The sequence below is a fragment of the Aquimarina litoralis genome (assembly GCF_019295435.1).
Classification (GTDB): Bacteria; Bacteroidota; Bacteroidia; order Flavobacteriales; family Flavobacteriaceae; genus Aquimarina; species Aquimarina litoralis_A.
The window spans coordinates 57,672-115,342 of the sequence record NZ_WEKL01000003.1; the positions used below are offsets into that span (position 1 = coordinate 57,672).

The following is a 57,671-nucleotide window of genomic DNA, read 5'->3' on the forward strand; positions in this document are numbered from 1 at the left end:
TGTTCAATAACTTCCATATAATGTATTTTTTAAATCAATTTCTTTAATCCTATCCTCATCTCAACTTAACTTGTATGCAATCCACATTCTCTATTCCCTAACACTTTTGTAGGATCAAAATATTTAAATTCGTTTGGTAAATTATGTTGTTCTAAATACACATCTAATTCTGCATCACTATAATAATAAAATGGACTCACTTTAAGCACTCCATCACCGCTCAAACTCAAAATATCCAAAGAGTCTCTTAATGCTGTCTGCCCTTTTCTTAAGTTCGTAAACCAAATATCGGGTTTAAAATCAGCCATCGCTCTTTTGAAAGGTTCTAATTTTACTTGCTCGGTAAATAACTTATGTTTAGGATCTTCGATATCTGGGATTCCCATAACTACGTCTCTATGAGCAGAAGTTTGCTTAGGAACATATAATTGGATGTTTAATTTCAATAAACTAATAACTTCTTCTGCATGTCTATATGTATTAGGTGTATTATAACCAGAATCACACCAAATTACAGGAATATCCGATAAAGCTTGAGCACATACGTTTAGAATTGCCGCCTCATAAGGCCTAAAATTAGTGGTAACCACTGGTGTTTTAGCATTCAACACTGCCCATTGAACAATTTCTAAAGGAGTTTTATCCTTTAACGTATTATTTAACCTCTCTATATCTTTTTCAGTAAATTTCATATCGAATTCTTCTTTTCCTCTAATAGCAGTTATTTTCCCCATTTTATACGATTCCAAATTCTTTCGTGAAAGAAATAAAGAATCATTTTTGTTATAAAATCAATCGATGCTATTGATGTAGCTAATGCAATCTCCCCTGTCAAAAAGTACGAAACAATCAATGTATCTAATGTTCCAACAATCCTCCAGCTGATAGCCTTCGCAATACTACGCAAAGGTTTTTCTGAGGATTTGTCAGTTTCGTACGAGGTTTTTTTCGTAGCTACTTTATCTAATATCATTTGATCTACAATCATTTTTTTTGATTACAAAACCCATTACCCTATCGGAATAGTAGATTATTAAACAAATGTATATATAAATTTCTATTATTATGTCTCAAAAACTTTAAAAAATTACTAGAAATGAAAGAATTATGATATTATTAATAAAAACCCTAGTGATTTAGTAGATTATTAATTAAATCCTGTTGAATCATTAGAATCTACCACAAAAAAATCGGTTTTAAAGGTTGTAACATTATTGAAGGTATCCCAAACTTTAAATTTTAAATTATGATATCCTGTATTTATATCCTTTAATGAATATTCTATCACGCCTTCTTTATAGCTCTTTTGATTCTTATAAAAAGCATTTAGTAAAATTGGATTTTTCTCATTTCGATCTATTATTAATTTTATTTGATGACCAATTCCTTTAGCTAGATTAACACCATTATCATCTCGTATTACTATCTTCATTTTAGAATCAGGCTTTACAATATTTATGTTTTTAGATCGCTTTCCATCGAAATATATAGCAACCTCAGGAGCTTTGATATCTTTAGAAGTTTTACTGTTTATTCCTCCTATTAAAATTTTATTTTGAACACCAAACATATCTTTAGAATTTGTGTCATTTTTGGCGTACAAACTTATTTTTCTATATCCAGAAGAAATATCCATATCCTTTGGTAATACAAAACTCACGTCAAACTTACCTTTTTCAACTCTAGCATTACTTCGAGAGATAATCACGTCTTGACTTTTGTAATTCATTTTTATTAGATTCCCTTTTCCATCTTTAATATGATCATTTCCTAATGTAGTTCTATAGATTTCTTTATCAAAAAGTGTGAGCTGCACCTCTCCTTTGTATTCTTTCAAAGTTTTTCCTTTCTCATCAACCAATTTGCCTGATATTTTCACCTCATCTAGTACTTTTAAAGTATCTCTAAACTTCTGAATCGGTATCTCATTAATATGCGTAACATGAACTCCTGATGAAGGCATTAAAAGTGTCATAGCAGGATCTCCAATAAAAAAAACATTTCTTTTATCATGAAACCTAAAACTGTTCTTCAATTTCAAAACTGCTTCTGCTGGTTTTCTAGTTATTCCATTTTCTGAAAATATTGACTCAACAATTTTATTATTTATGCGGATACCGCTACTTAAAAAAATTTCTCGTGTGGTCGCTACCAATGCGATGGCTCCACCATGAGGATTTCTAAAAAGATATTCTCCAACAGAAATAGTATTCGGATTATCAAAACGAGTTGCTAAACAGGTTACAGTAATAAACAGTGGGAGTTTATCTCGATTTTTTAACGCTTTGGCTTCTTTTTTAGTAAAGTAGAATTCTGTTCCAAAACCTTCTTCTTCTGCATGTCCGAAATAGTCCAGCACCGCAATACCATTATTCATTCTTCTTACCAAATCTCTAGTAACTTTCGGATATTTTTGACCACTAAACGAACTATGCTGCAAATATGTATCGCTATAGATCTTAGAAGTATTCAGATAAGGATAACGTACTGCTATGGTATCAGCTAACTTATCGATATTTTCCTGAATTCCTTTTTCCCAACCTTTATCAACATCATCAGAAAGTAGCAAAATATTATTTCGCCAATCTCCTAAGGAAGTTCTTGAATGGTAACGCAAAAATTTATTAACCACCTTATCTGCATCTTTCTGATCCTTTACCAACATTCTACCAATCACAATATCCAAATCATCTTGTAACTTCATAGTTCCTTCTTCAGGATCCATCATCACAAAGAAATCATCAGAAATATATGATCTTGTTTTAGAAAAACTATTATAACTGACAAAACTTGGCACATCATTTCTTTTATAGGCATCTAATGGATTTTTTTCTTCTAATTTGTTTTTATAATCTATGGTAGCATTTCCCATTAAGCAGACATATGAAACTCTCTTACTTATCTCTGAAGCATTAGAATAGACATATCTAATAAAATTTCTAATAGCTCCAATATCTTGTTTACCACTGCTAAATTCATTGTAAATTTTATACAGCGGCACCACTTTTACATTAAAACCATTATGATCTCTATGAAAATCAGCCAATTTTTCAGCCGCTTTCAACATTTCTTTTTTTGTAAGAATAAGGTAATCTATATCTTCGAATTTACCTTCTGTATCTAAAAAGATAGTTCCTTTTAGATCCTGATTTTCTACTTTGGATCGACTTAGTTTTAATGGCTCATAAAAATCAGTAGCTGTTACCGTTATAAATCTTCTATCTTGATTTGTTTGAATATTAAAATCGAACTTATTTTTAGATAAGTCGTTTTTGTAAGTTTTTATTTCAGTAGGATTTGTAATATCCCAAACTTCATGAACCTTCCGTGCATTMTTTACTCTTATCTTAGCAAAATTATTCTTATCACCTGATGTAGCAGTCGAAAATTTTAATTGCTTATCAGATCCTACTAGCAATCTTTGTGCAGATATCTTGATATAATCCAAATATGCTTTTCCCTTTCCTTTTTTATCCACCACATATTTCAGTTTAAAATGCATAGAATCTGAATGTGTTTTGAATGTATTTTGCAATCTGCCTTCTCTCGCTATCATTGCTTTTGAATAAGGCGAAAGACGGATTTTTCCAAAATGCTCTTTATTAATTTCGATTTCCAACTTTGAGGGATTAGAAGATTGCGCAGCGGTAAGCAGTTCATACTTCACCAAAGAAGAATTCACAATATTTGGAAAATGAAAGAAGAAGTTTTTTTCTTCATTTTCTTTCATTTGATCACCAAACCATCTCCTTCCCATCAAACCAAGATTGAACTCATCGATCTCATGAAACTGATGATCTACAAAGGAAGTAATAAGTGTATCTGACTTCTTTATCGGATTTTTAGTTTCAGAAATACGTTTACCTTTTGCACCATCTGCAGTAATAAAGTAGAAAGATTTATCATCATAGAGGTTAATATGGGTCTGACTATCCGAATTATATTCTTTAGTATTTTGTCCGTAAAATAAAATATAGGAGTCTTTAGATAATCTTCCATCCTCAACTTCAATTACTTTAATTGCATTTTCTTTTAAACCGAAAGTAGTATTTTCTTTATTCAATAGCGGTAACATAGTTCCACCATTTCCATAAATTTTGATAGCAGCGGGATCAATATTAGAAACATCCATTCCTAGATCTTTCAAAAATTGATATGAGATTTTGTGCACTCCAGTTTTAGTTACATAAAATTTATACCAATTTCCAGTAGCTAATACAGAGTTAGATAATGAAATTTTTGGGCTTTTCATGCTCAAAAGAGATGGCTCAGTTGATAACTCAAAGTCTATTTCACACTCATTACTAACCACAAAGTATTGAATGAAAAAAACCAGAAAAAAAACAACTTTTATTTTATTCATAACGAAGCAATCGTAAACATAGTTCTAACAAAGTTCCTTAGTGAAAATTTAAAATGTCTAAATATTATCTAAACTAAAAAAAATCTATTACAACACTGATATCAAGAGTTCAAATTAAATTATTCAAAAAAATTACAAATTTTATAGTAACAAATTTGCCGTTTCTGACACTTACTACCAGATATTCAAAAAAAACTTGATTTTTCTAATTTAAAAATGAAATCAAAACGATTAGAAAAGTTTGTTTTTGCAATCTTCAATTTTATTAATTAATTATTTTTTTATGAAAAAACTTATTCTACTTTTATTTTTAGTCTCAACTACAGCTTTTGTTTCATGTGGTAATGATGATGATTCTGTTTCTATTGAAATCGACGAATCCTTAATTCCTGGTGATTGGAATCTTACTGCATTAACTGTAGACAATGGAAAAACCACTACAGTAGCTCAAGGTCAAAGTACAACTGTAGATTACACTACAGTTGGAAAAGATTTTACGATGGAAACCTCTTTTATCGATTCTACAGACCCTAACACTTATACCAGTAGCGGAGGTTATACAGCGGTTATAACTCAAAACTTCGTAGGCCAAGAGACCACTCAAGAACAACCTATTACAGACTTTTTAGGATCTGGAGAATGGAGAGTTGAAGGAAACATGCTAATCACTACTACTAGTGGAGTTGAACAAGCTGCTCAAATAACTGCTCTAAACTCAGAAACAATGAGTTTAAAAATAGAAATCAATGAATCTTTAGAAATTTCTGGTGCATCAGTTACAACAACAGGAACTCTTAATTACACATTGACTAGACAATAAACCAAAATCTTTTTTTTGAAAAAGTAACTAAAAAAGGGTTAGAAAATGATCCCAACCCTTTTTTAGTTTTATATCTCTTCCAATGCCTGTTCTATATCAGCAATAATATCATCAATATGTTCCAAACCTACAGAACATCTCACCATTCCGTCTGTTATTCCAACAGCAAGTTTATCTTCGGTTGCTAATTTACTATGCGTAGTAGAAGCGGGATGCGTAACAATGGTTCTTGTGTCTCCCAAATTTGCAGATAACGAACACATCTGGATACTATCAAAAAAAGTCTTCCCTCCTTCAACACCATTTTTTACTTCGAAAGCAACAATATTACCTCCTAATTTCATTTGCTTTTTAGCAACCTCATATTGTGGATGAGTTTTTAAAAAAGGATATTTTACCCAATTTACTTTTGGGTGAGATTCCAAGAATTCTGCTAGCTTCAATGCATTTTCGCAATGACGATCTGCTCTTACTGAAAGCGTTTCCAGACTTTTAGATAATACCCAAGCATTAAATGGAGATAGTGCAGGACCCGTATTTCTAGAAAAAAGATAAATCTCTCTTATAAGTTCCTTTTTACCAACGGTTACGCCTCCTAATACTCTACCTTGACCATCAATCAATTTTGTTGCAGAATGGATTACTAAATCCGCTCCAAACTTTATTGGATTTTGTAAATAAGGTGTTGCAAAGCAATTATCAATTATCAACAATAGATTGTGTTTTTTAGCAATAGCTCCTAAAGCTTCTAAATCTAAAACGTCCACTCCTGGATTTGTAGGAGATTCTGCATAGATAATCTTTGTATTTGATTGGATCAGACTTTCTACCGTATTAACTTCGGCAACTTTAAAATAACTAGTTTCTATATTCCACTTAGGCAGATATTTAGTAAATAAAGAATGTGTAGATCCAAATACCGATCTTGCAGAAATTATATGATCTCCAGCATCCAACAGTGCTGCAAACGTAGAAAAAACTGCAGCCATCCCAGTTGCAAATGCATAGCCATCTTCTGCACCTTCCAGTTTACACATTTTATCTACAAATTCTGTGGTATTAGGGTTGCTAAAACGGCTGTACAAATTTCGTTCTTTTTCCTCTGCAAAGGCTGCTCTCATTTCTTCAGAATCTTCAAAAACAAATCCTGAAGTCAGATACATTGGTGTCGAATGTTCTAAGAACTGAGTTTTTTCAGTCTGTGTTCTTACGGCTTGCGTTTCAAAATTATAGCTTTCTAAGCTCATACTTCTTCATTATTAACCACTACTTTATAAATAATTGTGGCCGTTGGTTCTAGTGTTTTAGAAACAGAGCAGTATTTTTCGAATGATAACTGCGCTGCTCTTTTTGCTTTTTCTGGCGCTATTTCACCTTCTAAAAATACAGTTACTGAAATTTCTTTAAATGGTTTTGCTCCATCTATCGCTACTCGCGTTCCATCTACTTCTGCTCTGTAATCCGTAATTTCTTGTCGTTGTTTTTTCAATATAGAAATCACATCAATAGCACTACATCCTGCTACTCCCATTAATACATATTCCATTGGGCTTGGCGCTAGATCATGACCTCCAACTTCAGCTTTGCTATCAATGTAGGTTACATGTCCTCTTTCGTTCTTTAGTTCGAAATGATAATCATTATCAATTCTTTTGAGCTGTATCTTCATTCTTTTAAATTTCTTTGTTTGCTAAGGTTATCCTTTTTCTGTTAATCTCAAAATATCACCAAAAACTCCTCTTGCAGTTACAGCTGCTCCAGCTCCTGCTCCTTGAATTACGATAGGCTGATCTCCATAAGATTCTGTATAAATTTCGAATATAGAGTCGGAACCTTTGACTTGTCCTAACGCACTACTTTCTGGCACCGATACTAACTTAACATCCAAGACCCCTTTCTCTTTAAATAAATCTCCATGCAAATCTCCTATATATCTTAACACATGGTTGGGTTGTTGTTGTTCTTTTATCTTTTGATATATTGAGTTTAATTCTTCTAAATTTTCCAAAAACTCATGAACATCTCCATCTCTCAAACTTTCAGGAATCAAATTATCAATATTAATATCTATAAACTCATTACTTAGATCTAGTTCTCTTGCCAGAATCAATAGTTTTCTTCCTACATCATTTCCACATAAATCTTCTCTAGGATCTGGTTCTGTAAAGCCTTTATACATAGCTTCTTTTAGTACCTCACTAAACAATCTATCTTCGGCAGAAAAGGTATTGAATAAGTAACTTAACGATCCTGAAAAAACCCCTTTAATTCTTGTAATATTTTCTCCGGATAAATGCAACAGCTTTATGGTATCAATCAAAKGCAAACCAGCACCAACATTAGTTTCGTATAAATATTGTTTCTGATATTGTTCCAATTTGACACGAAGTTCTTTATAAAAATCAAAGCTTAACGTATTTGCAATTTTATTAGAAGAGACAATATCAAAACCATTTTCTATCAAAGTAACGTAGTTATCAGTAAACTCTTTGCTTGCAGTATTATCAATAGCGATTAAATTTTCTAGATGATGGTCATTAGCAAAAGCAATAATATCTTGAACATCATAAGCAACTCCTTCCTCTATATGAGATTTCCAATTAGTATCAGCTCCATTTTTATCCAAAAATACCTTTCTGGAATTTGCAACTGCAAAAATATTAAGATCGATTTTCTTTCTTTTTCTGATCTTTTCTGTCGATTCTAAAATTTGATTTATTAGTGTTCCTCCCACTAATCCATGACCAAATATGGCAATATTGATTTTTTTGGTTACCCCAAATATTTCTCCATGGATAACATTTAAAGCTTTGTAAAGTTGATTTTTAAACACAACTAGACTCACATTATTTCCAGAAACGGTATTATTAAAAAGCAAGGGGATTACCTGATTTTTAATCAAAGCGTTATAAGGCCTATGAAAAGTACTTAAATCCTGACCTATAATTGATATCACTGAAACTTCATCCTCTACTGTAATTGTATTTACATCTTTGGTATGAAAATCTATTTCAAACTCTTGTTCTAATACTTTTTTGGCCTCTTTTGCTTTTTCTGAAGCTACTACTAATCCTATTCCTCTTTCCGAAGAACCTTGAGAAATAATGCTTACACTTATATTTTTATAAGCAAGCGCCTTAAATATTCTAGCATCTACTCCAACTTTTCCAAGAAGACCTCTTCCTTCTAAATTAATTAAAGACACATCTTCTAAAACAGACAAAGATTTAATCCCATTTTTACTGGATTCCGAAGTAATCAAAGTTCCATGATCATTATGATCAAAAGTATTTAAAATACGTAATGGAATATTTTTTTCTAGTAATGGAATGATCGTTTTTGCATGCAAAATATTAGCTCCAAAATAAGCTAATTCATTTGCTTCGGTAAAAGACAATTTTTCAATTTTTCTAGCATCTGAAACAAAATCTGGGTTTGCTGTGTAAATACCGTTCACATGCGTGAAATTCTGTAGTTCATCTGCATCTAAATAATTAGCTAAAAGTGCTGCTGTATAATTACTTCCATTTCTACCCAAAGTAGTGGTTTCATTCTTAGTATTAGAGGCAATAAACCCAGTAACTATGTTTACAGTATTTCCATTAAACTGCTTAAAATGATTGATAACATTTTCTTTAGATAACTGTTCTAAAGGTTGGGCTTCTCCAAAAGTAGCATCCGTTTTAATAAGTGTTCTACTATCAGTGAAATTAGCATTCACTCCTCTTTCTTGAAGCAAATGCGTTAGTAGTTTAGCAGAAATCACTTCCCCCTGTGATAATACCTGGTCTTTGATTCTTTTGCTATAATCTCCTAATAGTGAAACTCCTTCAAACAGTTTATCCAAAGTTTTAAACTCAGCATCTACATTAAAATCAATATACTCTGATAATTGATATTTTTTAAATGCTGAAAGTTGCTCTTGATAACTTTCGTTATTCGCAGCTTTCTCTAATATGGATTCCAATTCATCCGTGGATTTACCTCTCGCTGAAAGTACAACAGCTAAGGATTCTCCATTTCTTACTTTATCTTCAATAATGTCAACCACTGTATGGATTCCTTTTCCATTTGCCAGAGATTTTCCACCAAATTTTAGAATTTTCATTTTCTAATTAATTTTAAAACACATCTGATAATAAATTACTCAACTGCTCAAATTCTATTAAAAACGCATCATGACCATGAACAGAATCTATTGTATGATGTGAAATATTCTTTTTTATCTTTTTCAACTCTTCAAAAGTTACTTCATCTTCTCTTGCTGTAAAAAATCCATCCGAATTCACACTTATGATATGAATATCAGATTCAATCACTGAAACGACATCTTTAAAACTACCTCTATTCGTAGTAATATCAATATTAGCAAGGATATAATTCAATTGTTTATACGCAGAAAGTGTAAACCTTTCTTTTAATTTTTCTCCATGATGCAACAACCAACTCTCCACGTTATACATGTTTCTATCATCATTAAAACTTCTATCAAATTTTTGTTTAAAAGATTCTGGTGATCTATAAATCAGCATAGCATGCAATCTAGCATCATAAACAGGATTTTTTGAGTTTTCTAAAATTTGCTCTTGCACTAAACAATTTGCTTTTAACCAATCCGTCGATTTCCAATCTGTAGCAACAGGAATTAAATGTCTGATCAATTTTGGTTCCAATGCTGCCAATTCCCAAGCTATTCCTCCTCCAACAGATCCACCAATCACTGCATACAAATTATCGATGTCCAATTGCCGTAATCCTTTAGCAAAAATTCTAGCAATATCCCTTGCATTAAAAATCTTGTATTCCTTAATTAAATTATCTTCTTCTCCATCATAACCATTACCAGGAATATTGAATGCTATTACCGTATACTTATCGATATCAATACACTTTCCAGATCCAATAAGTCCATTCCACCAACCGTTAATACCACAAACATTAGAATTCCCTGTTAAGGCGTGATTTACCAAAACTATAGGTGCACTATGTAATGATTTTCCAAACACTTCATAGAATAAAGGAAATTGATTTACTTTTTCCCCATTAGTAGTCTTAAAATGTGATATCTGAACTTTTTGGAGCATAGAATTATATTACTTCATGAGTATTGTTAATCCTCTTATTCTTATAGAACAGATAAGGATTAGCAACTTACTTGATATATCGTTATTACTTTACTGTTTCAGTTACCTTTGCAAATGAATTCTTCAAATCCGTTTTTAAATCTTCTACATTTTCCAGTCCAACAGATAATCTAATTAGGTCTTGAGTAACTCCTGTAGACTCCTGTTGTTCTGGAGTTAATTGTTGATGTGTGGTGCTTGCCGGATGAATAATTAGCGATTTAGAATCTCCAATATTTGCTAATAGTGAGAATATTTCAGTTTCGTTTGCTACCGTTTTGGCAGAATCAAAACCTCCTTTTACTCCAAAAGTAATAATACCACTTTGTCCTTTAGGAAGATACTCTTTAGCAAGTCCATGATAAGTATCATTTTCTAATCCAGGATACTTTACCCAAGTCACTTCATCTTGTTCTTCTAACCACTTTGCTAAGGCTAAAGCATTTTCACTATGTTTTTTAATTCTAATTTCCAGTGTTTCTAATCCTTGCAAAATTTGAAAAGCATTAAAAGGACTTAAAGCAGCACCATGATCTCGTAAACCTTCAATTCTAATTTTTGCTATAAATGCAGCAGCTCCCAAAGCTTCATGATATACTAATCCATGATATCCTGCAGAAGGTTCTGTAAACTCAGGGAATTTACCACTTGACCAATCAAAAGTTCCAGCATCGATCACTACTCCACCAAGCGAAGTTCCATTTCCACTAATATATTTTGTCAAAGAATGAATTACAATATTTGCCCCATGTTCAATTGGGTTTAATAAAGCTGGTGTAGCTACTGTATTATCTACAATTAAAGGAACTTTATAAGCCTTTGCTTCTTTTGAGATAGCTTTAAGATCTAAAACATCCAGTTTAGGATTACCTAATGACTCTACAAAGAATACTCTTGTATTTTCTTGAACGGCATTTTTAAAATTTTCAGCGTCCGAAGGATCTACAAAGGTAGTTGTAATACCAAATCTTGGTAAGGTTACATTTAACAAATTATAGGTTCCTCCATACAAACTACTTGAGGCTACTATATGATCCCCCGATTTTAGAAGGGTTAGTAAAGTAGTATTGATGGCTGCAGTTCCGGAAGCAGTTACAACGGCTGCAATTCCTCCTTCTAAAGCTGCTAAGCGTTGTTCTAAAATATCATTCGTAGGATTATTTAACCTTGTATAAATAAAACCAGGCTCTGATAGATTAAACAAATTAGCAGCATGATCTGCATCATTAAAAACGTAAGATGTTGTTTGGTAAATAGGAACGGCTCTTGTCCCTCCATTAGCGGTAACATCATGTCCTGCGTGTAAAGCTTCTGTTGCAAATTTTTGTGCACTCATAATTTTCTATTTTTAAATTTTAAATAATTCATAAAATTCAAATACATCAGACACATCGAAAGTGTGCTGCATAGAAAATTAAAAAGAAAGGAAACAACAATTACTTGAATGGTAATTGTATTGAGTTATCTTTTTCGTCATATGACGAATAGAATTTAGCACCTTCTTTATGACTAAAGGGTTGCTAAGGTTTCATAGGGTCTATTCCCTCCACCTTTCTTAATAACTTACTAACATGTATAAGAAACTTCGAAACAAAGCTAGTAATTATTTTTAAACTAAAAACAATTTGCTTTAAAAATTATTTTTAGTTCAAAAAATCAACTTAAAAAAGTTTTTTATTATAAATAAATTAATGATACGTTAAATACTTTCCTATGTTATCATTTTTTTTACCTTTGCCGCATTAATAAAATAAGGGATAAATTTGACTGATTGCAACCCTAAAGAGCTGACATTGTTTTATTATAGAATCAATATCGGTAAATAAATGCTAAAGCAGTTCGATATACTACCATTTACCATCGAAAGCTTCTTTTAACTGCAATCCTTCTTATTTATTATAGTTTATTCTATAAAAACAACGAATAATGGCATATTTATTTACTTCAGAAAGTGTATCTGAAGGACATCCGGATAAAGTAGCAGACCAGATTAGTGATGCTTTATTAGATAATTTTTTGGCTTTTGACAAAGACTCTAAGGTAGCTTGTGAAACGTTAGTAACTACTGGACAAGTTGTTCTTGCAGGTGAAGTTAAATCAAAAACCTATCTTGATGTACAGCAAATAGCGAGAGAAGTAATTAATGAAATTGGATATACAAAAGGAGCCTATCAATTTAGTGGTGATTCTTGTGGAGTTATTTCTTTAATACACGAACAATCACAAGATATTAACCAAGGTGTTGATAGAGAAACTAAAGAAGAACAAGGAGCTGGTGATCAAGGAATGATGTTTGGTTATGCTACTAAAGAAACCGAAAATTACATGCCTCTGGCTTTAGATATTTCTCATAAGATCTTAATAGAACTTGCTAAGTTAAGAAGAGAAGGTACAGAAATCCCATATTTAAGACCAGATTCTAAAAGTCAAGTTACCATAGAATATAGTGATGATAACGTACCACAAAGAATTGTAGCTATCGTAGTATCTACTCAACACGATGATTTTGACATTGATGATGATGTTATGCTAGCTAAGATCAAAAATGATATTGTATCAATCCTAATTCCTAGAGTTATTGCTCAACTCCCTAAATATGTACAAGATTTATTTAATGATCAGATAACATATCACATCAACCCTACTGGAAAATTTGTGATTGGCGGACCACATGGAGATACTGGTTTAACAGGTCGTAAAATTATTGTAGACACTTACGGTGGAAAAGGAGCTCACGGTGGTGGTGCATTTTCTGGAAAAGATCCAAGTAAAGTGGATCGTTCTGCAGCATACGCTTCAAGACACATTGCTAAAAATCTTGTTGCTGCAGGTGTAGCAAGTGAAGTTTTGGTTCAGGTATCCTATGCTATTGGTGTAGTGGAGCCAACATCTATCTTTGTTGACACATACGGAACAAGCACTTTAGGTATTACCGATGGAGAAATTGCTGAAAAAGTGGCTAATATTTTCGATATGAGACCTGCAGCAATTGAAGAACGTCTTAAATTACGTAATCCGATTTATAAAGAAACTGCAGCCTATGGGCATATGGGTAAAGAATCTAAATTAGTTACTAAAGTTTTTGAAAGTCCTTATTCCGGAAAAGTAGAAAAAGAAGTTGAACTATTTACTTGGGAAAAACTCGATTATGTGGATCAGGTGAAAAAAGCTTTCAAAATATAACTAATACCATAAATTTCACGTAACTTTATAGCCTCCAATGCTTTATAGCTTTCGACTCAGGTTTATTGACTTTTAACGGTCTGTTTCGGATACTATAAGAAGACCTACGAATACTAAATCATCAAAAAATAGGTTATCAAATAGCTATATATTTAAATTTGATAATCAATTTTTCAAAAAGTATTAAAATGAAAATAAAAATTGCTATTACTTTTATAATGCTTTGTGTTTTTGGTTTTTCTTTTGGACAGGATTACAAAAACAATACAAAATCTATTAAAGAGGTTGATATTAAAATTGAAGAAGGATCGTATAACGAAGATGATTCTGTTTCTGCAGATAGATTAATTATCAAAACTTCTGAAGAATCTAAATCAGCTTCGTCTTATGTTTCATCTACACCTTATTCGGATGAAGAATGGGCTGATATTAAAAAACAAATTTCATCAACAAAAAAAAGAACAAAAGACCTAAAAGAAATCTTTGTTTCTAAAGTAGTTGATACAGTTTTTGTTCTGATTCCATCAGCAAATACTGAATCACAACTATCAGGTTGGTAAAAAATCAATGAATTACAATAAAAAAAGGGTGTCAATACGTTGACATCCTTTTTTATTTATACACATATATAAAAGGGTTCTTTTTTATGTTAGGGGATAAATCCTGATCAAAAAGGGACATTTTCCCTCTAGTTTTGAATCATAATATAAATTAATTTAGCAACTGTAAATCAAGCAATTAAAAACCCAACTATTATGAAACTGAGAATATTATTAATGATCGTTTTGATCTGGTCTGGTCAAAATCTTATTGGACAAGGAACTACTATAGAGAACACTACTATTATTACTGAATATTCGGACAACTCTGAACACAAAAAAAATAAAAAAGCAAAAAAGAAAGAGTTGAAGAATGCTAATAGAGAATGGAGAAAAATAAAAAAGGAAATCAGAAGAAACAAAAGAAGAATAGCTAATAGCAAAGATGGTATTCATAGTTATAAAACTATAGATACAGTATTTGTAGAAATAAAGACATCAGAAGTTAACTCTCAGATTACCGACTGGTAGAAATAGTCATTAGTTTGACTTCTAACTGAACTTTACTATAAAAATTGGCATTGCACCAAAAAAAGGTATTTACCTACGACCGATATCAAGGTTTTAATGTATTTTTAAAGTAATATTTACAAAGGTAGCTTTATTCAATAGTTATACTAGAAATTAAGTTCTGAACCAAAGAACTATATAGCATTTCAACCTTTGTAAATTTTGATAAATTAAAAAATATCAACAACTTAAAACCTAACCCATCATGTCGAAATCAAATTATTGTTTAATTGATCCAGCTGGTGGTTCTCTAAAAGTTAGAGTCACCGCTAATAATGGAATCAGGTCCGGATCGATATTTGTCCTGTGGGAACTTCAAAACGGGAAATGGGAAAAGAAAGAAAAATTTAATGTCATTACTGGAGATGACGGTGTAGATGAATTTATACTCTTAGAAAAACCGGAGGAAATAGAAAATGATTCTCTCGCATGGTCCATCAATGCTTGTTCATCTATTACTAATGTATTACGAGGAGAATTTAGCATTACGGTTATGCAAGATGGAAAAAACCGATGGACAAAGCAATCTTCTCGCCTTGTTCCTAAATGTTCGGATGGAAAACAACTCAAGTTTGGAAATCATGTTATTTTCAAACATCTTATTACTGATAACTTTTCAACATCTGACTTATGGAAAGATACAGAATAAGTTATTCGATACTCGTAAGTTTTTTTGTACTTATTGGATATTCTCAGGATACTGAATCACCTGGTGACAATCAAGATGCTTACGCCTTTAAATTGGATTATAACGTTCCAGAAAGTCCTGCCTTTGCTGTATTAGATGCTAATCCTACTACAATCATGAGAGCAAGTACTCCTCAAGAAATAATTACACAATTAGCCAGTAATTTTCTTAGTGGGAACGAGGTAAGTCCTGGATTGGCATTTGATTTTAATCCTTATTTCACTTTCGGTGGAAGATTAAAAAGTGTAAAAGAATATAGAAATAGTTATGGAAAAAGATTTCTTGCCAATCTACAATTATCTATTGCTACTATTAACTCTATGGATTTTCCAGATGATTTATTATTTTCTGGAGGAATACGAGCTACTCTCTTTGACAGTAAGGATTTAATATTCGATCAACAATTAGGACAAGATATTGATAATGCTTTGCTTTCAAATACTGATCCAGGCCCTATGAATTCTGATGATCAGGGTACTGTTGTAGATAATCCAGCACTAAAACAGGCGTATCTCAATGCCAAGACACGATACATGGAAAAAGCAGGAGGCTCATTAGCTTTAGGTTATGCTATAGCTGGTAGAGCAAGAGATAATTCTTTTAAAACCGATAGTATCGTAACCTATCGACATCAGGCATGGCTTGTGGGACAATATGATCTTGGAAAAAGTGGTATGAGTATGAACGCAATGATTATGTATCGATATGACCAAACACCACAAACTATGAATAATGATGGTTTTATAAGTGGTATTGCGTTAAGAAAATATGGCCAAAAATTAATTCTTTCTGCAGAAATATATCACGATAGTATGACAGAAAGTATTGACTTTGGTGGGTATGCAGAAGCCTATCTAATCCCAAGCATTACCCTTTTTATGTCTCTAAAAAAAGAAACAAACGCAATAACCGGTGATGAAGATGTCATCTTAAAACCAGGAATTAAATGGAATTTTAGTCAGGCAAAGAAGTAATGTACACTAACACATAATGAATCATATTTATTACTCATGAAACCAACTGTAACAATTATATATAATGCTGTTTTAGCCATCACCTCTGTACTTCTTTTATACAGTTATTTCTATGTTTTAGTGTATGACAAAGACTTTTTTACCGAAGAAGCGAAACAAAATTTAATCAAAGAAAGTTCCAAAAAAGTAAATGAAAGCAATCAAGATTCTTCAGCTATTGATAAATCCCTCATATCGAATGCTGAGATAGCATCAGATTCTACGAAAGTGGATAGCTCAATTGCTTCAACCATTATAGCTATTGCACCTAAAAACCCTTCTATTACTCCAGGAATTCAAGATAGTAACCTAAAGCAAAAAGAATTTGAAGAAATAGAGAAAGATGTAGAACATGTAAATTTTCTAGATATGTTAGTAGTTATGTTTTTAGCTGGCATGCTAGGAGGAGTACTAGCAAATCTTAGAGGAATTTTCGAATTTTACAGAGAAGAAAAAAGCTTTCCTGAGAATTTATTCATCCCTTATTTGATTAGACCATTAACAGCTGCAATATCTGGGCTATTAATATTTTTTATATCTCACTTAATTATTTCTTCTACTGCAAATCCAACTTACGACAATGAATATATATCGTTTAGAGGAATGGTATCTTTTATGAGTTTGGCTATTATTTCTGGTTTTGCATCACAAGAATTTACAGAAAGATTAAAAGCTGCTGCCGGAACATTATTTGGTATCTCGCCTGCAGAGGCTTCCAGAAGACCTGAAGATCCAGTTATTCCAGAAACATCAAATCCAACTACTCCAAATCCCGAAGTACCAAATCCTACTGATGATTCAGATAATAGTACTTCTTCTAGCGAAGAAACTCCTGAAGTAACAATGCCTTCGGCAAATATACCTACTACCCCAACAGCTCCTCAAGCACAGCAAAAAATGGGCAAATCCAGATATATGAATCGAGATTAGCTAAACCTTTTTTGTTACGTATTCCCCTAATAAGACCTTCTTTACCAAATAGGTAATGAAGTGAAAACGTTTGTATAACAATTAACAAATAGAAATCATGGGAAAAACACTTCGTGTCTGTTTGGCAATGGGAGGAGGAGTTTCGTTAGGCTCTTTTTCTGGAGCGGCATTAACAGAAGCTCTAAAATTGCTAGTGCTTTATGGAAAAGATAATGATAACAAAGAATATGAACAGGTAATTGTTGATGGAATGAGTGGAGCTAGTGCAGGTGCCATTGCTTTAACTATCATGCTCAAATGCCTTATTGATTATCATGCGATGATTCCATTAGTTAATAATCAACTTACAGAACAAGATTTGCTGGATGAAATCATTAAGGATTATTTTTCTAATGATCCTTCTAAAGCTGAAAAACATAAAAATAAATTTGAAACTTTAAAAGCACTTCAATTAGCCCAAAAAATACAGTACAAATTATGGGTTGAAGAGGTTGATTCAGTAAAACTGTACAACAATAAAAATCGTTCTAAAAAAGGTATAGAACCTAATGAATCTTTTTCTTTACTGGATAGAAAATTACTAGAAGATCTTACAAAAAGTTACCTAATGGCTTCAGAAGGAGTAAACATTTCTCGAAGACAATTATTAGATCCTAAACGAGTTATTTTTGCCTGTTCACTAACCAATCTACTACCTATAGAAATTGATTTTTCTAAAAATAACACCAATGGTGATTTAGATAAAGATCGATTGCAGCAAAACTTTTTAAAATCAGTAGGGTCAGAAAATCATTCTGAACTTAGAGTTATCGATTTTGTATTTGACGAAACAGCAACGGAAACCGATGGTAAGAAAACCGATTCCCGTTGGCTAAAATTTTGCAGTAACCCAAAACCAAACCAGCCCACTCACTTCGATATGAAAAACCGTAGTGCGTGGGCTACTATTTCTGCCTCTGCTCTTGGATGTGGAGCATTTCCTATTGCCTTCGAACCTGTAATCTTAAAAAGATATAAAGCAGAATTTGGGAATACAATAAAAAATAGTGATTGGCCGTCATCTTTTAGAAAAATTCAACAGGAGATTACAGATCATCAAAAAAAGAGTAACAAAACTTTCAAAAAAAACAGCTATTTCGCGGAAGAAAGTGATAATACTTTAGATTATGAATCCTTTAATTTTCCATATATCGATGGTGGTACTTTTAATAACGAGCCGATAAGAGAAGCTTTTAAAATAGGTACTTTTCAAGATTTTGGTCGTGCAACAGATAATGAGGAACGGTTAATATTATTCGTGGATCCTATTGTACGAAAAGAACAATATCATTCTTTTAAAATATCAGCGTTTTCACCAGTTACAAAATCTGGAAACGAAGTTTCTTTTAAAAAAGAATTAGGGAAACTTTTGGGAAATGTTTCAAGTATACTAGGAGTACTCACCAATCAAGGAAGTATTAAAGAAGAACATAAAATAATTGACATTCAAGAAAATTTTGAGCTTCGAAAGACTATTTTCAATTATTTAGATGCCAATACAGACATGAGCCACAATCTAACTGTAGACATCATTGCAACAGCTTTTAATAAGATTACTAAAAATCTTAAAAGTGGAATTATATCTTTAGGGACTCGTGATCCTATGGTATATTTTCTTGCAGAAATTGAGAAAAACTGTAAACATACAAATGGAAATCACCAAGCTTGCATAAATTTAAAGTTAGATGATTTAAAGGCACTCAAAAATTTAATTGATGATACCATCAAAAAATCCGAATCTCTTGATATTTCTACTGTATATAAAAACTTAAAACTTACTGAAAAAGAAGATCAAAATGCATTTGCGCAAACTGTTTTTAAAGTTATTGCCGACTTCGCACTAAATACAGATGGTAAAAATGAGAATGCTTATCGAGCCGCTATTCTTCCTATAAATAAAACACTAAATACTATTGAATTACCAGGAAGTGAAATAGAAGCTTTTGGAGGTTTTGCTTCTCCAAAAGCAAGAAAGTACGCCTTCGAATTTGCTCGTTTAAGCACTTTACTATCTTTAAAAGAAAGTAAAGGAGGGTTTAGACCAAATAGTCCTTTTATAGCTAATGATGGTTTTACAAATTTTGAAGAACAATTAATCGGCAATATTGAAAAGATTGATTTTTTTAACAAAAAAGGTGAATATGCTAAAGAATTGGAAAACAATCTTTTTAACCCTTCTGTTACCCGCATAAAAGAAGTTTTATTAAGCAATAAATACTTGAAATTTATATTACTAAAAGTACCATTTGTAGCAACTTCATTATTGGGTACCATTGCGATGCCATTTATATCTATTGGGTTATTTGCTTCGTCAATTTTCAAAAAATCACCTTGGCGAGGATCTAATATTTTAAAAAAACTGATTCGAAAAGGAGTAGATCAGATAAACTTCATGCCTCTGGAACCTGTTACTATTTCTATTCTAAGTGACACTCAACTTAATAAGAAGCTTCTTATTCGTTGTGAAGATGATACCATAAAAAAGAGAAAAGCTGTAGAACATATTGTCGAAACATCAGGAAACAAGAAGAGATATCAATACTATTTTCAAGTATCACTTTTAGAATATATAAAACAAAAAGATTCCGTAAGCGGAAGTGCTACCTCGCAAAACGCAGATTTCTTAAAAATAGATTCATTAGAAATAGATAGACTCGGTTTATCGCTTGCCGATAACGTGCAAATGCCTAATGATATTGATGGTAATTTATATCCGAAACGTAAGCGTATAGCTATTGAAAATAAGTATACAGATATCATAACTGAAATGCGAATTGATAGATTCAATCTTCCATTGGTCAATCCTTCTATTAATGATGACACTACGTATTTACATTATTCCTTAAAAAATATTAATTACCATGTAAATCCGTTACTAGAAATTGACTTACAAAAATTATCTACCGGAAAGGAAGGTTGGTACTTTAAAGAGCAAACAGAATCTTTGGATAAAAAATTGCTTAGAGAATAGTATAGTAATGAAAAATGATATTGTAAATTTAAAAAGCTACATCGCGGTGTAGTTTTTGATAATTTCTACTAAAACATATCATTATGAAAACCGATACTTATACAAAAACAATTCTTACAATTATTGCCATTGCGTTATGCATCATTGTTATTAAAGATCTCACTATTATCCCGAAGGCATATGCCAATGAATCGCCCCTAACCTCAAACTATGGATTAGTACCAATCAATGAAGATGGAACTATTACTGTAAAATTAGATACATCAGATGAAATTGATGTAAACATTAAAGGAGTGAGCACCTACGACCAATTGAGAGTTGATATCAATAAAATAAGCACCAGCGAAGAATTAAATATCAACATAGATGAAGTGGGAGGAAGCTATGTTTCCAGTGGAGGTCCTATCAAAGTAAAGCTTCAGAACTAGCTTATAGTCCAGCTGCTGCAGATGTTATTTTATCAAGAGCGCCACTGATTTTGGTAAACACTTCATCTTTACCTTGTATTCCATGGCGTTGTTGAAGATACTTTGGATCGTTATAAGATATCTGAACGATTCCTGCATCGTCTTGAGTAACTAATATTTTTTGCGGAAGATCTAATCCAGTAGATTGTACACTTTGCATCAATGGTGTTCCTAATTTAGGGTTTCCAAACATGATAATTTTAGTAGGATTTAAGGTTAAACCTACAGATGCGGCATTTGCCTGGTGATCTAGTTGCGCTATAATTTTGAGATTTGGATTATTTTCGATGATTTCTACCAATTTTGTATACGTATCATCGAAACTCTGTGTACTTTTCTTTGTAATTAAACCTTGTTTTGTGGTAATTTCCATACGTTCTTCTACTATTTTTTCGGTAGTATTAGACGTATCTTTTGTTGTTTGATTACATGAAAAAAACATTAAAACACATACTATATAAAAAATTGATCTTGTCATTGGGCTTTAGTTTTAATACAACGGTTTATTATCAGAATGATTATAGTCGCAATCAGCGACATTAACATACCAAGTCATTTTCACATCATCAATAAATTCATCGCTCTTGTCTACATCATTATAGTCTTGATATACCTGTGTCATTTCTCCAGTAGTTCCTAATACTGAATGCCAATAATGTGTTTTCACGAGATTAATTTTAGGACGTTCTCTAGAAGGTGCTTGTCCCATTATTCTGTCTAATTGTGCGAATACATGACCTTCACTAATGGTGAGAAACTCTGCTTCTGCGGTATGTTCAACCTTAAAAATTCTTCTCAAGCGGTCTCTTTTATATTCGTTATGTATCCCCCAACCTACTCGAATTACACAACCTTGACGAACTGCTTTTTTAAGATTTTCTATATCCCCAAACAAAGGTTTACCTTGATCATCATTGATATATATGACCTCCCATCCCTTAGGTTTTGTAGCTTCTTCCTTTTGATTCCCTTTATTACAAGAGCTACATATTACTATTAAAAATAGTATTACGATATGTCTAAGCATTCAATTACTTTTTACTCTAAAGATACTAGAAAACCAAAACATTTTCTAATTTCATTTGAGATTAACATATCATTACAGTCAATAAAACAGGGAATAATTTAATTTAAAAAATCTAACAATAGCATTCCATTATGGCGAATATTCCAATGCTATTAGTAGAAATTATCATATACACTCCAACCTTTAGTTTCCTTGTTCTTTGTAGTTGATAAAAGCAAGAAATAGTATGAATAAACTTATTTTTTCATTTTATTCTTACTATAAATCACGTATGTTTAATCCACATTATCAATATAATTTACCATAAAACATCCTTCTTCAATAGTTTTTCCTGCAGCGTTCGAAAGCCTCTCGCTTGAACTCGATTATCACCATATTAAAGGTTGTATCTAGATATCGTTACACAATAATTGATAATGTTATTCGTATAAAAGATCAATCTACTTATCAATTTTAGCATAGCTATACTTATCATCATACATAGCTCCTAAAACGGTATCTCCATCTGTTTTGAACTCAATTTTATTCCCATCTATACCATCGATGAACACATTTTTCGAAATGGGTACTAATGGAAATTCATATACATCCTCATCATCAGATTCCTGATAATACAATTGATTATTCTTTACCACTAGTTTTATCATAGAGTCGTCATCATCTGCTTTATAATCTCCTAAGTAATTTTTATAATCGTCTAGATCGATATCAATTTTAGTAATCACCTTAGGTTTCCAAAGAGGATACTCATATGCATTCGCAACTGAACGTAACATTTCCCAAAACAGATCATCAACTCCATCCGAATTTACCAGCATAACAAATCCGTTTCCTAACTTAGGATCCATTGCCATAAAACTATAAAAACCAGGAACTCTTCCTGAATGTGAGAAAAGAAATAAACTATCCTTTTTTATCAAGTCAAATCCTAAACCATAATCATTTTCTGAAAATATCTGTTTCGCTAATTCTGGGCTTAAAAAATCATCTTCTCCATTAACTATTTTTGCTACTTTTATTGAAAACTTAGCCAAATCCTGAGAGGTAGAAAACAAACCTCCACCACATTTTTGAGCGATATTTCTATATAAACCTTTATGAACTTTCTCGTCTTTATAGGCATAACAAAATGCTGTGTTGTTTTCATCAGGATATACCGTTTCGAAGGTACTATTGTTCATCTCAAAAGGCTCTAAAACTAATTCTTTAGCAACATCTTGAAATAATTTTCCGGTTGCATCCTCTATGACCTTTTGTATCAAATTGTATCCTTGATTAGAATACTTAAATGTTTCTCCTGGTTTTGATGTAAAAGTGATGGGTTGCAAAGCTGATTTGCCATCTAAAACTTCATTAAGCGTATATATTTTATCTCCTTTGATAAACCCATGATCTTCTAGTTTTACTCGCTGTTGCTTTTTTAAACCAGATCTATGTGTTAACAATGTTCTAAGGGTTACAGGAGTTTTTTTGATGTATTTGCTTTTAGGTAATTTCCATGTTTTTAAATAGGTTTTAATATCCGTATCTAAATCAAGTACACCGTTATCCTGAAGTTTAAGAATAACCATAGCAGTAATAGATTTACTGATAGAACCAACTCTAAAAACAGAGTTTTCTATAACTGACTTTGCATTCTCTTTTTGACAAAACCCATATCCTTTTGTAGCTTCTATTTTAAAGTCTTTTATAGTAGTTAATGAAAAACCAACCGCTCCATAATGTTTCATTCTATCTTTTAATTGATGATAAACCGGATCGTTTTCTATTTGGACTGTTGGGATTAATCCGCTTTCGATTTTAGACAAGTAGGTCTCTTCGTTTTGACTATTGCAGGGAAAGTAAACAAGCAACAAGACAACGATGAAATAGATGATTTTACAATTTGATTTGATTGATGATGAAGTATTCATGATTTTGATTTTTTGTAAAACTACACTAGAAAGAATATTTATGATTGGAGAATTGAGACACCTATTTTAATTTCCAGAAATATTTTGCAGATTTAGGGTTGTTGGCAATTTGCTTGAATAACTTTTTTGGAGATTCTCCAGAAAGTGATTTAAAATGATTGATAAAATCTGATTGATCATAGTACGCTATATCACCAATAATACCTGATGTATTTTCGCTTTTGTTAGAAAAATTTTCTATCGCCAATCGAAACCTAACGATGTTTTTGAAATCCTCGAAAGAGCAATACAGATATTTTTTAAATTGCCTTAATATTGTTCTTCTACTTAAGTCAACCTCCTTTTCCAGCTCTTGCATTCTAATGTTTCCCTTTGAATTTTGTATTAATTCAATTGCTGTTGCCAATGTATCTAATTCAGCATTCTGATACACATTTTCAAAAAACAATTCTAGAGCTATCAATCTTTCTTCCATGTTTTGGATAAGACTTACTCTCTTTAGATCCGGTATATTGTTTATTTCAAAAAGTCCTATTTCGATAGCTTGTAAAATTCTAGTATCTATAAAATTATGAATTGCTAAAGGCAAAAATTGTATTCCAATAATATCGTATTCATTTTTTACGATAGCGGTTCTAAACTTTGTTTTAGTAGCTGTTAAAATAACATCAATTTTGTTTTCTTTATAACAAACATTAAATGAATGATCACTAATACGAACAGTAGCATTACAGAAAATATTTATGGTTTCAATAAAATGAGGATAATAGACAAACTCAGTCTTTTTATTCTCACGAGATTTCATAAAGTAAAAAGACTTAATATACTTTTTTAATAACTCTGATGTAGGTTTGAATTCGTTGATTACCATTCGCTCACATTCGGAAATGTAATTTATAAAAAAGGAATCATCTTAGGAATAATTATGAGTAAAAGGTTTTACTTATTATTTATATTCATCGTCAAAAAGTATAAGAAATTCACCTATTATATAGCTTAGTGATTATTCTTTGAAGGAATGATTTTTTAGGTTTTATATTTTCAAAGAAGTTTGGGTACGATTAATATATATATATAAGCTTTAACAATCACCAAAAAACACAAAAATCGTACTATTTATTAATTACTATTACGTTATGTATCACCTACCGGTAAAACCTGATTTATATTATATAGCTCTGTAGTTTTTAATTATTCTTAATTTTTCTGAATATGCTTCAATACAGTAATGGAAAGTTAGGTGCCAATTTTCATTACCAAGAACTATCTGAGGGAAATCATGATTCATATTCAATACAAGATTATTATAAAAAACAGCTCTTGGATGTAAATAACTTTTATTTCCACTAACAATATAGCTTGCGTTATTTCCAAAATAAGTCGAAATTGACAATTTCTCTGCCTGTAGAGTTGGTGAATTTTTTTTATCTATGCCCTGATACTCTGAACTACAATAAGTTATTCTTTTTCCTTTTACCCTCTCGAATAAACTCCCAAAATTTAAATAATCACTTTGAATATAGATTCTTTTTGATTTTGGGTTTTTTAAATTTAACAAATTATGGATAAATTCTTGAATCTCCTGATTAGAGCGAAAATCTCTATAATCAACACTAAGCTGGTGTGATGAATCACTTTCTAAAATAGAAAAATATATCCAATGTGAATTAGGCTTTTCAATTTTACTTAAAATTAAAGAGCAYTTTTCTGCAGGACTATTTAGATAGTTAACTTCATTATTTATCAATAAAAATTGGAGATTCGAACTGTTAGAAAAGCAAAGCTCTAGATCATTAAAATTTTTAATAGAACCGTAGTTTTCATGAAATAGTCTATCTTGATAGTTTAATTGAACTAAAAGGTTATTAAAAATATCAATAAAATCAGCTGTATCGTCTTCTGCTTCTAACAACTCGGATTCATAATAATCATTCCACTCATAGTTATATGCAAATAAATTTTGAGAATTATTTAGAATTCTCAAAATCATTTTATAACCTGTACTAGGAATTAATTTTCCCTTATTCTTAAAAAATTCTATCCAAATATCAGGATGGGCTAAAACAACCATTAAAAGAGTTCTTTAACCAGATTCACAGAAGAGTCATAAAAGCCTGATGGGAATTTCGGTATTAGCTTTCCATAATCATTTATCTGATGTTTTGTTATCTCCGATATACTTTTTGTTTTTTTAAAATAATAAATATTTACTGCCTCTGGATTCAATTTATACTCTTTGTTTTTGACTAAAACCTGTAACTTCCTAATTAAATCCGAACTATGTGTTTCTATCAAATAAGTATTTTTATCTCCTATTTTAACTAGTGTTTCGATAAATTTAGATTGAAGAAGCGGATGGATATGAACTTCTGGTTGTTCAATTATGATTATTTCACCTCCAGAGATATTCGCAACCAAAGCTTGAAAAATAATAGGAATCTGTAACGAACTCCCATAGCCAACATCTTTGATGTTTGACCAAATACCTCCCTTATTGACTTTTACTTTAAGTTCTTTTGGTCCAAAAGAACTGTTTGTTACTTTTACTTCGTGCAAAATTCCATAGAACCTCAATGCTTTATTTAAATCGGAGAGAAGAGTTTCTCGAACAATTGTTTCTAAAGATTCATCCGACAAAATATTAACAACATCACTTATATCTTTTACTTTATATAACACCCCTTGTCTTTCATTCTCATCATATGACCTTTCAGGAGTTGATGAAATTGGATTAACATAAGACATCATTTTTAATAAATCTTCCGCATAGTTTTGAGAAATTAACATAAATGCCATGTGATAAAAGATTGACATATTCATTCCTTCAATTTTCTCTATCTTAGATTTGACATCTATACCATTGGTAAGAGAAAAGAAACCACGTTGTTCATAGTTAACATCTTCCAATATAAATTCTTTATCAGAATGCTTCGAATAAAATTTTATATCACATTGCTCCCCTTCAATTATATTTTCTTTTTTACTATTATTTCTATTTAACTCTACAGAACCAAAATATTTATTTTCGATTCTGATTAAAACATCATTCGAGCTCAAAACATTTTTATCAAAAGTGAATGTCAATTTAATCTTAGCATCTTCTCCTTTTAAAGAAAGTGTTTCTTTACAAATTTGATTAAACTCTTCCTTGTCTGATAAATGCTTATTAAAGAACTCTATATATTCCTTACCAAACAGAAAATCGAACGAAATGCATAAATCATTATTATGACCATAAACAAAATCATCGAACTTGCCAAGTTCATAAGTAAATTTGAAACTTGATGAAGTAAATTTGGCACTTCTTTTCAAAAATAGGAGAAACTTAATTAGACTACTTTTACCAGAACTATTTTCTCCAATTAAGATGTTTACTCTTGAAAAATCAAAATACTGATTAGAGAATGACCTGTAATTATTAATTTTTATTCCAAACATTTTGTAAATATATGAAAGGACAAAGAAGTATATTTATTTTTTTAATACCAATAAATAATTATTGATTTAGAAATTTATAATCATGGAGATAATTTTTATTGTTAATTGCAAATATAAATAAATTATAAAGTAAAGTAAACTTGTTGTTTTTAATATATTGTTAAACTTAATCCCTTTCTCTATCTTGTTTTTTTCCAACACTGTTAAATATCTAAAATGAGATTGATTTTTATTTCTAATTACAGCAAATGATTAACTGCAAACGGTTAATCACTGGCAACTTGACTCAACTATGAGTTCTTCTTAGATTCTTTTTTTTCTAATTATTAGAATAACCGAAACAAGTAGGAGTGCACAAAATGCAATAAAAGCATCTCCAATTACAGCGTATATCGTTTTTACTCCTTTTGTAGGTAATTCTGTGATCATAACTTTATTGGTATCCTTAAAATGATCCATTTCACTAATCACCTTTCCAGTATAATCTGTACCTATAGATAAACCAAAGCTTGTTTGACGAATAAAATTAAAACCTTGTTCAATTGCTCTAAATTTTGCCATATCTGTATGAATAGGATCAATCTCTTTCCAATCATTACTTGGTGCCAATAACATATCAGCTCCTTCAGCTCCCTTTAAATAATTAGGAAAATCTAAATCAAAACATATAACTCCTGCAATAGTTCCATAATCAGTTATGACTTTCTGAATTCCGGTGTTTTTATTATTACTAATTTCCGTTTCCTGACCAGGAACAGAAATCCCTTTCCAATAATCCATTACTTTTTTACCGGTTTGATCAAATAAAACAAACTTATTTTCTAGAAACTTACTATTTGTGGGGTCTATCACTGCAACACCTAAACCTAAGTATATCTTCTGATCAGAAGCTACTTGACTAGCGTATTCATACAATTCGTTTTCATCTTCTTTTAATATAACACTATTCCCTTCAGCCCAGAAAACTACTTTTGCACCGGCTTTTGCTTCGGCAATACTTCTATCAAATAGGTTTTGATTTAATTTTGATGTATTTTTTCTAGTTTCTATTTTAACCTCATTCTCAGTTTCTTTGTTATTCAACCCTTTAATATCTACCCTAACTTTAAGGCTATCTAATGCAGAAATAGAGGCAATATGAATAGTTTCGGAATTTGTTTTCTGGAATTGAGTGCGATACCCTCCATACACAAGTGTTACTCCTAAAACTAAACTGTATATAAGAATCCCTTTTTTCATATTTTGCCTTTGATTTCTTTGCTCATACACCCAATTACAAACTGATGCAAACCAAGAAATCAAAAATGTAATATACCCCAATCCAAAAATAGAAACTGATTGTAACAGAATATGCTGTGATTGCTGCGTATATGCAAAATGCCCCCAAGTACCATATGCATTAAATTGATGATATGCATATTCTATAAGAACAACAGATGTAGGGAAGATAAGTGTACTTAAAAAAGAGTTCCTGTTTTTTGAAAAAAATGAATCTATTAAATAGGGTAAAGATGTAAAAATGCTAAAAATTATAGCGATAACAATTGACACACTAAAAGGTAAAAATGGCACTACATCAAAACCTACGTAATAACTTATTCCTATAGCTAAAATAGCAAATAGAAAACCTTGCCACCTCTTTAATCTTCTAACAGCAAAAAGAAGCATCGCTGTTGAAATCCAAATGGCAAAAAATATAGAAAACTGTCCGTTTGAAATTATAAGAAATACTAATAAAAGAGATACGAATGTTATTTTTCCTAGAAGCTTCATTTGTCTATGTATTAAATTAATATTGGTGCAATATCAATTTAATCGATCTCTCTAGGCAATCGTTTTTGTTGAAGTATCGTATTGACTAGTTGAATTGTAACGGAATGTTACTTGTTCTTCTCTTTTCTGCTACAATAAAGAAAAACACACCATCTCAAAATCACAATTCATTATGGTTGAATTCCTATTCTAAGTACATAAACATTCTATCATAGCATATTAGTTCTTTTTAGGTGGTAATTCTACTTCTCCATCAGGATGGATTCTACAAATCACTTTACTTTTTTGATCCACAATGTTTAATACAAATACGATGGGACCTTCTTTCGGGATATTCAAAAATGCTTCGCTTGTAGCAACAGATTGCAAACTTTCTAATACCGCTTCACCAGCATTTTGAAGACATTCTCCAATAAATTCTTCATCATCATTCTCGAAATATTCCCCATCAGCATCTAATGGAAAAAACGGTTCTAAATTAAATCCTCCGCAAGCATCAAAAGCTTCTCCTTCAGAACCACCACCGTATCCCATAAATTCTAAATCTGGAGGTGATGTAATTTCTCCTTGAGCAGAAAAAATAATTTTTGCTACTGGTCGTAGTGGATCATAACCGGTATATGCTGGATTAGCATAAAACTCAAATGATTTTAAAAGGTCTGCTTTTATTTGGTCTATAATCTGGTCGTTCATTTTTAACCGCTAAATTATGAGTTTAGTGTTATCCGTTCTACCCTGTTTTCCGTGAAGTTAATGAGACGTTATTACATATAATTCCTTGACATTACCAGTATTCAAAGATTCGAGATATTTTTCCATTTTTAAATTCAAAGAGCGTCATTTCGGGCTTTCCCCTTTTAACTGTTCCATTTTTATTTTCAATAAATCTTTTCTGAGTAACGACAGCATTGAGTCCAATGATTTTATTAACCACTTCTATATCGGTAACAGTTCCATCATATCCTCCATTTTTTTGATTCCTAATGTATCCATTATAAAGTTTTTCGCGAGTATATGTTCCTCCATATTTTGGGTGCACATATGTAAAATCCTCAGTAAAAAGTTCAAATACATCATCAATATCTTTTGGAGTTGAATTGGCCTGAAAAATTTTAATGTTCAATACATAATATTTTTTCACCATCCGATCCAAGGAATCCTTATGAACTTCTGTAGCCTCTTGACTATTTGCAAAATTTGTAATAAATAAAAAAAACACAAATGAAAGTAGTGAAGTTGCTTTTGAAATCATTTAAAAATACTTTTAAAAGTTATACACTCAAATGTATATGGATGATCTTCAACAACAAGTTAATAACAAGTTAATTGTAACTTACTTAACTATTTAATCGGTATTTGTAAAAACTTAGTAATCTTGCTTTACCTAATCTCGACATTTTTCACGGTATCTTTATATTCTCTATTTCATCAAAAACTTCAATTCATCGCAAGTCTTGCTGGGTACAAATTCTATCAGTTCATAATTAGCTAGTTCATTTTCATAGAAAGGGTCTTTTTCTATAATATTTTCTAACTCAGATTTTGATTTCGCATTTGACAAAATTATACCTCCAGTTCTTGGAACTTTTCTTCCAGAGGCTAAGAAATGCCCCAACGCATATTGTTCATTTAGAAATTCAATATGATCATTCAGAAATCTGTCGACTTTTTCAAGTTCAGTTGTATAAGTAAGATTGATAATAAACATATTATTGAACGAGAAATTAATACCTCCAACTTTTTAAATCAGCGTCTTTTGGTGCAACTTTATCAACTTTATCAACATACTTTTTGATAAACATACGGTGATATCTAAGTCGACTAATATGATTCCCATTTTCATGATCGCCGTTCCAACAGTGTTCTGCTCTATCACCATAATCTACAACACCATTATAATAAGGAGCTGTTGTTTCTGATAAGATATCTTCAGCTAGATATACAGCATTATTGAGATAATAATTATCCATATCACCGCAATACAAATGAATTTTATGTTCCCAATCTTTACCGTGCTTTGCCCAATCTCGTTTCAAAATATAAGCAAGATCATAGTTTTCTTTCCAGTAAGCAGCTACTTCTGAATCAATTTCACCAGTGAGGCGATCCCAGATTCTCTTAGGATATCCTTCATCATTTATTGGTGAATATGTAGCTTCCCAAATATCCCATTGTTGTCCTGATCGACCTTTGGTACCCAAAACCAATTCTCTATAATTCATATCTCTTAAGCTCGCATCTACATTCCCCAAATAATCACGGTGACCAGGCACTAATGTTTTTTTGAAAGTACCTTCTTGGTAGTATGCATTCTTATCCTCATAAATATTTACCAAACAATACGCTCTAAAATCAATTGGATCTGGGCAAGCGGCAAAACACATTCCATATTCTTTAGGATATTTTACCTGAACGGCTAGCGCTTCCCATCCACCAGTACTTCCTCCGTATACAAATCGTGACCAACCTTCTCCTATTCCTCTAAATTGTTTTTCAATATGTGGAATAAGTTCGTAGGTAATCGCATCTCCGTAAGGTCCTTGTGCTTCGCTATTTACGGCATATGAATCGTCATAATATGGAGTTGGGTGTTGAATTTTAATAGCAATAACTCTTGGAAAATCAGGACCTGTCCATGTTTTATAAAAATCATACGCTTCTTGTTGCACCATGATATTGTATCCATCGACATCAAAACGCTCACTATACTCTGGTTTCAAATTAGGATCTGGTGGAGTTGTTTGAAATCCTCCAAAATCACTCGGAAAATGACCATGCATAATTGCAAGTGGATATTTCACATCTGGATGTGATTCCCAACCTTCAGGCAATAATACATGTGCTCCGAGATACATATCTCTTCCCCAAAAATCACTCAACAACTTACTTTTGATTTTTATATGCTTTACATACTTTGAATCTTCGGGTTCTGTAATTGGAGGTATTTTTTGATCTAATTGTATATTAACAGCAGGAAATTGACCATCTGTAATCGTAATTTTTTGAGGAGTAGAGAATAGATTACCTGGTGCTTTGTTCCATTGTTGTCCTTCTCCTCTATCCATCGGCAATTTAACTACTCGCCCATCTGATCGGTTAAAGGTTTCGTATTTGTGAAATAAAACTTGTATAAAAAATTCTCCTGATGGTAATTCTTTAAAGTTACGAACTGGATATCCAAATGCTTCCGTATCGAATTGTAAAGCCTCTTCAGGTTTCCAGTCATTGACGTCCATCCCAAAAGCTTGGCAGGTTTTGGAATCATCTCTAAGCTGAAATCTAGATTCTTTATCTATTTTTTCGGAAATTAGAACAATTAACCTTCCATCTAATGCTTCCTCATACTGTTCAGAAGTAAAAGACACTTGAATCTCTGCTATTGAAGTTTCAGATTTAGTATTGTTATTGGTACAAGAGGAAAAAAATGAGGTAATAAACAAAATAGCTATCCAAAATACATTTGGATACATACTGCGAGCTTTTTTCATGTTGTTGATGGTTTTTGAGATATGTTTGATTTGTGTTTTTAGGATTTAAAAAAATATGATTGTACAACATTTTTATCAAATCTTATGTACAATCATTTGTAAAGTCTCTTTAATAGTATGTTTTCTAATCAAAATGTCACTAATAATATTATTAGTGACTATTTTTAATTCTTAATTTCATATTTCCTTGGGCCTTTCAATCCATTTTGTTCATAAATGGCTTTATTCATTTGATAATGTATTTCCATCATTTCATTTAAGTAGTCTTCAATAGAAGAAAGCCCTACTTCATTTCTTCGTTTATTCACATTAACACTATCTTGAAGAGGTTCGGGAATTATCCAAAAATCTTCAATATATTTTACCTGTGTTCCATATAGTTGTTTCTTTCCTTTATTTTTCAAAACTCTATCCATGAGATAAGCATAATTTGAAGCATCAGCGTTATTCCTATCTACTTCTTTAATCATACTTTCTAAAACTTTTTCTTGAAAGTTAATATCATGATCAGCATGCTGAACCAATAACCAAAAGTTATATGAACCTTGTTTACCAACCTTATCAATCCCTAAAAAACCATATGATTCATATAGCCTTTTGATAGTATCAGTATTTGATTTGAAGATTCTATCTTTTTCTCTATAGAGACTATCTTTAACTCTTTCAGATTCGTTGGGTTTGTGAGCAAATTGAATTTCCTGATCAATCTTAACCATTCTTTCAAGTTGTTTGCTAACCTTCATTGAATCAATTACAACTATTTTCTCTGTTTTTAATTCCTTGGAATGCTTCTTACAAGAAATTACAAATGATAAGAAAATAATGAATGATAATTTATATTTCATTTCTTATACTATTTGTTACTACCATGTGAACATTTTACACCTTATTTTTTTGGTAATAAATATCCTTATACAAATACAACTTAAAGAAACGTAAATTTCCTTTGATTCAAAAGATCTCAATACATTTTCTTGTGTTAGGGTATAGAAAACACTAGGGTAAATTACTTCAGTTTTATTTTATTATAAGACTACTTCCCTTGAGGGAAGCTTGGAATAGGTATTTCTCAAAAACATCCCTCTAAATCTCCCTTCAAAGGGAGACTTTTCAAGCTTAGGTCATTTTAAGATGTCTTCTCGTATATACAATCCCGTTAAAAGTTCTACAAACTATTAGTTTGATTACTATTACATAGTCAAACATTCTACACAAACTGTATATTCACAATAAAATAATGAGGGATTTTAAAATGCTTTCCTAATTGGTCTGTGGCGATGTTAGACTGTGCTACTTCACAATATGAATTAGAACCATCTTTATGTACTGTCGGAGTAACAATTGCAAATACAGGATGTTTCTTTTGTAAATCGATAGTTATCGTTTCATTGCTTGCTAAAAAATCCTTTAAGGCATAGATATCAGCATTACCCTCCAAATCATAATACATTTTTTTACTCCTAAATCCATTAGCATGCATTTGGACTTTGAGTTTTCCTTCGTCTAACTTCGCAAAGAAATTCAATGTCTCTTTTTCTGATCTTATGTTGAAATAATCAGATTCTTTTCCATCAAAAAGTATTTTTCTAGAGCTTTCTTTTCCATTGATATACTCAATAATTTCAATACTATATGATTTCCCTTTAATAGCTTTTCCTTCGAAAATAAGTTTCTCAAAAAAAAGATTTTCAAAACCAATTAGTCCTTGTAGGTCTCTATTTTCAAATCCTTGATTAACGCTCATAGAAGCAGTGTTTTGGGCAAAACTAAATGATAAAATTCCTAAAAAAAGAACAAATGTGCATATTTGTAAGTTCATAACTTGTGTGTTTTTTGATGATGATATATGTATATGTAATACTAAATACTGACCTTTAGTATTACATATACGGGAATTGAAATAATTTTGATTATAGATTGTATTTCACGCTAAGTAACCAGTATCGAGGTTGTACTACATAGCTAGAAGTACTATTAAATAGTTCGTTGAAACTATCGCGATTGATACTTTCAGTATTTAGAATATTTGTTACCCAGAATTTATATTCCCATTTACTATTGGGTCTTTGGTAAAATAATTCTGCATCCCAAAAGCTATATTCATTTAAGGTAGTTTGTGTATCGCTATAATTATAATAGCTATAGGACGATTTGAGTAAAAATCCTTTAGCAAAAGTCCAATCCAATCTAGCAAATGGTCTACTTGTGTAGAAAGTACTTTCAGCTCCATTATTGTCATAATCATTCACTGTGATGCTATATCCCAAATCAAAATTAGGTCCTTTTCTAAAGTTGGTAGACCATTCTGTCTGATAGGTTTGTGTGAGACTGATACTCTCACTAGGCAATGTATTTACAATGTTATTAAAACTAGACCAACTTAATACAGCACTAAGATTTCCTTTGATCTTACCAAAAGTTCTGGTAAAATTACCGTTAGCAGTTAGAATCTGATCAGCAAGATTAGAGTTGATTGGTGTGTTTACTCTATTAATTCCAGTAATCACACTTGTATTTTTAATCGGATTTCGTCGATTGCTATAGCTTAAACGTGCAAAAATATTGGTGTAGTTGAACATATTAAAACTAAAGTAATTCAAGGAATAGTTATCATACAAGGCATTTTCCAAATTCCTATTTCCTTGTGAAAGAGAGTTGTAATTATTAAACACATAGCCTTCTGCTAGATTATTGATGTCTGTATAATTAGCAGTAATAGAATAATTAAAACGTAAACTTTCACTTTTCTTAAACTGTACCAAGGCGAAAAAATCGGGTAATACTAGCCATTCATTTTGGTCAATGGTCGTACCTAATTGTTCGTCTCTAAGATTATAATTATGAAGACTCACTCCTGGATTAAAGGTAAAAATCCCAGTGATAAACTTATAATGAACACTAGCAAAAATATCCCTAAAATCATACCTCACATCATTGGAAAACTCTTCAGAATCAAATGTATTCTGATCCCCGTTATCTAAGATTTGAAAAATCTCAGCATCAAAATTTTGAGTACTTAAAGTAGAACCTAACGTAAAGTTTAAGTTGCTCTTTTTATTCAAAACATAATAATAATCCAGTTTGGCATCTAGTTTATTGGTTTGTACTGTTTTTTGCTGATTGATATTATATCTATCTGCTTCTTCCAGCGGGTCAAAAGTATCTGAAGTTGGATCTAAAGGATCATTGATCGAGGTAAAAACACCTCTAAAAGGTATTTCAGATCGTATGGCATTATAAAAAGGATCTTCTTCCTGAAACAAGTGTTGCGCTTCAAAAGAAAAAATATTTTTAGCATTGAGTGTGTAATATGCGTTCATATTTTGCTGTACCGAAAAAGGTGTATTTTCCAAACGCTCGTTGATATCTTCAGAAATATTATCTCTTTCGGAAATGAACGTATCATCTTCTTCTTGATCTGATAATTTTCCGAACACATCATAATCCAATCTAAAGTTGTTATTAGGTTTATAACTAGCACTTAGTTTTAAAAGTCCTAAGGTACTTCTCTGTTGTGCTACATCCGAAGTTTCCTCGATCGTATTATCGGTAGGATCTGGTGTATCATCGATATATGTTCTTCTAGTATTGGTAATGAGGTCGGTTTTAGTGTTACTCACAATCCCGTATCCACTAATATCTAAACTTTTGTTTGCGGACATGCTAAAGTTAGCAGCTCCAAATTTGGTGTTAATTTCATTAGCTCTATCATTTTGTAATACTGCAAACGCCAGATCATCACTGGTAATATTAAAGGAAGTACCACCTCTTCCGAGGTTTCTAAATCCTCCAGTAAAATTAAAGTAATCTCTTCTTGTAAAAGGAACTTCTCCAATATCATTAAAATCTGTAAGGATGTTAATACTGTAATTAGGACTGTAATAAAACAACTTAGGTTTAATCAAATAACGTTCGGTTTCCCCTACACCAGCGCCAGCGGTAATATCTCCAAACCAAAAATTCTTCTTTCCTTCTTTGAGCTTGATATTAATTGCAACTTGATCCTGATTATTTCGCAATCCACGCAATTGCCCAACATCTTCATAATTTCGTAATACTTCTACCTTATCCAAGGCGTCCGCAGGTATGTTTTTAGTCGCTAGTTTAGAATCTCCATCAAAGAAATCTTTTCCTTCTACCATTACTTTAGATACTGTTTTACCTTCTACTTCTATTTCACCATCATCATTGACTTCTATTCCGGGAAGTTTATCGAGTACATCTCCTAATTTTTTTTCATTTCCATTGGTAAAGGAATCAGTATTATACACAAGCGTATCACCTTTGACCACCACTGGAATTTCATATACAATTTCTACCTCATCCAAACTATTTTCATCAGAAGTCATTTGAAAATCCACTTTTACATCTTCTTCAGTAGTGGTAATAGTTTTATCTTTTGCAGAAAGTCCAATAAAACTAACTTTTAATAAGTATGTTTGATTTGCGGGTACAGATAAACTATATTTTCCTTTACTATTGGTAATCCCATATGCTGTCATAGCATTGTCTGATTTTTTATAGGCAATTACATTAGCCATTTCTAAAGGATTACCTAAAGAATCTTTTACAAATCCTGTGATTTGTACTTTCTGAGCAGACATAGTCATCCCTACCAAAAAGATGGCAAACAGTATCTTTTGTTTCATGTTTTTTGATTAATTTTTAAAGAATTTAGTTTCTCCTTCCTCCACCAAAGCCTCCTCTTCCACGTCGTTGCGTACTAAATTGTTCGATCATTTCTTCCACTTTCTTTTTAGTGATCTCATCGAACGCTGCTTGTGAAACTTCTTTTCCTTTTGTTGGTGCTTTTATTTCTTCTTTTTCCTTTGCGTTAAGCACTATTTTATTGCATAATAATGTAGTTCTTCCTTCCTGAATTTCTAGAATTAAACCTGGCAATCCCCAATAGGATCCTGGACCTTGACTTACTGGTATTTCTGGAGTATACCATGCTACCACTTCGATTTCATCCGGTATTGCCGGTAATTCTGATTCGTCACTTGCGTTCACTTGATCATCAGCTCCATTTTCTCTTTGATTTCTTAGTTCTCTTGCCTTTCTTCTCATCGCTCTCCAGTCCATTACCTCACTCACTTTCTTTGTAGTGACAGCCTTGAAACAAGTATAGTTTCCGATCTTTTTTGTCTCATTTACCATAGTCCATTGATAGGTTGGTAGGGTATCTTTGATCAGGAAATTTTTACCATAAAACTCTCTTTGGTCATAATACTCACCTTCTTTTACATCTTTATAATAATTATTAGAGGTAAAACCTGATAACATTGCTCCCCATCTTCCACCTCCGCCAGTAGCTTCTAGCTGTGCTTCTTCTTTATAAGTAGCCATACTTTTATTAAAAGTGAGTATAAATGTTTTTTCTAAAGCAGATTTCATTCGTTCGGCAATTGCTTTTTTCTGATCTTCAGAAAGCTGGCGTCTTCCAAAATCCATATCCATTCCAGTTTTACTGAAATAATAGGCTTTTCCTTGAAAGTCTTGTGCGGTCGTTAATGAGGTTATCAGAATAATAACCAGTGTACAGATTGTTTTCATAATAGGCAGTTTTAAAATGATAAGACTATCCTATATCCATACGGTTTAATCGATAAAAGTTAATTATATCCTAAAAAAACAACCGCTAACACTCTAGATCATTCGCTTCAATAAAATAACTACTTGAAGCACTTTTCCTTTTGTGTTTTTTACCTGAATGGTAGTTTCTTTTTGATCTTGTTTTAGATGTTTTTCCCATTCATTTAATTCTTTACCATCATATCCATCAATTTTAATCAACTCATCACCTTCTCTGATTCCTTTTTGATACGCTTCACTCTCTTCTACCACATAACTTACTAGAATTTTATCTTCAACTTTTTCTAAACCAATTCCACTTGTGGGAAACTCAAAAGGTTCGGTAAACTTTGTATTCGGTTTTAGGTAAAACAGTTCGTTTTTATAATCCAATACCATATCAAATCGGTTGATGATTTTAGCTCCTAAGATTCCAGTATATCGAGAGGAAGCTGAAACACCTTCTTTTCCCTCAGAAATATCAATAGGGATATCGGTAAACTCAAAATCATACAGAGATATTTTTTCGACTGTTCCTTTGGTATAAGTAGTAGATTTGTTTAACCCTCTTGCTTTTCCCTTAATGGTTTTACCTGTACGGTTTTTAAGATCATGCTTTAGAGCATACGGTGTATTGAACAATAAACTCATGTTAGCACCACTATCGAATAAGAAATTTCCTTTTTGGGTACTTCCATCTCTTAAGGTAAAAGTAAGTTCCATTTGCGGTATTGGAGTTCTATCAAACTTCATAGGAATTTTAGTGTATGCATCTAATCCTGAAATTGGATTATCGTTCTCATATAGCGTTATAGTTTTTTCCTGAAAATTGAAACTTGTTTGATATTTTTTTAAAACATCATACCCTATAATTCCCTGAATCTTTCTACCAGATCGCTGAGAAAGCTTTTGTAAATCTACCAAAACAAGATTTGCATTCGAAAGCTTTACACCTCCTACTTTTATGCTTTGATTAGTCGCAATATGGTAGGTTTGGGATCCATTAGCTCCTTGCGCATTCTGAGAATAATTGGATTTTATATTTAATGACTCGGCAACAGTGCTATCTAAAACTCCTGTTGAAGCTCCAGTATCAAACACAAAATCCAAATATTCGTCATGCTCATTTACCTGTACTTTTATAAAAACCAGTCCGTCCTCTTCAAAAGGGATGGTAGTTACCTGAGCTTGTATACCACAAGTAAATACTATACTTATTAGAAAAAATATCCTGTTCATTTTTTGATTGTTTTGATTGATGTTACTTATTAATGATTATCCTCCTATTCTAATTTCTATACTATTACCATCACTACGACGTGGCATTCTGTCTTGCATTTCTTTCATTTTTTTACGCATGATTTCTTCAAATTTAGTTTCCGTCACTTCTTTACCCTTTGTAGGAGCTTCAATTTCAATCTTTTTATTGGGATTTAGTACTATTTTATTGCATAAAATTCGTAAATCACCATCATTCACTTCCATAATTAATCCTGGTAATCCCCAATAATTAGAAGGACCATTATTTACTGGGATTTCTGGAGTATACCAAACTACTACTTCGATTTCCTTAGTTTCTGGTTCGGATTTTTCTTCTTCTCCATTTACTTTTACTTGTCTAGTAATTTCCTGAGTTCTAGTCATTGTTGCTTTATAGCAGTTGTAGTTTCCAATTTTCTTGGTTTCGTTAGATAACTTCCACTTATAATGAGTTAAGGTATCTTTTACTAAGAACATTTTACCAAGCATATCACGTTGGGCAACAAATTTTTCTTCTTTTGTGTTTTTATACAAAATATCAGAAGCACCTGATCCAGCAACCATTACCTGTATTCCAGAAGCTGGTTGTGGTGCTCCTAAACTTTCTTCTTCTTTATATACAGATGCTGATTTATTAAATCGCAGTGTATATTCTTTCTGAAACTGCTTACGCATCATTTCATGAATTTGCTTCTGCATTTCAGAATTCATTTGGGTACTATCTAATTTAACCTCTAACTTTCTATCTGTACTGTAGGTTGCTATTCCCTGAAAATCCTGGGCGGTAATACTTCCGATTACAGATAAAGTTACAATGATGATGAGTCTTATCATGTCTATTTATTTTAAAAGGGTTTCTAATTTATTTTTCAATTCTGTGGCTTCACCAATTTTCATTCCTCCATTTTCATCTCTGATATATGGAATACCATTTTCGATATAACTAATAGCTCCATTTTTATCCAAAAGTATATTCTTTGGAAAAGCCTGGATTTCTAAAGTATCTACATACGATTGCGCATCTACAACCTGAATAAAATTGAAGTCACGCTTTTGTAAAAATGCTTCAACTTTTTCTTTAGATTCATAAGTGATCGCTACAAAATTGATACGATCGCCGTATTCCTTTTTCAATTTGTTTAATTCTGGCATTTCATCAATACACGGTTTGCATTTTGTAAACCAGAAGTTTACTAATGTAGGTTTCCCTTCTAATTCAGTAGTATATAATCTGTCTCCTGACAATCCTACTAAAGATGCATATGGTAATTTCTTATTCTTTAATGAATGTAGCCTGCTCTTTGTCATGCTTGTTCCAGTAAGATTTACATGAAATCCAAAATCATGAATGATAGAATCTTTGCTAACGCTGGTATTATTGATTTCAATTTCTACTACAGCTTTTTCATTAATTTTCTGAGCTTTTTCCACCATTTTTTGTTCTACTTCTTCTAATTCCTTTTCAGTTAACACGTCTCCTTTATGATTTCTATAATATGTAGACTGCGCGTTTATTGAGATTGTAGTAAGAACTGTAAATAAAAGTAAGGTTAGTTTTTTCATTTGAATTTTAGTTTTCTTTGATTTGTACATCACAAAGATGGAAACCTAATGCAAACTAAACCGTTAACCAGTGTTAACGAGTGTTAACCGATTCATTTTATCTCATTTAAGAATCCTATTTTTGGGGTATGCAAAAGAATAGTTATAAAAACATCTTATACTTTATTGTCTTTGTGATCCTGGTAACATTGGGTATTCAGGTTTACTGGAATTTTAAAAACTACATAGCTGGTAAACAACAATTGATCAATGAAGTACAGATAAGCTTAGACAATGCTGTAGGTCAATATTATACTGATTTAGCAGAGAAAAATACGATTGGATTTTCTTCGGATTCCTCTAATATCAATTCTTTCCTTAAGCAAAATAGTTTTAAAAGTTTCCTTAAAGAAATTGATTCGGGCACAGTTGATTTTAAGAGTTATACCTTTTCTGAAGGTTTAGATCATAGTAATATTAAAATTTACCGAGGAATTTCTGTGGATAGTATGGATCGTATCGATCCTTGTAAAAACAGTCCTTGCCCTGATACTTTAGAAATTTTAGAATATACAGATACACTAAACTTTCCAGGAAATATTAAATCAAGACAAAAAGCCTTACAACAACTGACATCCAAAATCATCATTTCGATTAGTGAAGATTCGTTAGATCTGAAAACTTTAGATACGATTATTGCTGATCAATTACAACGTAAAAAATTAGATATCAGTTATGGAATTACATTTCAGGATAAACGAGGAACTTCTTATATTTTTAATCCTGATATTATTAAACAATCCGATTTAAAAACCAAAACTAAATCCTCTTATTTACCGAGAGGAAGTTCTTTAGAATTGTCTTTTACGAATACCACACTTCCTATTTTAAAGAAAAACCTGATTGGGATACTATTGTCTTTTCTTTTGGTAGGTGCAGTTATTGGATGTTTGTTATATCTTTTACGAATCATCAATCATCAAAAACAGCTTGCCGAACTCAAAAATGATCTGATTAGTAATATCACACATGAGTTTAAAACTCCTATTGCCACTATAAGTGCAGCTCTGGAAGGTATTAAGAGTTTTAATAAAGAAAATGATCCTCAAAAAACTAAAAAATACGTAGAAATGTCTTCTGACCAATTAGGAAAGTTGAATACTATGGTGGAGAAAATATTAGAAACTGCAACATTGAATAGTGATGAACTAGAGCTAAATCTGGAAGAGATAAATCTGGTAGATTTAACACAAACGATTATCAGCAGGTATCAAGCCAATACTAGCGAAAAGAAACTAAGTTTCGAGAGTACTCATAATAATATTTGGAAAAAAGTAGATCCGTTTCATTTTGAAAATGCCATCAACAATATTATTGACAACGCTATTAAATATGGAGGTGATCAAATTGATGTTTCTCTGCGAAATACCAATCCCAATATCATTCTTGAGATAAAAGATAATGGTACGTCATTAACCAAGTCCCAAAAAGATAGAATCTTCGACAAGTTTTATCGAGTTCCTAAAGGAAATAAACATGATGTAAAAGGATTTGGTATTGGTCTATTTTATACCAAAACTATTGTTGAAAAACACCATGGAACCATAGTATTGCTGCTGGATCAAGGTCATACTAATTTTAAAATAACACTACCCAATGGATAAAATTGTTGAAATCGTTCTGGCAGAAGATGAGCCTTCTTTGGGTCAGATTATAAAAGAAAGTCTAGAAACTAGAAATTTTAAAGTCCACTTGGCAAAAAATGGAGAGGAAGCTTATACTTTATATTCTTCTGTTTCTCCTAAATTATTGGTATTAGATGTCATGATGCCCAAAAAAGATGGATTTACTTTAGCAAAAGAAATCAGATTGGAAGATGATACGATTCCAATTATATTCCTTACTGCTAAATCGCAAACACAAGATGTGGTAGAAGGATTTACGATTGGCGGTAATGATTATCTAAAAAAACCTTTTAGCATGGAAGAGTTGATTGTTCGGATTAATAATCTTTTGCATAGAACCAGAACACAACAAAATTCAGAAGCACTCAGTGTAGGAAAGTATACTTTTGATTTTCCGAAACAAATACTCACCTTCGAAAATGAATCTCATCAACTAACTCATAGAGAAGCACATTTACTTTTCCATTTGATCAAAAACAAAAATCAGGTATTGGATCGTTCTATGATTTTAAAGAAATTATGGGGTGATGATGATTTCTTTAATGGTAGAAGTATGGATGTATTTATTACGAAACTTAGAAAAAAATTAAAACAAGACGATTCTATTCAGATTATCAATGTACGAGGTTTTGGATATAAGTTAGTTTGCTAAAACTGGTCTTATTTTTGTACTTTGCTAATTGATGAAGAAATTTATTCTGTTTTTTATTGTAGTAGTCTCAGTACAGATTAACTATGCACAACGAAACATTGTTCTAAATGATTCAATCTCCTTAGAAGCGGATAGGTTTTTAGGTGTGGATTCTTTTGGTGCTGTGTATTATCTTAAAGAAAATATTTTTTATAAAAAATGGAATAACCAAGAATGGCAATTCGGTGATTTTATATTAGGTGAGCTTACCCAAGTATCTATTCTTAACCCTCTGAAAATTGCCTTATTTTATGAGACTTCAAACACATTGGTAACGGTAGACAAGTACTTATCTGAAATTGATCGTGTAAACTTTAATGCGATAGCTGAGTTTAAAAATKTTTCCCTAATGACTCCCGCCAATGATAATAGCGTTTGGATCTTTGATAACAACACACAACAACTAGATATTTTCAATACAGTTTCTGAAAAGACATTAGTTACTACACAACCTTTGAATGAACTTCCAAAAGCTTTACAAAGCACCTTTAATTATTGCTGGGTACTTACTGATCAAAACTTAACTCAATATAACATTTATGGAAGTTTATTAAGTCAAATAAAAAATGATGAATATCAAAATATAAGGATCATTAAAGATGATTTAATCCTTCAAAAAGAAGACGGTTTATACTATTATAGCACTAAGACAGAAGAATTAGAAAAAATAGATCTTCCTGAAATTCCTATAAAACAGTTTCATGTTACTAATGAAATCCTTTATATTTACCGACAAAGTACGATTTACAGTTTTGACCTAACACCCCGAAAAAATTAATCAACTATGCATGTAGCCATTGCAGGAAATATTGGTGCCGGAAAGACAACACTAACTAAATTATTGGCCAAACATTATCGATGGGAACCTCAATTCGAAGATGTTTTAGAAAATCCTTATCTAGAGGATTTTTATAACAAAATGGAACGTTGGTCTTTTAACCTACAGATCTATTTCTTAAATAGTCGTTTCAGACAAATTTTAGAAATAAGAGAAAGCGGAAAAGATATTATTCAGGATAGAACCATCTACGAAGATGCCTATATCTTTGCTCCTAACCTTCATGCAATGGGATTAATGACCAATCGTGATTTTGAAAATTATCGATCATTATTTGATCTAATGGAAAGCGTAGTAGAAGGTCCGGATTTATTAATTTATCTACGAAGCAGTATTCCAAATCTTGTTGCGCAAATTCATAAGCGAGGACGCGAATATGAAAACACTATAAGTATTGATTATTTGAGTCGTCTTAACGAACGTTATGAAGCTTGGGCTCATGGATATGACAAAGGAAATCTTCTTATTGTGGATGTTGATCATCTCAATTTTGTAGATAATCCAGAAGATCTAGGAAATATTATAAATCGTATCGATGCAGAATTAAATGGTTTATTCTAAAATATAAAAAAGACCTTTCGATTAGATTAGAAAGGTCTTTCTTTTTAAACTTACTTTACTAAGTCTCTTTTATTCTAACAGGTTTTAAGATGCTTGTTCACCATCTTCTTTTTCTGTTTTTGAATCGTCTTCTTTAACTTCAGCTTTATCTAAAGACTTTTCAACTTCTTCACCAGCTTCTTTTACTGCTTGCTCTACTTCTTTTTCAACTTCGGCAGCGTCTTTTTTAGCTTCTTCTATAGAAGTTTCTACTTCTTTTTGTACTTCGCTGGTTTCTTCGGTTGTAGTTTCTGTTTCTTTATTAGTATCTCTACAAGAAACAAACATTACATTTAAAGTAAATAAAAACGCTAAGGCTAACATTACTTTTTTCATAATAAAAAAATTTTAGTTGTTATTATATGCCTATAACGGTATTCTAATCTCACTATTTCTATTACCTTGGTAATGTTTTCACAAAAAATCTTAATTTTTTTAACAGAATGAATTTCAGCGAGTTATTTAAATTCCTTTCAGAATTACAAAAAAATAATAACAAGGAATGGATGGATGCTAACCGAAAATGGTATCAACAAGTTCGAAGTTTTTTTATCAATTGGCTAGATACTCTGGAAGAGGAATTGGTAAAAATTGATCCAGATTATTTCCTAACCTCTGGAAAAAAAGGTATTAATCGTATTAATAACAACCTTCTTTTTCATCCTAATAAACCTGTTTATAAAGATCATTTTGGTGCAGGATTGGATCAACTTTCCAAACAAGGAGATTTTTATATCGAAATCGGACTTTCGCAATGTGTATTGGCTGGAGGATACTGGCGCCCTGATAGCAAAGTACTCAATAGTATTCGCGAAGCCATTGATTACAATGGAGAAGAATTGATTAAAATTATTCATAAGAAAAGTTTTAAGAACACATTTGGTAATTTATATGATGATGGGACTAGCCTTACTAAAGCACCAAAAGGATATACTATGGATCATGAATACATCAATCTATTGCAGAAAAAAACTTTTGCAGTAGCTTATGAATTACAACCAGAAGAGGTATTACAACCAGATTTTATAGAAAAAGTCATTGAAGTGTATAAAGAAATGCTTCCGTTTAGAAGGTACTTACGACAAGCAGTAACAGTCTAAGAATTTTCTAATGTACTACTTAGATATTCCACAATGGTTTTGGTAGCTCCTGTATTGCTATTGATAAAATGACCAGCAATCATACCTGTTTGTTCTCGAAATTTTTTATTCTCAATCAACTTATTCATAATTTTCGAAAATTCACTAGCACTGGATATAGAAAATAATCCTGCTAATTTTTGCAGTTGTTTTGCTTCTCGAAATTTCTCAAAATTTTGTCCAATAATTATTGGCATTCCAAAAGTAGCAGGCTCTAAAATATTATGTAGTCCTGAGGTTCCCATTGCTCCACCAACATATGCGATATCTCCGTAGCTATACACACGAGACAAGTATCCGATGGTATTCATAATAAATACTTGATATTCTTTTAAGTCATTTCCTTCTTTTTCAGAAAACAGCACTGTTCTTGTAGAAAGTTTCTGTTTCAATTTTTGCACACCACTGTCTTTTATTTCATGAGGAGCGATGATAAAACAAACATTTTTCGGCGCTTGATTTACAAAATCTACAAATACTTCTTCATCTTCCTGCCAAGAACTTCCTACTACGATACAAATTCTATTATTGATAAAATCTGAAATAAAATCTACTTGATTATCCATTTCGATTTGATGAGAAACTCTATCAAAACGAGTATCACCACTTACAGTAACATTTGTAAAGTTTACCTTTTCAAGCAAATCTTTAGATGTCGTATCTTGTACAAAGAAGTGGTCTACCCTTTGTAATGCATTTCTCATAAAACCTCCATACCATTTAAAAAAAGATTGCTCCTCTCTAAAGGCGGCAGAAACTATGGTAATAGGTGTGTTATTGTTATATAACTCCTTCAAATAATTTGGCCAAAACTCATACTTTACAAAAACTGCAAGTTTGGGATTAACCAATTGAACAAATCGCTTCGCATTTCTTTTGGTATCTATTGGAAGATATACAATTATATCTGCGAGTGTACTGTTCTTTTTTATTTCATATCCTGAAGGAGAGAAAAAGGTAACCAAAAGTTTATAGTTAGGATACTTCTCCTTTAATTCCTCCATAACAGGAACCCCTTGTTCATATTCTCCTAAAGAAGCGCAATGAAACCAAATAATTTGATCCTCTGGTTTTATGTCTTTTTTTAATATCTCAAAAACTGATTTTCTTCCATTGGCAAATAACGTAAGTTTTGGACTCAATAATCCAATAACAGGAAGCAAACTATTGAATATTGCTATGAAAATATTGTATAAGAAATTCAAATGTCTTGATTTTTATTAGTTGCTAAAATACAGTTCTTTTCTCTAAAAAGACAGTCTTATCCTATTTTCAAAATCGATTTTACAATTTGACAAAAGCAAATCAAAAATGATATTTATTCAAAAAATTAATAAATAAATTGATTTTTATTTAAAATTATAATTAAAAAATTACTAATTTAACACATAATATCACACAAACTCAAAACCTCATGAAATTAAAAATTACACTAATTACCTTATTCACTAGTACTCTATTATTTGCTCAAAGTTTTACTGAAGTACAACTCCCAAAACCTGATCAACTAAATCCTTTTTTTATTGGGCCATTGTTTAAATCCACTATTCACTATGGAGTTACACCACCCAATTATAACGGAAAAGTGATTCTTTTCAATCATGGCTATATTGATTTAAACCAAAGTCAATTTTTATTTGACAATTCTTTTTATCAAGAAACCTTCGATGAAGGGTATCAAGCTGTTTTTGTAGCGACAACCAGAGGTGGTGGTATTTGGGTTAATGGTGAATTACTAGCAGAATCCATAGATATCATAACACAGAAGTACAATGTTTCTGACGTAACTATTATAGCACATAGTAATGGAGGAAAAGCAGCAGAAGCTGCTATGATTCAATATGGTCAAAAAAATAAAGTATCTCAAGTTTTTGCATTAGGAACTCCTTATTGGGGAACTTATTTAGCAGATATTTCACAAATGCCTTGGCTAAACTGGGCTTGGAGATTAACAGGACTTAATGAAGGAGCCAGAACGTCAACAACCTATTATTGTAGAGATGTTGTGCGCCCATATTTAGACAATAATTCCAATAACGAACCTGATAAATTTATCATCTTAGGAGCTTCTGGGTATTTCACTGGATCTAATCTATTGGCTAGAGCAGCCTTTACAGTAACAGGAGGAATTTTATTACCAGTACAAGGAGCTAATGATGGAGTTGCACCTTATTCTAGTACACTCAGACCAGGTGGAGAGTATGTATTTAGAAAAAACGATTACAGAGCATTTTTTGATCACTTAGATGTTAGCTTTGGACAATTTAGTTGGCCTTATGTAAAATCCTATTTAGAAAACAGGTCTCAAAGAAGCCTTAAAAGTCCTAATACAGCTAAATCAGATAATCATATTACAACTAGCAATTATTATATTATTCATTCTGAAAATGAGTATGAAAACATTGTACTAGATAAAAATTCAAAATTTGCTGTAGCAGAAATGATCCATGAAAACCCCAAAGCTGAATTTAGTAGCAGTATTGAAGGGCAAAAACAGTTAAAAGCGCTAACTCCGCAGAAACAAGAAAATCATAAAACCATTATTGCAATTACAAAGGGTAGTCAACAACTAGAAAGTGATTCTCGCTTTGCAGCTTTTGTGAAACAAAACAATGGAATTATGATGAAACTAGAACATCAACCCACAAAACTATATCCACAATTGAAAGTTGATATTACATCTGCTCGAAAAAATGATCAACTATTATTAAATACTGAAGTTAGAGGTGTTATTATCAAAACTTCTGAGATTGATGGTACTCCACAAGAAAATGAACCGCAACTGATCAACTTTAATGAAAAGAATGGCAGCTTTTATTTTGACACAAAAAAATTAGAAGATGGTGTTTACAGTCTATTTTTAAATTCTGAAAGTGATGGTAATTTTAAACGAAGTATCATCTCTGGATTTGTTGTTGGAGATATTCATAAATCCTTAACAAATACAGATGAAACAATCCCACGAGTAAAATCAGAAAAATCCCTAAAAATCACCCCTAACTCTGTTAAAAACTATGCTATTTTAACACTTCAAGGATATGCCAATAACAGTGATCAACTTAAGATATCAGTTTATGAAATTAGTGGTAAAAAAATTAAAGATTTTGAAATTCCAACACAGCAAAATTCGCAATATGATATCTCTAAAAACCTTCAATACTTATCTGGAGGTATCTATTTGCTACAAGTAAATAACGAAAAAACGGTGAAATTTGTAAAGGAGTAAAAATGTAAGCCATTCATTCAAAGACTATTGCCGATGTGATTCCATTTTGACCTTATCCGTTAATAAAAAACAGATCAAAACCTATTATCACATTGGCAATGGCTTCATTATTTTGTAATTTCGTCCAGTTACAAAACACATCTCATGAAGAAGATTCAAATGGTTGACCTAAAGGGTCAATATCAACAAATAAAAGAACGTGTCGATGCATCTATTCAAGATGTAATATCGTCCACTGCCTTTATAAATGGTCCGGAAGTGCATAGTTTCCAGAAGGAATTAGAAGAATATTTAGACGTAAAGCATGTAATTCCATGTGCTAACGGAACGGATGCATTGCAAATAGCGATGATGGGATTAGGTTTAAAACCTGGAGATGAAGTGATCACTGCTGATTTTACTTTTGCAGCAACCGTAGAAGTAATTGCATTATTACAACTTACACCTGTTTTAGTTGATGTAGAAGAAGATTCTTTTAATATAAATCCAGATGCTATTCGCAAAGCGATAACGCCTAACACAAAAGCTATTGTACCAGTTCACTTATTTGGTCAGGCAGCGAATATGGATGAAATCATGGCGATTGCTAATGAACATAACTTATATGTGATCGAAGATAATGCTCAAGGAATAGGCGGTAGTTATAAATTTGCTGATGGAAAAGTTGCGAAAACTGGTACTATCGGTCATGTTTCTTCAACTTCTTTTTTCCCTTCCAAAAATTTAGGATGTTATGGTGATGGTGGTGCTATCTTTACGAATGACGATGATTTAGCGCATACGATACGTGGAATTGTAAATCATGGAATGTACAAAAGATATCATCATGATGTTGTAGGAGTAAATTCTCGTTTAGATTCTATCCAAGCAACCGTTTTGAGAGCTAAATTACCTAATCTTKATGCTTACAACAATGCAAGAAGAACGGCTGCAAGAAAATATACTAAAGCTTTTGAAGGTGTTGAAAATATAGTAACTCCTCAAGTACAAGGAAATAGTTGCGAAACGGATGCTGCATCCATTTGTAACACCTGTAATTGTCACGTATTTCACCAATATACCTTGCGTGTACTTGGAATTGATCGTGATGCTTTAGTAAAACACTTAAACGAAGCAGGAATTCCTTGTGGTGTATATTATCCTATTCCACTACACAGCCAAAAAGCATATCAAGACGATCGTTATAATGAAGAAGATTTCCCTATAACCAATCAACTCGTTAAAGAGGTTATCTCTTTACCTATGCATACGGAGTTAGATAATGAGCAAATTGATTTCATTACAAAAACGGTCATTGACTTTGTATCAAAATAAACTTAAATTGTAAAATATAATTGAAATTGAATTTCAACTATATTTTACCAACTAACAACTATTTAGTTTAATTAACTAAAAACAACTATTTAAACCATCCAAAATGGATTCACTTTGTATCTGTTATAATCTGGTTGATCATGCCAATCTGCCAGGTATTCCCCCATTACCAGAAGCATATATAGTACCCGTAAAGCCAAACGGTCTTGGGTATGTAGAAAAACAAGCTACACCACCAATTCTAGATAGTTTTGGTATTCCTTATTTAGAAACAGCACACGAAAAACTATTAGAAATTTGCTCTAGTTTAAAAGTTGCGGTTTTAGAACAGAAATTTAGACCTGCTAAAAAAAGAAAAAACTTCGGATTAGCAGATATACTTAAAGAACCTAAAATTAAAGATGTGGTGATTAACCATATCCATGATAAACTTTCCGTTTTCTACGCCTTAGTTATTGAAAATAACTATCCAATTATACATAATGCGCAGAGAAAAGATCCTTTTGAGGTACATAGATTATCTATAGGAAAAGCAGTATTGGACCCTATTTTAGAGTTTACAAAAACAGAGGATGGTATTGATTATGCATTTACGCTTAAAGAAGAAGAAAAAGTTATAATCCCTCAAAATCATAGTATTCAAATATTGCTAAACGAACCTTCTTGGATTTCAATAGACAAGACTGTTTTTCACATTAATAATCTAAATGCCAACAAGCTAAAACCTTTTTTTAGCAAGGAAAAGATTACTATTGCAAAAAAACATATCAAAACTTATTTGGATAAAGTAATCATTCCTGTAATCAAAAATGTGGATGTTATTGCCAATGGTTTTGACATACTAACACATAAAAACATAGCATCTTATAGACTGGACATTATACAGGATTTTATTACAGAAAATTATGTAGCCAAGGTAGCTTTTGATTATGGAGAAGCTACATTTGATTATCATAGTAACAAAAAAACTTCTTCTGATGTACATCTTGGTGAAAATCAAGAAATTCAGATTACTCAGATCAAGAGAGATGCAGATGCTGAAAAAGAAATTATCTCTTTACTAACCTCCAAAGGGTTAACTATCAATTCGAACCTATTATTAGAAACAGAAGGCTCTGAAGATCCATTATCTATTTTTAACTGGGTACAACAGCATCATAAAGAATTAGAAAAAGAAGGATTCCAAATTGTGCTTCCTAATTTTGAGGACAAAACTGTTACACTGGATTCACATCAATTAGAACTACAGCATAAAAAAAAAATGACTGGTTCGATGTTAAAGGAATAGTCCAAATTGGGAATCTTGAGATTCCTTTTTCTAAGTTTATTCCATATATAAAATCGAATAATCGTTTCTTCCCAATTGAAGATACGGAGGTTTTTATTATTCCGTTAGAATGGATGACTCGTTATAAAAAGCTAGCAAATTTTAGCTCGGTAAAAGACGATAAGATCCTTGTTAACAAAAGTAATTATACGCTTTTAACAGAACTAGTTCCTCCAGAAGAAATAGAAATTAACAAGAATCCAGAAACAACATATGAACCTTCGCCTAAGTTAAAAGCCACATTACGCCCCTATCAGGAAGAAGGTGTAAAATGGCTAGTAAAACATCAACAAAATGAATTAGGGGCTTGTCTTGCAGATGACATGGGACTTGGAAAAACCTTGCAAACCATCGCTGCATTAGTTTTTACCAAAGAACTTTTAACTCCTGCACCAGAATCCGTGCAAACCATTCGATTAGATCTGTTTAGTGATCCTTTAGAAGTAAAAACATATCTAAAAGCCTTAATTGTATTACCATCCTCATTGGTTTTTAACTGGGCACAAGAAATATTAAAATTTGCTCCTCATTTAACCATCACAAAATATACAGGAAGTGAAAGAAAAAAGATACTGCCTTATTTAGAAACGTATGATGTCATCTTAACTACTTACACTACTCTATTAAAGGACATTAGTCAACTTCAAAAAACGAATTTTAACTACATTATTACTGACGAAAGTCAACAAATAAAAAATAAAGAATCTAAGATTTTTAAAGCCATTAATGAAATACAAGCAACACATAAAATTTCATTAAGTGGTACTCCTATAGAAAACTCATTATCCGATCTTTGGTCGCAAATGGAATTTATCAATCCTGGTATGCTAGGCAGTTTTCCTTTTTTTAAAGATCATTTTAAAATTCCCATAGAAAAACACCAAAATAAAGAAAGAATTGAAGAGCTTAAGTTACTCATTGATCCATTCATTTTAAGAAGAACGAAGGAACAAGTTGCAAAAGATTTACCCGATGTTTCTGAACAGATCATCTATACAGAAATGCTTTCTGCGCAGGAAAAAGCATATGAATCTCAGAAATCAGCAGCTAGAAATTTACTATTAGGAATTGATACGACTGCAACGAACAAAATTCATATACTTAACACACTTACTAATCTACGGCAACTAGCAAATCATCCTAAATTAGTTAATGTTACAACCGAAGATCCTTCTGGGAAATTTAAAGATGTGACTTCGTATTTAGAAACTTTGGTTAGGTCGAACAAAAAAGCTTTGATTTTTAGCTCTTTTGTAGGTCATTTAGAACTTTATAAAGAATGGTGCCAATCTCAAAACATTTCTTTTACAAGTCTTACCGGACAAACTAAAAGCTCTGATAGAGAAAAAATAGTTCGGGATTTTCAAGAAAACGACTCTATTTCTTTATTCTTTATTTCATTAAAAGCAGGTGGAGTTGGATTAAACCTCACAAAAGCATCTTATGTTATATTATTGGATCCTTGGTGGAATCCTTTTATCGAAAAACAAGCTATTGCCCGTGCACATCGTATAGGGCAAAAAAATAATGTGATGGTCACTCGATTTATCACTAAAAATACAATCGAAGAGAAGATATTACAATTACAAGAAAGAAAACAAAACCTTTCTGAAGAAATTATAGATATAAATGCTATTCCGGATTATATTGAAAATGATTTAGAAGAATTGTTAAAGTAACTCATGTCCGATCAACTTAATAGAAATCATACAGGTTTCTTGTAATAAAATCTCTTTTCGTATGTCTTTTAAAGAAAAAAAATGAAACGTATTCTAATTCTTTTACTACTTATTTGCAACTTCAGCGCCTGTTCTTCTCAAGAAGAATCATTAATCATAGAGCAACAAAAAATCAACTGGAAAGACTATCCAAACTTGTATACGGATCAATCAAAATCAAAGTTTAAAGATAGGCTCCATTTCTTGGAAAATGTGGATATGTATGAGATATCATATATGAGTGACGGTTTAAAAATTCAGGCTTTTGCAGCAATTCCTAAAAAAGAAGGAAAACATCCAGTGATCATATACAATCGTGGCGGTAACCGAGATTTTGGTGCATTACAATTATTCAGAGGAGAAATGAAACTTCCTGCGGCCTATGTATTCTCTAAATTAGCAAGCGAAGGTTATGTAGTTATCGGATGTAATTACAGAGGTTCGGGTAAAAGCGAGGGGATGGAAGAATTTGGCGGTAGCGATGTCAATGATATATTAAATCTCACCAAAGTAATTGAAGAGCTACCAAAAGTTGATACCACTCGTATAGGAATGTATGGTTGGAGTCGTGGTGGTATGATGACGTATATTGCTTTAACTAAAACCGATGTAATTAAAGCAGCAGTAGTAGGAGGCGCAAAATCTGATTTACGAACCATTGATCGCCCAGAAATGGAAAAAGGAGTATATGAAGAATTAATTCCTAATTACCTTCAAAACAAAAAAGAGGAACTAGAAAAAAGATCTGCCATTGTTTGGGCTGATAAATTTTCTAAAAATGTACCCATCTTATTATTACATGGCAATTCGGATTGGAGAGTAAAATCTACAAATTCACTGCAGTTAGCACTAGAATTTGAAAAATACAGAATTCCCTATCGACTAAAAGTATATGAAGGAGCAGATCATGGTATCACTCAATTTAGAGATGAAAGAGATCAAGATGTTTTGAATTGGTTTGACACATACCTAAAAGGAGATACTCCTCTACCAAACATGGAGTTTCATGGCAGATAACAAATATCAAATTATTCGATTTCTAAAAGAATTCTTAATCTATCTATGAGTTTAATGATTTTATTTTAAATTGTTTGATTATTAATACACAAACTCATTCACAAATAACTTTATATTTTTAAACTTATGAAACTTGTCTATACCTTGCTTTTTGCAATAATAAGCAGTACCCTATTTTCACAAGACACTTATATTCATTGTGGAAAACTAATTGATACAAAAACAGGAAAAACTCTTACTGAAAGAACCATTATTGTTTCCGGAAATAAAATCACAAAAGTAGAATCAGGATATACAAACGGAGAAAGCAATGATATAATTATAGACCTTAAGGACAAAACGGTAATGCCTGGTCTAATTGATATGCATGTGCATATGGAAAGTGAATCCAATCCGAAAGCATATTTAGAACGTTACACACACAACGACGCAGATGTTGCTTACAATTCGGTAGGATTCGCAAAAGCTACCTTGTTAGCTGGATTTACTACAGTAAGAGATCTTGGAGGAAGCGGTGTAAACATCTCTCTAAAAAAAGCAATCGCCCAGGAAAAAATTATAGGACCACGAATTTTTACTGCCGGTAAGATTATATCCAGTACAGGAGGCCATGGAGATCCAACCAATGGAAGTAAAAAATCCATTATCGGAGATCCAGGACCAAAAGACGGTGTTGTAAATGGTATAGAAGATGCAAAAAAAGCAGTAAGACAACGTTATAAAAATGGGGCAGATCTCATTAAAATTACAGCAACAGGCGGCGTATTAAGTGTCGCAAAAAGTGGTTCTAACCCACAATTTAAGCTAGAAGAAATAAAAGCAATTTGCGAAACAGCTAAAGATTATGGATTCCATGTTGCTGCTCATGCTCATGGAGATGAAGGTATGCAACGTGCTTTAAATGGAGGAGTAACAACCATCGAACATGGAACCTTAATGAGTACTAAAACGATGGACTTAATGAAAAAAAAGAGAGCCTATTTAGTACCGACAATTACTGCTGGTAAAGAAGTAACCGAAAAAGCAAAAATTGATGGTTATTATCCCTCGATCATTGTTCCTAAAGCTTTAGAAATAGGACCGAAAATCCAAGATACTTTTAAAAAAGCTTATAAACGAGGTGTACGAATCGCGTTTGGAACAGATGCGGGAGTTTTTAAACACGGAGAAAATGGAAAAGAATTTGGATATATGGTCGAAGCAGGCATGCCTGCTATCACTACTATTCAATGTGCGACTATCGTAAATGCCAAAGTACTAAATATGAGCAAGGAATTAGGACAGATAGCTCCTGATTTTCTTGCTGATATTGTAGCAGTAAATGAAGATCCAAGAAATAATATTAAAACTATGGAAAATGTAGTTTTCGTTATGAAAAATGGAAAAGTATACAAACAATAATTTTGTTATACAGACTACTCTTATATCAAAAGATTAATGAACAATTGAAGATTATTAATGGATAAAAGTGAACTCTCTAAACTAACGGATAAAGAATTATTAGTCCTTAAAAAGAAACTGAAGAATTCAAAAATATTTCACGCTACTTTTATTGGGTTTCTGGCAGGAATCTTGGTTGTTGGAGTTGTAGGGTGGAGCGTAGCAAAAAACCCCTTGGGACTTATTCCAATGCTTTTACTTGCTTTTTTGATTTACAGAATAGTCAAAAATTCCAAAAAAAATAAAGCATTAGAAGACATTCTAAAAGAAAGAAATTTAGATTAAGGAATTCTAAAAACGTAAGACTAACCTAAAAGTGTGCTCCAAATTTACTAGACGAATATTAAATTGAAGTTCAAATAATACTGGTTAGACAATATGAAAAAAACAATTAATTATATTCTCCTTGGTTTAATAGCCCTTTTCGGCCTCTTTTATATATACACCAAAATGGGAACAGCTACTCATGGCGAGCAAGCTCCAGATTTTGAAGCTACTTTAATTGATGGCTCTCCTTTTAAATTATCCGATTTACAAGGAACATATGTATTATTAGATTTTTGGGGATCTTGGTGTCCACCTTGTATAAAGGAAAGTCCTGAATTAGTAGCACTACATAAAAAGCATTCAAATCAACTTACTATAGTAACAGTTGCCCTTGAAAAAAATTTAAAAACCTGGAAAAAGGTAGCCGACAAATATGGATATACCTGGAAGCATCAAATTGTAAATCAAAATCGTTTTGTGTTATTATCCGATATAGCAAGAAAATACGGTGTTTCAGAAATACCTACTAAATTTTTAATCTCTCCAGATGGAACACTTTTAGGGATGTATTCTTTTGAACAAATTGATAAGATACTTACCAAAAAGGATAAAGATTAAGTTTTTTATCTACTGATGTATAAATATCCAGCTCTATCTTTAGCTCCTTTAAGATTCAATACATAGTAATATGTTCCTTCTGGCAATTTTGAATCTGCAGATACTGTAGCCCTTCCTTCAGAAATCCCTGCAAAGTTTTGGTCCGTATGATATGCTTTCTTTTGAAAAACTAATACTCCCCATCTGTTATAAATTGACAATTCATTATCTGGAAATTTAGCTAAACCTTGAATTTTGAAAGTATCATTATACCCATCTCCATTAGGTGAAACCGCAGTAAAGATTTGTAAATCTCCATCTAATAATCTGTTAGAAGATCCAAAAGTTAACACTTCATAATCATTTGGGTTTATAGAATCAGAAGAGATTTCTCCATTATTTAAATCACCGCTTACGGATGTATTCCCCAAATTCACCCACTTCTTTAAAGCTTTACTCCATCCTACAACTCTTAAATCTTCTATTTCCCCTACCAAAGTTGGAATATTACTATTACTATCCCAAGTCAAAGTAACTTTAGTTTCCTTATCTCCATCTAAATCCCAAAACTCGAAAATACTCACTCCAAACAATAATTCTTCATGTTGCTCTGTATCGAATCTTTCTGCGAAGAAGTTTGGTGAATTTGGATTTTCAAAGAAATAAGCTGCTCTTGCAGTATTAGTAGCCGCATTTGCTTCTATTTTTATTGGTCTTAATCTAAAATCATCTCCAACAGGAAAAGAAAAATCTAAATCTCCAGTAGTTGTCGCATAACCATCTACATATCTATCATCACTTTCTCCCAAATATGGAGTATCATTCATATAGTCTAAAGAAATAGTTTTCTCATTTTTATCTGTAATTACTCTTCCATTTACAAATTCTTGAAAGTTAGTAACCCCTACTCCAACTTCTAAAATTAAATCTTCTTGTACATCAATCTCTACATCATGAAAAACAGGCTTATTATCTCCCGAAACAGTTAAACTACTTTGATTATAGAAACCAACTTTCCCTACGTTATTATCAAACGCTCCATCATTGACAACATTAATATGAAATCCAATTTGACCACCATTATGAACTTG

Annotated in this window: 52 protein-coding genes and 1 riboswitch (2 of these 53 cut by a window edge); of the genes, 22 read left to right on the plus strand and 30 right to left on the minus strand. The window is 31.8% G+C overall.

What is annotated here, in order from left to right; genetic code table 11:
* From cysD to porU, 4 genes are all read right to left on the minus strand, one after another.
* Positions 1-17: the beginning of a sulfate adenylyltransferase subunit CysD gene (cysD, locus tag GBO31_RS02395; RefSeq protein WP_219006715.1), read on the minus strand. Its footprint begins 922 nt before the window's first position; only the first 17 of its 939 coding nucleotides appear in the window; the start codon lies at positions 15-17; its stop codon lies off the left edge, out of view.
* Positions 18-65: 48 nt separating this feature from the next.
* The gene (locus GBO31_RS02400; RefSeq protein ID WP_219006841.1) at positions 66-692 is read right to left on the minus strand and encodes a phosphoadenosine phosphosulfate reductase family protein; all 627 of its coding nucleotides are present in this window, start codon (positions 690-692) and stop codon (positions 66-68) included.
* 29 nt (positions 693-721) lie between these two features.
* Positions 722-988 (minus strand): DUF2061 domain-containing protein, encoded by a 267-nt coding sequence (locus GBO31_RS02405; protein ID WP_219006716.1) that lies wholly within the window; start codon positions 986-988, stop codon positions 722-724.
* A gap of 159 nt (positions 989-1,147) precedes the next feature.
* A complete protein-coding gene (porU, locus tag GBO31_RS02410; protein ID WP_219006717.1) occupies positions 1,148-4,252 on the minus strand; it encodes a type IX secretion system sortase PorU in 3,105 nt (1,034 codons plus the stop codon).
* A gap of 394 nt (positions 4,253-4,646) precedes the next feature.
* Here porU and GBO31_RS02415 point away from each other — a divergent pair, with 394 nt between their 5' ends.
* Positions 4,647-5,183: a hypothetical protein gene (locus tag GBO31_RS02415; RefSeq protein WP_219006718.1), complete on the plus strand. Its 537-nt coding sequence runs from the start codon at positions 4,647-4,649 to the stop codon at positions 5,181-5,183.
* 68 nt (positions 5,184-5,251) lie between these two features.
* Here GBO31_RS02415 and GBO31_RS02420 read toward each other — a convergent pair whose 3' ends face one another.
* The 5 genes from GBO31_RS02420 to GBO31_RS02440 all read right to left on the minus strand — a co-directional run bounded on the left by GBO31_RS02420 (position 5,252) and on the right by GBO31_RS02440 (position 11,642).
* The gene (locus GBO31_RS02420) at positions 5,252-6,430 is read right to left on the minus strand and encodes a trans-sulfuration enzyme family protein (RefSeq protein ID WP_219006719.1); all 1,179 of its coding nucleotides are present in this window, start codon (positions 6,428-6,430) and stop codon (positions 5,252-5,254) included.
* Positions 6,427-6,852, minus strand: coding sequence for an OsmC family protein (locus GBO31_RS02425; protein ID WP_219006720.1), 426 nt, complete (start codon positions 6,850-6,852; stop codon positions 6,427-6,429). The genes GBO31_RS02420 and GBO31_RS02425 overlap by 4 nt, the downstream gene beginning before the upstream one ends.
* A 27-nt stretch (positions 6,853-6,879) precedes the next feature.
* On the minus strand, positions 6,880-9,291 hold the full coding sequence (gene thrA / locus GBO31_RS02430) for a bifunctional aspartate kinase/homoserine dehydrogenase I (protein WP_219006721.1): 2,412 nt from the start codon (positions 9,289-9,291) through the stop codon (positions 6,880-6,882).
* A 13-nt stretch (positions 9,292-9,304) separates the two neighbouring features.
* A complete protein-coding gene (locus tag GBO31_RS02435; RefSeq protein WP_219006722.1) occupies positions 9,305-10,267 on the minus strand; it encodes an alpha/beta fold hydrolase in 963 nt (320 codons plus the stop codon).
* Positions 10,268-10,352: 85 nt separating this feature from the next.
* Entirely contained in the window at positions 10,353-11,642 is a 1,290-nt protein-coding gene (locus GBO31_RS02440) for an O-acetylhomoserine aminocarboxypropyltransferase/cysteine synthase family protein (protein ID WP_219006723.1), read from the minus strand.
* Between the two features lie 122 nt (positions 11,643-11,764).
* A riboswitch (SAM riboswitch) is annotated at positions 11,765-11,871 on the minus strand.
* Positions 11,872-12,232: 361 nt separating this feature from the next.
* Here GBO31_RS02440 and metK point away from each other — a divergent pair.
* The 8 genes from metK (at position 12,233) to GBO31_RS02480 (ending at position 20,667) form a co-directional block, all read left to right on the plus strand.
* The gene (gene metK, locus GBO31_RS02445) at positions 12,233-13,489 is read left to right on the plus strand and encodes a methionine adenosyltransferase (RefSeq protein ID WP_219006724.1); all 1,257 of its coding nucleotides are present in this window, start codon (positions 12,233-12,235) and stop codon (positions 13,487-13,489) included.
* A gap of 188 nt (positions 13,490-13,677) precedes the next feature.
* Positions 13,678-14,049: a hypothetical protein gene (locus tag GBO31_RS02450; protein ID WP_219006725.1), complete on the plus strand. Its 372-nt coding sequence runs from the start codon at positions 13,678-13,680 to the stop codon at positions 14,047-14,049.
* Between the two features lie 195 nt (positions 14,050-14,244).
* A complete protein-coding gene (locus GBO31_RS02455; protein ID WP_219006726.1) occupies positions 14,245-14,559 on the plus strand; it encodes a hypothetical protein in 315 nt (104 codons plus the stop codon).
* A 244-nt stretch (positions 14,560-14,803) separates the two neighbouring features.
* Positions 14,804-15,247, plus strand: coding sequence for a hypothetical protein (locus tag GBO31_RS02460; protein ID WP_219006727.1), 444 nt, complete (start codon positions 14,804-14,806; stop codon positions 15,245-15,247).
* Positions 15,229-16,260, plus strand: coding sequence for a hypothetical protein (locus tag GBO31_RS02465; protein WP_219006728.1), 1,032 nt, complete (start codon positions 15,229-15,231; stop codon positions 16,258-16,260). Before GBO31_RS02460 ends, GBO31_RS02465 begins: the two co-directional genes overlap by 19 nt.
* 36 nt (positions 16,261-16,296) lie before the next feature.
* Complete coding sequence (locus GBO31_RS02470) at positions 16,297-17,229, plus strand: hypothetical protein (RefSeq protein WP_219006729.1); 933 nt, start codon at positions 16,297-16,299, stop codon at positions 17,227-17,229.
* A 97-nt stretch (positions 17,230-17,326) separates the two neighbouring features.
* Complete coding sequence (locus tag GBO31_RS02475; RefSeq protein ID WP_219006730.1) at positions 17,327-20,239, plus strand: patatin-like phospholipase family protein; 2,913 nt, start codon at positions 17,327-17,329, stop codon at positions 20,237-20,239.
* A gap of 83 nt (positions 20,240-20,322) precedes the next feature.
* Positions 20,323-20,667, plus strand: coding sequence for a hypothetical protein (locus tag GBO31_RS02480; protein WP_219006731.1), 345 nt, complete (start codon positions 20,323-20,325; stop codon positions 20,665-20,667).
* 1 nt (position 20,668) lies between these two features.
* Here GBO31_RS02480 and GBO31_RS02485 read toward each other — a convergent pair whose 3' ends face one another.
* The 18 genes from GBO31_RS02485 to GBO31_RS02570 form a co-directional block, all read right to left on the minus strand.
* The gene (locus GBO31_RS02485; RefSeq protein WP_219006732.1) at positions 20,669-21,184 is read right to left on the minus strand and encodes a DUF302 domain-containing protein; all 516 of its coding nucleotides are present in this window, start codon (positions 21,182-21,184) and stop codon (positions 20,669-20,671) included.
* 12 nt (positions 21,185-21,196) lie between these two features.
* Positions 21,197-21,733, minus strand: coding sequence for a hypothetical protein (locus GBO31_RS02490; RefSeq protein ID WP_219006733.1), 537 nt, complete (start codon positions 21,731-21,733; stop codon positions 21,197-21,199).
* Between the two features lie 440 nt (positions 21,734-22,173).
* On the minus strand, positions 22,174-23,646 hold the full coding sequence (locus GBO31_RS02495) for a serine hydrolase domain-containing protein (RefSeq protein ID WP_219006734.1): 1,473 nt from the start codon (positions 23,644-23,646) through the stop codon (positions 22,174-22,176).
* Positions 23,647-23,707: 61 nt separating this feature from the next.
* The gene (locus GBO31_RS02500; RefSeq protein ID WP_219006735.1) at positions 23,708-24,451 is read right to left on the minus strand and encodes a helix-turn-helix domain-containing protein; all 744 of its coding nucleotides are present in this window, start codon (positions 24,449-24,451) and stop codon (positions 23,708-23,710) included.
* A gap of 363 nt (positions 24,452-24,814) precedes the next feature.
* On the minus strand, positions 24,815-25,717 hold the full coding sequence (locus GBO31_RS02505) for a hypothetical protein (protein WP_219006736.1): 903 nt from the start codon (positions 25,715-25,717) through the stop codon (positions 24,815-24,817).
* Positions 25,717-27,084: a DUF3696 domain-containing protein gene (locus GBO31_RS02510; RefSeq protein WP_219006737.1), complete on the minus strand. Its 1,368-nt coding sequence runs from the start codon at positions 27,082-27,084 to the stop codon at positions 25,717-25,719. Before GBO31_RS02510 ends, GBO31_RS02505 begins: the two co-directional genes overlap by 1 nt.
* A gap of 303 nt (positions 27,085-27,387) precedes the next feature.
* Positions 27,388-28,857: a nitrilase-related carbon-nitrogen hydrolase gene (locus tag GBO31_RS02515; RefSeq protein WP_219006738.1), complete on the minus strand. Its 1,470-nt coding sequence runs from the start codon at positions 28,855-28,857 to the stop codon at positions 27,388-27,390.
* 219 nt (positions 28,858-29,076) lie between these two features.
* Positions 29,077-29,550, minus strand: a complete 474-nt coding sequence (locus tag GBO31_RS02520; protein ID WP_219006739.1) for a hypothetical protein — start codon at positions 29,548-29,550, stop codon at positions 29,077-29,079.
* Between the two features lie 91 nt (positions 29,551-29,641).
* Positions 29,642-30,109, minus strand: coding sequence for a nuclear transport factor 2 family protein (locus GBO31_RS02525; RefSeq protein WP_246615749.1), 468 nt, complete (start codon positions 30,107-30,109; stop codon positions 29,642-29,644).
* A gap of 168 nt (positions 30,110-30,277) precedes the next feature.
* A complete protein-coding gene (locus GBO31_RS02530) occupies positions 30,278-30,565 on the minus strand; it encodes a YciI family protein (RefSeq protein WP_219006740.1) in 288 nt (95 codons plus the stop codon).
* Positions 30,566-30,581: 16 nt separating this feature from the next.
* On the minus strand, positions 30,582-32,345 hold the full coding sequence (locus GBO31_RS02535; protein WP_246615750.1) for an alpha/beta hydrolase-fold protein: 1,764 nt from the start codon (positions 32,343-32,345) through the stop codon (positions 30,582-30,584).
* Positions 32,346-32,509: 164 nt separating this feature from the next.
* The gene (locus tag GBO31_RS02540; RefSeq protein WP_219006741.1) at positions 32,510-33,190 is read right to left on the minus strand and encodes a DUF6624 domain-containing protein; all 681 of its coding nucleotides are present in this window, start codon (positions 33,188-33,190) and stop codon (positions 32,510-32,512) included.
* Positions 33,191-33,552: 362 nt separating this feature from the next.
* A complete protein-coding gene (locus GBO31_RS02545) occupies positions 33,553-34,164 on the minus strand; it encodes a hypothetical protein (protein ID WP_219006742.1) in 612 nt (203 codons plus the stop codon).
* Between the two features lie 91 nt (positions 34,165-34,255).
* On the minus strand, positions 34,256-36,994 hold the full coding sequence (locus tag GBO31_RS02550; protein ID WP_219006743.1) for a carboxypeptidase-like regulatory domain-containing protein: 2,739 nt from the start codon (positions 36,992-36,994) through the stop codon (positions 34,256-34,258).
* Between the two features lie 25 nt (positions 36,995-37,019).
* Positions 37,020-37,901, minus strand: coding sequence for a GLPGLI family protein (locus GBO31_RS02555; protein WP_219006744.1), 882 nt, complete (start codon positions 37,899-37,901; stop codon positions 37,020-37,022).
* Between the two features lie 93 nt (positions 37,902-37,994).
* Positions 37,995-39,158 (minus strand): aspartyl protease family protein, encoded by a 1,164-nt coding sequence (locus GBO31_RS02560; RefSeq protein ID WP_219006745.1) that lies wholly within the window; start codon positions 39,156-39,158, stop codon positions 37,995-37,997.
* Positions 39,159-39,194: 36 nt separating this feature from the next.
* Positions 39,195-40,013 carry a GLPGLI family protein gene (locus GBO31_RS02565; RefSeq protein WP_219006746.1) on the minus strand — a complete coding sequence of 273 codons (819 nt, stop codon included), beginning with the start codon at positions 40,011-40,013 and terminating at the stop codon, positions 39,195-39,197.
* Between the two features lie 6 nt (positions 40,014-40,019).
* Positions 40,020-40,742 carry a TlpA family protein disulfide reductase gene (locus GBO31_RS02570; protein ID WP_219006747.1) on the minus strand — a complete coding sequence of 241 codons (723 nt, stop codon included), beginning with the start codon at positions 40,740-40,742 and terminating at the stop codon, positions 40,020-40,022.
* Between the two features lie 128 nt (positions 40,743-40,870).
* On the opposite strand from GBO31_RS02570, the gene GBO31_RS02575 reads away from it, so the two are divergent.
* From GBO31_RS02575 to GBO31_RS02590, 4 genes are read left to right on the plus strand one after another with little or no spacing between them, the layout of a single operon-like run.
* A complete protein-coding gene (locus GBO31_RS02575; RefSeq protein WP_219006748.1) occupies positions 40,871-42,385 on the plus strand; it encodes a sensor histidine kinase in 1,515 nt (504 codons plus the stop codon).
* Positions 42,378-43,058: a response regulator transcription factor gene (locus GBO31_RS02580; protein ID WP_219006749.1), complete on the plus strand. Its 681-nt coding sequence runs from the start codon at positions 42,378-42,380 to the stop codon at positions 43,056-43,058. The genes GBO31_RS02575 and GBO31_RS02580 overlap by 8 nt, the downstream gene beginning before the upstream one ends.
* Positions 43,059-43,089: 31 nt before the next feature.
* Positions 43,090-43,875: a hypothetical protein gene (locus GBO31_RS02585; RefSeq protein ID WP_219006750.1), complete on the plus strand. Its 786-nt coding sequence runs from the start codon at positions 43,090-43,092 to the stop codon at positions 43,873-43,875.
* Positions 43,876-43,881: 6 nt separating this feature from the next.
* The gene (locus GBO31_RS02590; protein ID WP_219006751.1) at positions 43,882-44,496 is read left to right on the plus strand and encodes a deoxynucleoside kinase; all 615 of its coding nucleotides are present in this window, start codon (positions 43,882-43,884) and stop codon (positions 44,494-44,496) included.
* An 84-nt stretch (positions 44,497-44,580) separates the two neighbouring features.
* Here GBO31_RS02590 and GBO31_RS02595 read toward each other — a convergent pair whose 3' ends face one another.
* Positions 44,581-44,871, minus strand: coding sequence for a hypothetical protein (locus tag GBO31_RS02595; RefSeq protein ID WP_219006752.1), 291 nt, complete (start codon positions 44,869-44,871; stop codon positions 44,581-44,583).
* A 107-nt stretch (positions 44,872-44,978) separates the two neighbouring features.
* Here GBO31_RS02595 and GBO31_RS02600 point away from each other — a divergent pair, with 107 nt between their 5' ends.
* The gene (locus GBO31_RS02600; RefSeq protein WP_219006753.1) at positions 44,979-45,635 is read left to right on the plus strand and encodes a DUF2461 domain-containing protein; all 657 of its coding nucleotides are present in this window, start codon (positions 44,979-44,981) and stop codon (positions 45,633-45,635) included.
* Here GBO31_RS02600 and GBO31_RS02605 read toward each other — a convergent pair.
* A complete protein-coding gene (locus tag GBO31_RS02605) occupies positions 45,632-46,879 on the minus strand; it encodes a 3-deoxy-D-manno-octulosonic acid transferase (protein WP_219006754.1) in 1,248 nt (415 codons plus the stop codon). The genes GBO31_RS02600 and GBO31_RS02605 overlap by 4 nt on opposite strands.
* A 209-nt stretch (positions 46,880-47,088) precedes the next feature.
* On the opposite strand from GBO31_RS02605, the gene GBO31_RS02610 reads away from it, so the two are divergent.
* From GBO31_RS02610 to GBO31_RS02645, 8 genes are all read left to right on the plus strand, one after another.
* Complete coding sequence (locus GBO31_RS02610) at positions 47,089-48,900, plus strand: hypothetical protein (protein WP_219006755.1); 1,812 nt, start codon at positions 47,089-47,091, stop codon at positions 48,898-48,900.
* Positions 48,901-49,044: 144 nt separating this feature from the next.
* Entirely contained in the window at positions 49,045-50,214 is a 1,170-nt protein-coding gene (locus GBO31_RS02615; protein WP_219006756.1) for a DegT/DnrJ/EryC1/StrS family aminotransferase, read from the plus strand.
* A 103-nt stretch (positions 50,215-50,317) separates the two neighbouring features.
* Entirely contained in the window at positions 50,318-51,502 is a 1,185-nt protein-coding gene (locus GBO31_RS02620) for an SNF2 helicase associated domain-containing protein (protein ID WP_219006757.1), read from the plus strand.
* Between the two features lie 113 nt (positions 51,503-51,615).
* Positions 51,616-53,220, plus strand: coding sequence for a DEAD/DEAH box helicase (locus GBO31_RS02625; protein ID WP_219006758.1), 1,605 nt, complete (start codon positions 51,616-51,618; stop codon positions 53,218-53,220).
* An 81-nt stretch (positions 53,221-53,301) separates the two neighbouring features.
* The gene (locus tag GBO31_RS02630) at positions 53,302-54,276 is read left to right on the plus strand and encodes an alpha/beta hydrolase family protein (RefSeq protein WP_219006759.1); all 975 of its coding nucleotides are present in this window, start codon (positions 53,302-53,304) and stop codon (positions 54,274-54,276) included.
* 126 nt (positions 54,277-54,402) lie between these two features.
* A complete protein-coding gene (locus GBO31_RS02635) occupies positions 54,403-55,677 on the plus strand; it encodes a metal-dependent hydrolase family protein (RefSeq protein ID WP_219006760.1) in 1,275 nt (424 codons plus the stop codon).
* 57 nt (positions 55,678-55,734) lie between these two features.
* Positions 55,735-56,001, plus strand: a complete 267-nt coding sequence (locus GBO31_RS02640; protein ID WP_219006761.1) for a hypothetical protein — start codon at positions 55,735-55,737, stop codon at positions 55,999-56,001.
* A 165-nt stretch (positions 56,002-56,166) separates the two neighbouring features.
* On the plus strand, positions 56,167-56,601 hold the full coding sequence (locus GBO31_RS02645) for a TlpA family protein disulfide reductase (protein WP_219006762.1): 435 nt from the start codon (positions 56,167-56,169) through the stop codon (positions 56,599-56,601).
* A gap of 5 nt (positions 56,602-56,606) precedes the next feature.
* On the opposite strand, the gene GBO31_RS02650 is transcribed toward GBO31_RS02645, so the two are convergent.
* On the minus strand, positions 56,607-57,671 hold the 3' portion of the coding sequence (locus tag GBO31_RS02650) for a gliding motility-associated C-terminal domain-containing protein (protein ID WP_219006763.1). Its footprint extends 96 nt past the window's final position; only the last 1,065 of its 1,161 coding nucleotides appear in the window; its start codon lies off the right edge, out of view; it ends in the stop codon at positions 56,607-56,609.

Bases quoted from the DNA above. Each gene is read 5' to 3' on its own strand.
- GBO31_RS02435 (WP_219006722.1), bottom strand. From the start codon at position 10,267: ATGCTCCAAAAAGTTCAGATATCACATTTTAAGACTACTAATGGGGAA.
- GBO31_RS02400 (WP_219006841.1), bottom strand. From the start codon at position 692: ATGAAATTTACTGAAAAAGATATAGAGAGGTTAAATAATACGTTAAAG.
- GBO31_RS02455 (WP_219006726.1), top strand. From the start codon at position 14,245: ATGAAACTGAGAATATTATTAATGATCGTTTTGATCTGGTCTGGTCAA.
- GBO31_RS02405 (WP_219006716.1), bottom strand. From the start codon at position 988: ATGATTGTAGATCAAATGATATTAGATAAAGTAGCTACGAAAAAAACC.
- GBO31_RS02595 (WP_219006752.1), bottom strand. From the start codon at position 44,871: ATGAAAAAAGTAATGTTAGCCTTAGCGTTTTTATTTACTTTAAATGTA.
- GBO31_RS02465 (WP_219006728.1), top strand. From the start codon at position 15,229: ATGGAAAGATACAGAATAAGTTATTCGATACTCGTAAGTTTTTTTGTA.
- GBO31_RS02565 (WP_219006746.1), bottom strand. From the start codon at position 40,013: ATGATAAGACTCATCATCATTGTAACTTTATCTGTAATCGGAAGTATT.
- GBO31_RS02640 (WP_219006761.1), top strand. From the start codon at position 55,735: ATGGATAAAAGTGAACTCTCTAAACTAACGGATAAAGAATTATTAGTC.
- GBO31_RS02635 (WP_219006760.1), top strand. From the start codon at position 54,403: ATGAAACTTGTCTATACCTTGCTTTTTGCAATAATAAGCAGTACCCTA.
- GBO31_RS02525 (WP_246615749.1), bottom strand. From the start codon at position 30,109: ATGATTTCAAAAGCAACTTCACTACTTTCATTTGTGTTTTTTTTATTT.
- GBO31_RS02540 (WP_219006741.1), bottom strand. From the start codon at position 33,190: ATGAAATATAAATTATCATTCATTATTTTCTTATCATTTGTAATTTCT.
- GBO31_RS02450 (WP_219006725.1), top strand. From the start codon at position 13,678: ATGAAAATAAAAATTGCTATTACTTTTATAATGCTTTGTGTTTTTGGT.
- GBO31_RS02475 (WP_219006730.1), top strand. From the start codon at position 17,327: ATGGGAAAAACACTTCGTGTCTGTTTGGCAATGGGAGGAGGAGTTTCG.
- GBO31_RS02580 (WP_219006749.1), top strand. From the start codon at position 42,378: ATGGATAAAATTGTTGAAATCGTTCTGGCAGAAGATGAGCCTTCTTTG.
- GBO31_RS02420 (WP_219006719.1), bottom strand. From the start codon at position 6,430: ATGAGCTTAGAAAGCTATAATTTTGAAACGCAAGCCGTAAGAACACAG.
- GBO31_RS02480 (WP_219006731.1), top strand. From the start codon at position 20,323: ATGAAAACCGATACTTATACAAAAACAATTCTTACAATTATTGCCATT.
- GBO31_RS02600 (WP_219006753.1), top strand. From the start codon at position 44,979: ATGAATTTCAGCGAGTTATTTAAATTCCTTTCAGAATTACAAAAAAAT.
- GBO31_RS02415 (WP_219006718.1), top strand. From the start codon at position 4,647: ATGAAAAAACTTATTCTACTTTTATTTTTAGTCTCAACTACAGCTTTT.
- GBO31_RS02625 (WP_219006758.1), top strand. From the start codon at position 51,616: ATGACTCGTTATAAAAAGCTAGCAAATTTTAGCTCGGTAAAAGACGAT.
- GBO31_RS02645 (WP_219006762.1), top strand. From the start codon at position 56,167: ATGGGAACAGCTACTCATGGCGAGCAAGCTCCAGATTTTGAAGCTACT.
- GBO31_RS02510 (WP_219006737.1), bottom strand. From the start codon at position 27,084: ATGTTTGGAATAAAAATTAATAATTACAGGTCATTCTCTAATCAGTAT.
- GBO31_RS02570 (WP_219006747.1), bottom strand. From the start codon at position 40,742: ATGAAAAAACTAACCTTACTTTTATTTACAGTTCTTACTACAATCTCA.
- metK (WP_219006724.1), top strand. From the start codon at position 12,233: ATGGCATATTTATTTACTTCAGAAAGTGTATCTGAAGGACATCCGGAT.
- GBO31_RS02575 (WP_219006748.1), top strand. From the start codon at position 40,871: ATGCAAAAGAATAGTTATAAAAACATCTTATACTTTATTGTCTTTGTG.
- GBO31_RS02460 (WP_219006727.1), top strand. From the start codon at position 14,804: ATGTCGAAATCAAATTATTGTTTAATTGATCCAGCTGGTGGTTCTCTA.
- GBO31_RS02550 (WP_219006743.1), bottom strand. From the start codon at position 36,994: ATGAAACAAAAGATACTGTTTGCCATCTTTTTGGTAGGGATGACTATG.
- GBO31_RS02425 (WP_219006720.1), bottom strand. From the start codon at position 6,852: ATGAAGATACAGCTCAAAAGAATTGATAATGATTATCATTTCGAACTA.
- GBO31_RS02440 (WP_219006723.1), bottom strand. From the start codon at position 11,642: ATGAGTGCACAAAAATTTGCAACAGAAGCTTTACACGCAGGACATGAT.
- GBO31_RS02530 (WP_219006740.1), bottom strand. From the start codon at position 30,565: ATGTTTATTATCAATCTTACTTATACAACTGAACTTGAAAAAGTCGAC.
- GBO31_RS02500 (WP_219006735.1), bottom strand. From the start codon at position 24,451: ATGAAATCTCGTGAGAATAAAAAGACTGAGTTTGTCTATTATCCTCAT.
- GBO31_RS02535 (WP_246615750.1), bottom strand. From the start codon at position 32,345: ATGAAAAAAGCTCGCAGTATGTATCCAAATGTATTTTGGATAGCTATT.
- GBO31_RS02620 (WP_219006757.1), top strand. From the start codon at position 50,318: ATGGATTCACTTTGTATCTGTTATAATCTGGTTGATCATGCCAATCTG.
- GBO31_RS02590 (WP_219006751.1), top strand. From the start codon at position 43,882: ATGCATGTAGCCATTGCAGGAAATATTGGTGCCGGAAAGACAACACTA.
- GBO31_RS02485 (WP_219006732.1), bottom strand. From the start codon at position 21,184: ATGACAAGATCAATTTTTTATATAGTATGTGTTTTAATGTTTTTTTCA.
- GBO31_RS02545 (WP_219006742.1), bottom strand. From the start codon at position 34,164: ATGAACTTACAAATATGCACATTTGTTCTTTTTTTAGGAATTTTATCA.
- GBO31_RS02610 (WP_219006755.1), top strand. From the start codon at position 47,089: ATGAAATTAAAAATTACACTAATTACCTTATTCACTAGTACTCTATTA.
- GBO31_RS02515 (WP_219006738.1), bottom strand. From the start codon at position 28,857: ATGAAGCTTCTAGGAAAAATAACATTCGTATCTCTTTTATTAGTATTT.
- GBO31_RS02490 (WP_219006733.1), bottom strand. From the start codon at position 21,733: ATGCTTAGACATATCGTAATACTATTTTTAATAGTAATATGTAGCTCT.
- GBO31_RS02560 (WP_219006745.1), bottom strand. From the start codon at position 39,158: ATGAACAGGATATTTTTTCTAATAAGTATAGTATTTACTTGTGGTATA.
- GBO31_RS02520 (WP_219006739.1), bottom strand. From the start codon at position 29,550: ATGAACGACCAGATTATAGACCAAATAAAAGCAGACCTTTTAAAATCA.
- GBO31_RS02555 (WP_219006744.1), bottom strand. From the start codon at position 37,901: ATGAAAACAATCTGTACACTGGTTATTATTCTGATAACCTCATTAACG.
- GBO31_RS02495 (WP_219006734.1), bottom strand. From the start codon at position 23,646: ATGAATACTTCATCATCAATCAAATCAAATTGTAAAATCATCTATTTC.
- GBO31_RS02470 (WP_219006729.1), top strand. From the start codon at position 16,297: ATGAAACCAACTGTAACAATTATATATAATGCTGTTTTAGCCATCACC.
- GBO31_RS02630 (WP_219006759.1), top strand. From the start codon at position 53,302: ATGAAACGTATTCTAATTCTTTTACTACTTATTTGCAACTTCAGCGCC.